Here is a 49,770-nt window from a genome sequence, read left to right as displayed (position 1 = left end):
AATAGTGTTCACCTACTTCGACTAGTCGCTCGTCTGGGATGCCTCGTCCCGCAGTGACATTCTGGAGAAACGGAAGAACATCCTCATCTTTCTCCGGTCCACCGAAGGACATGAGGACGACTGCGTCGAAGGGGGTTAGGTTGATGCTTTCCATGCCTGCATTTTACGTACTGTAGAAAAAGCGTAAGTCCCTCATTCAGGGTGTCTCCAGCTTTGCTGAGTTTGCCGTTTCATTCTTGAAGATACCTGGGAGAATAACTAAATCGGTACCGTATCTAGTACCACTAGGAGGCGGCATGTCAATCACCGCCAGCGAAGCGCGACGAGACTTGTTTGGTCTTATTGAACGAGTGAACCTGGACCACGCCGAGGTTGAAATCATGTCCAAGCGTGGGTCCGCAGTGCTCATGTCGAAAGACGAGTACGATTCCCTCGTTGAAACCAGCCATCTGCTGCGCTCGCCCAAAAACGCGATGCGTCTACTTGCAGCCCTTGAAGCTGCGGGCAATGACCAGACTGCAGAACACGGACTCATCGAACCGTGAGCGACAGGCTTCCGACCTGGACCGCCGGTGGGTAGGAAGACTATGTCTACTGGCAGACCCAGGACCGCAAAACACTCAAATGAATCAACGTGCTGATCGAGGACGTGCTCCGTGACGCTCCTTTTGAAGGCATCGGAAAGCCTGAACCGCTGAAGCACGCATTGGCTGGTGCGTGGTCGCGACGCATCGATGACGTCAACCGACTGGTGTATATCGCTGATGACCGCGCAGTAACGATAATTCAAGCCAAATATCACTACTGACATAGCCTTTTGACGTTCTTGGTCTGTTGATGAGCCCCAATACCCTAAGTAGATTCTTCTCGCCGGTAACCTCGGTTATGTAAAGTGGAGGGTGTTGTACTTTCAGATGATGCGAACCCGCGGCCCCTGTTGGTTCTCTGACGTAACTGAGCAATATAAAGCGGGAAAGCTATGTAAGCGACACCCGTTGCCATTAAATTGCACCCAATAGTGTGGCTAGGGACACCGCTGCAAAAGTTATTTTTTGAACGGGCCCCGCCTTCATAGAACCGATGTAAGCAGTAGGCGTGGTAATCGCGCAACTTCTTTCGGGGCTCGAATGTCTAAGCTTAGGGTGTCTCCGACATAGTTGATGATTGAGCCTGGGGGGCTAAGCAGAAATCGTCATTGATCTTCAGGGTCAATGCCACGAGCAACCTGAGCAGCTGGAAGTAGGAATTCTTGTGCGTACTTATATCTTCGGGGTCGGCATTAGTCCCATGCGCGTACTTATTTCGCAGGTCCGGGCCATCGCTGAACTCGCTCTTGTTCAAGAAATAGTTGAAGTAACTAGCTTCAGGTTTTGTCAACAGCGTTGAACTAAATTCGAGCCACCCCTTTTGCACCAGTAGGAGTGCCGCCGAAGCCTCATCCTCACCATAGTGACCATAGGCTGCGGCTTCGCGGTTGTTGATGTCACTTAGTACTAGAATCTGCACTGGCTGAGCAAATTCCAGCAGATCAGAATCGACGACAACTAAACCCTCGTCGATCAACCAATCGATAGATTCTTTCTGATAAGGGCGGACCGAATCGTAAGAAACTTCGTTCTCTGTTATCAGCTCGACGAAGTTCGGGGCTTTGAGTTCACTGTTTATGTAGGCCATTCCAGACTGATCACTAAAAAGCAGATGCATAGCCCGATCGCAATTATGATTGCTCCCTCGGTGTAGATACTTACGCTCCGTAAGACTTGGGATCGCGGCCCACGGCCGAGGAGCGGAGGTCATTTGTAGAAGTTCAGCATCCAGGACACCTTCATTGCAGTATAAGCTGAACTGTCTTGCAATACTCTCCATCTCTGCGGAAATATGCCTACATCGCTCAAGGAACGAGCTACTAGGGCTGGACGCCGCGAAGTAGAAATTAGCCACGCCGAACTTATCGACCAAATGCTCTCGGAAGAACCATGCCACGGAATCTTCTACTTCGATGCTGTACTGACGTAGGAAATCTGAGTAAAACTGAGTCCCGTTAAGGGTGAGCGCATCAACATAGTTGAACTCGCTCCCTCGGGGGTATGCGTCTTTTCCCGAGATTATCAGTGCGCGGAGCGCTCCCAGCTGACCTTTGAACGATGGCATTGTGAGCAACCCTCGTTCAAGAATGCCCACCACCGAAGCGAAATTTAGAAGTATTCGCTCCGGATCCATGGAAGATAACAGATATTTTTCACTGAGCGATCGGACGTAGCTCACGTTGTTCTCGTCACGCTCAACGCGGTCGATCACTGGCTTTCGTTGTTCCGGATCCAGCCTGAGTCCGTGATACGTATTCGTTGTTGTGGTCCTCTTCTCGGCAAGGAGTTCCTCGATAAGGTCCTTATGACGCTTCCTCGCTTCCAACCGTATTTTCGGAGTTACGCCAAAACTATCGTTGTCGTTGCTCTCCGCAATCGCTTGAACATAATTGATATGCGGAGAATCACTTGCTATGTAAGCGCTCAGAAGCTGCTGCAGGTCCTCTCCGCTCAGGCTTGCGGGAAGATGGCATGAAGGATTTGAATCTTTGACCAGCCTCATGCGGACCAGTAGCTCTCCATTATGGGCGTCTGAGAGCATCACCTCTCGAAGTCTTCGATCATGCCGGTTCACGAATTGACGATCTGAAAGCATGACCTCCAGAGGTAATGCAGCATCCGACAGCACTTTGAACAGCATTTGGCCGCCAACCCTTTTAGCGACTTCATGCCTTTCGAGGAGCAGGACTAGGTCTTTGGCATACTGAAAGTCCAGCTCATTCAAATGCTCTTCAAGATTCGACACTTCAATATTTGAGAAGAAAGAGGCAACCAGTCGTCGCGACTCACGCGCCGACAGCGCTAACTCTGTGCGGTCTTGCGCAGTCAGGAAATTCGGGAAGATGTTGTTCTTTTCAAATTCAAGCGCATTATGGAGTTCGAGAGCATCGTTAAGCGAAAGGAGCTTTCGCTCCGAGGAATAACTCTGGATTAGAGTGACTGCCTCCTCCGCAAGCCACCCATTGGATAAATCCCGTATGCCATAGAACTTTAACCTCACGGGTGAATCCACATCTTCCATCCACTAATTGTACTCAATACGTGAGGAAAAAGTCTTTGTGGAAACTTCATTCCGACTGCGCCAGCAGATGATTGCTGGAAGATTAACATCACGATAAAAGGCAAAAGATAAATGTGGATAAGCAAAAATTCGCGTCTCACGATCGAACGTTTTCGGTCTACACGGCATTCGATCCAACGAGGTACCTACCATGTCCTTAAACACTGAAGCACCCCGTGATAACTGTGGGATGCTTCAGCAAGGAAAGACTGATTTTTCAGTTGCGAACAAGATCAAACAACGCGGTAACATTCTGGCGCAGACGCAGTTGACACAATGAAAACCGTGCCACCTACGGCAGTGAGATAACTAGCGCGCCGTACTCACCACGTCGGCATAGACCGTGCGTCGAGCCACGTCTTTCAACTACCAGGCACGAAAAGCTGTTTGATGATTTCACTGGCCGCCGCTCCAGAGGCCGACGTCATCCCAGCCGTCAAAACACCCCGCAAAGTCGCTAGCGCCCCTTTAAGGCTCTTCTGGTCAGGCTCTTCCTTAATCACTTCTTGCAGAATGACCGATCCTGCATCTCGACCAATTTCCTGGTCATCCGGACCGAAATAATCCGAGGATTCCAGCAGATCCAAGGCACCTTGGACCGCAGCAACCAGCTCGGTGTAGGCGGCAGGAACTTCCTCATGCTGCACTACACGCCCTCCATGGGTGGCAATCGCCACACGTGAGCCGGAAGCAACAATGGCATGATCTCCGTAGATCACTGTGCCCGAGTGCCCTCCTGGAGGGTTACTCTGGGGTGCTGAGGTGCTGAATGTCGCCTTGATATGGCTCATATCGGCTCGTATGCGTCCACCGGCCCGGTTCACTTCCACGTCGGTGATATAAACGCGCTGCACTCCACCGCGCGGATCGGGAATCTCCAACCGGTCACCCTCATAAACCGGCGCATCAACATCAAAGAAGGCTGCCTTGGACTGCACCTGGGCTTCTAGTTCAGTGCGCTCTTCTGTGCCTTGCTCCGACTGATGAATGACCGTCACCATCTCGGTGCCGAAATTATTCCTGACCCAGGCGATGAATCCGTGCCCGCTTCCTGGAAGAGGTCCCATCTCACTCATTGCTTGCGCTATGAAATCCGGTTGATTTCACTTTTGCTCAGCATGACACACTCCGGCGACACTTCGTATAAGGGTTCTGTCCCCGTCACAAGGCCACGCCCCACGATTCACCCGCCTTGTTGTGCTTGGCGCCTGCCCGGCGGTTTCCACCGCTTGCTCAGCTAGTAGCAACGCTTCGCGGGTCATAACATTGGATGATTATCAACCACCGTATAGAAACCCTTCGTCCTGCTCGGACGAGTCACCAATCTAAACATGCGCAATCTGGCCTGGTGCTAGCTGGTCTGGGACGTGAGATGCTGTCCCACCCGCCGAAAAATCGGCCACTCCAAGAACTGCGGCGGAAAAACAAGGACCGAAGACACGTGTCAAAAACATTCGTTTTTGACACACCGAGCAGTGGGTCATGATGAAAATTTCTGACGGTTGAGAATTCAACAGATTTCGACGGTCGTTTCATCACAAAACCCAGTGCCTAAAACTATGCGTCGAAACAGTGACCACTGCACGAGTATTGATACATCTGTACGCAATAGGACACCTCGTCGGATATGCCAAAGCCTCTACTGGCGGCCAAGGCACACAACTCAAGCTCGATGCATTGTCTAAAGCTGGCTGCTATCGAAACTTTACCGACACCGCATCCGGCGCACTCGAGTCCCGTCCCGAGCTTCATAAGCTTCTGGATCAGATCCGCCAGGGTGACACTCTCGTGGTCTGGCGGCTGGACCGTCTCGGATGCTCCACCCGTCATCTGATTTACCACATGGACGCGTCGTAGCAACAAGGGATCGAGTTCAAGTCTCTTCAGGAGAATATCGGCACCAGTTCTTCCGGTGGTCCACTCGTGTTCAACATTTTTGCCTCCCTGGCAGAGTCTGAACGAGACCTCATCCGCGAACGAGCCAATGCCGGTCTGGCAGCGGCCCGTGCCCGTGGCCGTACGGGAGGCCGCCCCTCGTTCTTCTCCCCCGACAAGCTGAACACCGCGAAGAGACTCTACGAGCAGCGTGACATGATGGTCCCGCAAATCGGTGAAGTGCTGGGTGTCAGTCGCAGCACTCTTTATTGAGCACTGAGGCACAATGCTAAGGGGTGAATCTTCTAAATGCATCGGCTAATCCTGGATCGAAACAATCAGGTCCCGATCTCCAAATAGCTGAGAATTTCTCCATGGACATCCTCAATCGTAATCTCCACCCGCAACCGCTCAACGAGCAACTCGGCACCAAGACCAGCCTGAACGTACTCCAAAATCTCCCCTTCGATCTGCTGAACGGTAGCTTCAGTAAGCATGCTGACGGTGCATCGGACAAGCCACTGAACATGAGGTATCTTCGCGTCTGTCGCCTTGACCTCGGTGTAGTTTAGCTGTGCTTTGTGAGAGTAGGAGAACTGCTGTCGAATTCTGCTGATAATCTCGTTCGAAGATATGCGTACAACCTCACCCGTCTCTCGCAAGGGAGCTTCCCATGTTCTCTGCATGGGCCGTAGGTTGGAAATCTTGCTCAGGACGTTGCTCGCTAGGTCAGTGCTATCTGCAGTGTGGTCTTCGCCTCTAAGATGGCTCAGGACAATCGTTGTTTGGTCCTTGAGGCGGCGCCGTTCTTGATGGCACCAGTGGCATTCGAGTTCGTGTAGGTCTGGTGCGTCATCTAATTTGTGGAGTATGTCTTCTATTGTGCGTCCGCATGGAAGGGTTTTCATGACACCGCCTCAATGATTGCCTTGCGAGCCCGGGCGACTCGTCCTCGAATAGTGGATTCTGACGTGTTTGCGATAGTGGCTGCTTGCTCATAGGTCATTCCCTCAAGGCATACCAGAACAAAAGCTTGCCCCAAAGTGGAAGGAAGCTTGGCAACGATACTCCACGCCCTTTCGACCTCACTTCGCTGGACGGCTAGATACTCGGGCGAAAGATGCTCCGGCGCAGGCTGCCCCGAGAACTCTTCGGCATCGACTACCTGAACTCGATTTTGAGAGGATCGAATGCGGTCCAGACAGACGTGTCTAGTCATGCGGAAAAGCCACGTTTTGAAGGCGCCGTTCTGCTGGAGTGTATGCATGCTTTTCCACACTTTGATCCAAACTTCCTGCACAGCGTCGTCAGCGTCCTGCCAATTCTCAAAAAAGGAGCGGCAGTACCTCCTGAGGCTGGGCGTCAGGTCGGAAACAAGCATCCCAAAAGCTTCTGGATCGCCTTCACGGGACCGACCTACGATCGCCAGTTGTTCTAATGCGTCCACACAACCCCCTTTAGTGTGATTCAGGTCACTCCAATTTTGTGTGAGGATATGACTACGGACCTCGTCTGTATGAGTGTAAGCGAAAAAGTTTTCGTCGATATAGGAGCGAAGAACATGGCACAGCCAATGTCGAACGACAAAATCATCAAGCCAACCGGCGAGGAACTGGAACGCCAGGCAAAACGCGAAGCGAACCACGACGCTCAGGAAGAGCGGCTTTCCGGTCCGCTGCACACCGAGCTGGGCAAGACGACCATTGAAGACCGAGTCGTTCAGAAAATCGCCAGCATTGCAGCACGCGAAGTGCCCGGGGTGTACGCAATGGGCAATGCAGCACGGCGAACTTTCAATTCCCTGGCAGAACGAATCCCGGGTGCCTCAGCAAACACCTCCGGTGGTGTGAGCGTGGAAAAGGGAGAGCAGCAGACCGCCATCGATGTCTCCATCGTCGTCTCTTACGGATTCTCTATCGTGGAGGTCTCCGGGGATATCCGCTCGAATATCGTTTCCCAGGTGGAACGCGCCACCGGACTGGAAGTCATTGAAGTTAATGTCGATGTCACCGACGTCCACCTGCCAGAAGATGACGAAGACGACGAGCCGCGAGAAGACCTAAAGTAGGAAGACTAGAAGTAGGTCGCAACACTGCCGATCGGCAACGAAAGGAATACCCATGGATAAGCTCAGGTGGGGACTAGTCGTAGGGCTAGTAGCCGGACTGCTCATAGCGTTCGGCTCATTCACCCAGTTCATAGTCGTAGCATTCTTCGTGCTCATCGGTGGTGTGGTCGGCTGGTTCCTGCAGACCCGCGTCGACTGGGAGCGTGTGTTCATTAGCCGTCGGCGGTGATCAGTATGGCGACAAATAGTGCCACCGTGGGTGTTACTACCGTGAATAACCAGATCTATTCCAAGATCGCGGCAAAAGCGGCCTCTAAGATCCCTGGAGTCGGAGCCAGCTCTGGCGGCCTATTGCAATTGGGCAAACCACGCGATATTACAGGGAAACCTACTGCTACAGCAGAGGTTCTCGGTGGTGCCGTTGCAGTCGAGCTGAAAGTCGGCATTCGATACCCGCTGAGCTTGCAGCAAACCTGCGAGGCCATACGTCAACAAGTGACAGATGAGCTCGTTCATTTCCTTGGCGCTTCATCCGTCCAAGTTGACATCGATGTTGCATGGCTTCATGCAGATTCAACCAATGCTGAGAAGAGGAGGCTGCGATGAGCAGATTTTGGCATGTTCGCAGTGCTCGAACTGCAACCCTGCTCAGTACCTGCCTGTTGTTATTAGGCATCTCAACTACATTCCTGGTGATTTGCCTTATCAGAGTAGCTAGCGGTTCTTGGCCGAGCTGGATAACCGGATTTCTGGATTCTGCTAAGAATATTGTTTGGGAAAATAGCAGTTTGCTGGCCTTAGCTATTGGCGTCGCCGTTATCGGTCTGCTTCTGTTGATTGCTGCTTTGGTTCCGGGAAAGCGAAGGACAGCACTGCTTGAATGGGATTCAGTCCACGAAAACGAGGAGTGGGTTGCGGATAACCGCGGCTTGGCTAATCTGGCGCGTTATGAAGCAGAGCGCACTGATGGGGTGGGCAGCGCCTCGCCCATATTGCGGGGTAAGAAGCTGCATGTCGGCGTTTCCACTCCGGTGCATGAAACCAGAGATATTTCGCAGTCGGTGCAAGCGAACGTCCAGGAAGTCCTATCGGCCATCCCGTTGGCACATTCGATAAGCGTCAGTGTCAAAGCGACTACCCGAGGAGGGCAGTAGATTTGTGGAAACCCAATAGCGTTCGGCAACGAGTCTTTCTGGCGCTCCTTGGATTGCTTCTTATGGCAGGGGGTGCTTGTGTGGCCTGGCTAAGCTGGAATTCAACTCAGAACGGACTTGCCCAGAAACGTCTTATCGATAGCTTTCCTGCACAAATGCCAGAATTGGGCATTTACATAGCCGGCGCATTAGCCCTGATATCGATCATGTTGATCTTTGTGATGGTGTCAGCCCTACCCAGGAAACCGGGTAAACGGACCTTCATCTACCAATCAGATAAAGGCACTGGCATCTCCACCGTAGATTCAGGAACCGTCGCCCTGGCTGCCCGGGAAGCAGCTGAAAGCACACCTGAGGTTGCCCATGCAGATATACGTATCAATGGAACAGTGAAGAGCCCGATTCTTTACGCACGATTCGCTTTGCGCGTGGATGCCCGGCCAATGGATGGCATGGGCCTCGTGAGGGATGTTCTCATTCCTCAGATGGAGCAAGCCCTCGGCGCCCGGTTCGCCAGAAAACACGTGAACATTGATTTCCAGCCTAAGATATCTGGAACATCCGCCAAAACGACCTTGACCTAATAATTTGTACTAGTCAGCTAATCGGCGGAAAGCAGTAGGGGATATGGAGACACCCTCCAGAACAAGGCTCAGGAAATATCGGACAAGTCAAAGAAAGCATTGATGATTCCTTCAGCGACAAGGATCTGGGAGCTGATGGGCCAATATGACATAGCCGGCGGGGTGCCACAGAGATTGTCAAAGATGCCTACAAACAACTTTGGGCTAATGAATCCGAGAACGTCGGTTGCCATGCTCAGCTAGGCCGACAACGCATCCTACCGCTAGTAACTTAGCAGGGTGTCAATGCTTCAGCAGATCTGCAATTCTGCCGTGGTTTGCAAGGACGCGGCATGGCGCGAGACCACCATTTCCGAACAAAACTCACAATGCCTCGCACAGATTTCCTCTCAGTAAGGGAAGAAGAAACTCGCAATCTAAAATTATGAAAGGCCCTTAACGTGAAGAAAATCCTCATGGTCCTGACCAGCGTTTCCGAACTCGGTACAGGAGGAGAACCCACCGGCTACAACGTCGCGGAAGCAGCTCATCCCTGGAAGGTTTTCCGGGACGCGGGACACTTCGTCGACTTCGCCTCTATCAAGGGCGGACAGCCACCACAAGATACGGTCGATACCGATGACCCAATCCAGGTGCAATTCACCCAAGACGAAACCACACGAGCCGGTCTCTATAACACGGCGAGGGTCGAGGTAATTGATCCGGACCAGTACGATGCCATCTATCTCGTCGGCGGCCATGGCACCATGTGGGACTTCCCCAACAACGAAGACTTGCAACAGCTCATCGGGGCCATCTACAACAGTGGAGGCATAGTTGGAGCAGTATGCCACGGTCCGGCAGGATTACTGGATGTAGAACTGCACCACGGAATCAAGTTGCTGAGTGGCAAGGATGTTGCTGCCTTTACCAACGATGAAGAAGTCGCGGTCGGCAAGGACAAGATCATTCCATTCTCATTGGCCGACAAACTCGTTGAGCAGGGGGCCAACCATATCGCCGCCGATGATTTTGAAGAGAATATCCAAGTATCCGAGCGTCTGGTCACCGGTCAGAACCCTGCCTCGGCTGCCGGTGTTGCAAAGGAAATGGAAAAGCTTCTGGCCGCAGTGATTCGTCAAGAAAAGGCCACTGATGAAGCCTCCTCAGACGTTGACTCAGCCCAGGCTGTGGAAGACTAAAAACATCTGTGGGTACCGCTTTTCTACACCTGTGGATATCTCATAAGCGGCTGTATCCGGCCAAAAATTCCTCGTAGGTAGACGGAGACCTACGAGGAATTTTTCGTTTAAGCATTCGTGTCCTCCACCTGGTGGCGGGAGCGTCACAACTTTCCGAGGGTCTGCATCGCAGTGGCAAGCACACTCACTATCCAGCATGGCCGGTTGGCAGATTTGCACTGTCCAGGCTGGCCCGCGCTGTCACCTACGATGCAGGGCGACCTACGCCCGTTGACGATGTGCAGACCGTTTTTATCTGCTCTAGATTCGTTTTGCATCTCGACGACTTCACATACAGCAAGTTCTAGAAATGACAGAGTCTAGGGAGCGTCAGCAAATAATTGCGCAAACCGTCTTCCTACCAGAACTTGGGGATAAGCACTGGCGTATTTTCCTTGTAAGCTTCATAGTCGGAGCGACCTCCCCATTTTGATTCAGCTTTCGCTTCAAGTAGCGGGACTCCACTAATCTTGATGAGCAGCACCGCCACGAATACCGGTGAAATCATCACGACCCACTGCCAGTGCTGCAATGCCGGAGCGGCAACAACAGCCACTCCGATCCAAAGCAGAATCTCTCCGAAATAGTTCGGATGACGGGATTTGGACCACAATCCGGAGGAAATGAATTCCCCTTTATTCTCCGGGTCACGTTTGAAAATTGATTTCTGGTGATCGGCTAGGCTTTCCACACCGAGACCTATCGCCCAGATGACGAACCCTGCCAGTGCGAATCCGTCCAGTTCACTAGCTTGTTCCGAGGTCATGGCAGCCCAAGCAGTAGCAGCAGTGAAAGAGACCCAGAGACCCTGGATGGTCCAGACACTGAAGAACCGGATGAACGACGGTTTGATCTGGTCAAAGCGATCATCTTTGCCGTCCCTATTAACACGGCGGAAGAGGAAGATTCCCAGCCTAAGAGTCCAGGCCAACACCATAAACGCCAGTAATAGTGATCTGGAGTGAACTTCAGGGGCTAAGAGAAGCAAAAGCAATGTGACTGCCGTATAGGTCAGAGTCCCGGTCAGGTCGTAGAATCTCTCTGTTTGTCCTAGGAACGAAGGTATGAAAGCGACCCATTGGACTATGAAGGACGTCAGTACAGCCAGAGCGAAGAGGGGCATCGAACCCCATGTAAGCCCACCATCACTACCGGACAATGCAAGTATCACACCTAGCATAAGCACTACAGGCATGGCGGTCAGCGCCTTGCGTTCCTTGCTCTTCATTATGAGGTTTCCTCCGTTAAATTTCCCTCAGGGACAACCCAGGGATCCTGCCATACTCTTATCCAAGAGTCGCTTCATCATATTGTCTGGGACCGGGCAATACTATTGGACACAGGTTGAGCCAATGCTTTTGATGGAATCGCGGCTTGACGCTTCTCATGGAATCTCTTCGCGGGGCTATCGTCTAGGAGTTTCCTGCCGTTGGCGGAGGATTGCAGAAACAGCTTTCGTCCCCAGAATTGTTCGCGACCTGTTAATTGGCCTGACTGAACAAATCAAGCATTCAGAATGCCAGATGAAAACCGTTCTAATCTCGATTGACTAGTTATTACGTCGAAACGGAAAGCGTGGCCTGGTTTCAAGCCTCACACTAAACAAGCTTGAAACCAAGCTATGCGACCCTCGCCTCGTCCCTGATTATGCTGCCTATCTGAGATGATAGCGCCCAACAATACCTACCTTGAATGACGCCTGACCGAGAAGTAGCCCACAACAGGTTAGTTCTGTCCGTATTTGATATCCACCGTTACCCCTGCCCAGAAGGAAAAGCTATGAGGGAATTTTCGACGCCACCATTGGCCACCTTGCACATGCACAGGAATGCCACCGATCTCTTGATGGAGCGCCTGAAGAATTCGCCCGAGCATATAGCATTCGAAGTTCGATGTGCTGATGGCGCCGTCGCTGCCCCATGGAAGCAAATAACTACTCGAGAACATTTTCTCGAAGTGCAGGCATTGGCCAAGGGGCTCATCGCTAGTGGGCTGCAACCTGGAAACAAGCTAGTGATTATGTCACCTACACGCTACGAATGGGCTCAAATGGATATGGCTGCCTGGTTTGCAGGCGCGGTCGTGGTCCCGATTTATGAAACTTCGTCACTTGATCAGGTCACAGCCATACTTGCCGACTGCTCTCCAAAATTTATAGTTGCTGGAAGCACCGACCAGGCCTCGATTCTCAAGCGCGGACTAACTGGAGCGGGAATAAGCGGGTCGAGAATCTGGACAATGGACACCCGGAATGATCTCGATCTTGAAGATCTTGTTGAAGTAGGGAAATCTATCACCGATCATGCGGTTGAAGAACGACGAGTGATAGCAACATCAGAGACGATAGCGACCATCGTCTACACTTCGGGAACGACGGCAGCACCCAAGGGCGCTTTAATTACGCACGGTAACCTCGTTGGCTTAGTACTCAATGTCGCTGCCGCTTACACTGAGGTGGTCAAGGAGACAGGAAATACGATTATTTTCCTTCCCATGGCTCACGTTCTGGCTCGTGGTCTACAGCTGATCTGTTTGGCTAACGGGATGCGCATCGCGCATCTCTCAGAACCCAAAGAAGTAATACCGTCTTTGGAACTCCTCAAACCCACATTTCTCGTAGTGGTGCCGCGGGTGTTACAGAAGATCCAAGACTCCGCAGCACAGGCCGCTAATCAGAAACGCCTTAATCTTATTTGGAAGTGGGCCAGCGACACGGCAACGCAGTGGGGCGAGATGGCTGAGGGACACGATGCCGGTTCGTCGAAGCAAGCCTCGCCTAGCCTTTGGATGAGACATTTCATTTTTGACCGGATTTTCTACTCGCGTCTCAGAAAAGTAGTCGGCGGCCGTCTTGAGTACCTGCTATCAGGAGCTGCAACCCTAGATAGAGAAGTTTCCCTCTTTTTCAGGGGGATCGGCTTACCAGTAATCGAGGGGTATGGGCTGACTGAAACTACAGCGCCGCTAACGGGAAATATGCCCGGGTCGATCAAGTCGGGAACTGTGGGAGTTCCGATGCCTGGGACCACTGTACGAATATCGAATGAGGGGGAGGTGCTAGCACAAGGAATCGGCGTATTTGCTGGATATACCAATCCCGACGACAACGCCAATGCTTTCACCGATGGGTTCTTTCGCACAGGAGACTTGGGATCGCTTGACGAGCGTGGACGCATCACGCTGAGGGGAAGAATCAAAGACGTCATAGTAACTGCGGGAGGAAAAACAATATCTCCCAGCATATGGGAAGGATATGTCGAAACTGATCCACTAATTGCCCACGCGGTAATGGTCGGGGAAGGTAAGCCGTTCTTGGGATGCCTCGTGCTCATTGACTCGGAAGCAGTTCAACAGTGGGCTTCAATCCAAGGGATTACAGACGCATCTCTCTTTCAGCATCGCACAGAAGGATCAATTGACAGGATTAGAAACCAGCGCCTGTTTCAAGCCATCTCCGGCTCCGTCAGCTCAGCCAATAAACGGGTAGCAAGAAGTGAACAAGTCAAAGAGCTCATTATGCTTTCCACCGATTTAGGGGAAAACAGTGAGCTGCTGACACCGACCTTGAAACTCAAGCGAAGCAAGTTTCTTGAGAGAACAAACAGCTTCGTCAACGAGATCTATGACTCACCTAAGCGCTAGCTATCGGTCATGATATGGGATCTTAACGTTCGGATGGGAGGGCAAAAAACTTTTAAATAATCCAATCCGGAGTATCCCTGGCCCCGAATGCCCTATGACAACCCAAACCAAGAGGTTTGGAAAACCAACTGGCCCAACGGGGGTCGCCAGGTAAGGAGTTCGACATGAAAACCATGCAGCGCAAAACAGTAGGATTGCTCTCGATTGCCGCGGTCGCCGCGTTCGGATTGAGCGCCTGCTCGATGGACAGCGGCAGCGAGTCCACTCCAAGCAGCGAAAGCTCGGCTTCCAGCATGACCGAGAGCAGCCCGAGTGCCTCCGAGGATTCGGGAATGGCCAGTGAATCGGCCATGGACCCGGCCGCCAATCTCGTGGGCCCGGGCTGCGCGGCCTACGCGGAAGCAGTGCCCGAAGGTGACGGTTCTGTTGCTGGCATGGCCAAGGATCCGGTAGCCGTTGCAGCATCCAACAACCCGTTGCTGACCACCCTGACGAAGGCCGTTTCGGGAAAGCTCAATAAGGACGTCGACCTGGTGGACACGCTCAATGGCGATGAGTTCACCGTCTTCGCTCCGGTGGATGATGCCTTCAAGGCCATCCCAGAAAAGGACCTTAACGCTGTCGTATCGGATGCCGACATGCTGACCAAGGTATTGACCTACCATGTGGTCCCCGGCCAGATAACCCCCGATGATCTGAAGGGTGATCTGGAAACCGTTGAAGGCGACAAGGTCAAGGTCAGCGGCAGCGGCGATGACCTGATGGTCAACGATGCCAAGGTCATTTGCGGTGGCGTGCAGACTGCCAACGCCACGGTCTACCTCGTTGATTCGGTGCTGATGCCCCCGGCCAAGAAGTAGCACTACAGCATCAAGCTGAAGAAGCCAGGGAGCGGGCGATGCACTATTTTGGGGAGGCCCGTTCCCTGGTTTTTGTCTACCCAAGATTTGGCCTGCAGCTATTTCCTGAACAAGACCAATGATCCTTAACGGTAGGGGATCCTTGAACTCACGATTCTGAATCGAGCAGTTGAAATTACTGGCGGTTCGACGCAGGATGAAGCTCTCTTGCTTCAAGCGCCACAGGGAGAGGAAGCAGCTATCGAGCAAGCGGCTTCATGGCCGAATTTTCCCCAGTTTATTCGTTTTGGGCGCCCTTCAACTGAGCGACGAAGTCCAAAGGTAGGAAGCCACACAAAGAATATTTTCAGACGATTAACGCCATGTTGATGGCTTCGCCGCTGTGCGAACTACCGCACCAACTTGGCTGCTGAAGATCGTCCATCAGCCTGCCGTGGGACAGATCCGCTTCACTTCATAGCGCCCGATATCTGAACTGGAAATCGCTGTTGAAACCCCAAGCAAGGCATCAATCATTGCAGGGAATAGCGGCACGGCCTGATGAGGTCAAACTCATGATCTAAGCTCTCTGCCAACTAACTGAAGCCCAAAGAGATACGATCCAACTGGTCTATTTCGGGGTGTGACGCATTGTTAGATCCCTGATCATGCCCAACTACCTGTGGTGATCGTGAAAGCCGGCTCACGAGACAGAATGAAGGAAATACGAGAATTGCTGGGAGCCATGTCATGGGCAAGCACAAAGGTAAACTGTTCAACGGCTTCGCCCTGAATGCGCTGACCCAAACTGAACGTGATCAGGTGCTGCAGTATGAGGCCAATGCCTCCACGGACGGGCAAGAGCTTGCTTCTTTGCAACAGACTGCTGCCTACCTCGGTCTCACCGTCTCCGAAGTGAAGCCGCCACCGAGAATTAAGACCTACGTTATGGATGCGATTCGCACCGTTGAACAGGTTCCCGCAAGCGTTGATGAGACTCAATGCGATCATTCCGCAACGGAAGCAAGAGCTCTGCTTTACCCTCATGACGAATTGGCTCGAAGTATGCAGAGCGTTCACAGAAAGCCGCGGAAGTTCTTTGCGCTAGCTGCGGGGACTTCACTTGTTGCTTCTGGTGCTCTCGGTGCGCTGGCGTGGAATCTGAATACTCAGCAGCAGATGGAGATGGTTGTTCAGGCTATGAAGAGCGAGCGGGATACGATGAAGCAGATTTTGAGCGCCCAGGACATGCAGTCTAAATCCCAGACACTAGATAACGGGGCAACAATTAGGCTTTCATACTCCGAAAAGTCTGGTGTCATGGCCGTATCAACCCACGCGCTGCCTGAACTCCCAGAAACGAAAGGCTACGAACTCTGGCTCATCTCCGCTGAGAAAGCAATCCCGGCCGGCATGCTGGATCCTTCCAGCGCCGCAGCAACCGCAATGATTACCGGTTCACTGGAAGGCATCACCCACTTCGGAATCACCGTGGAACCTGCAGCGGGCTCACCCGCTCCGACTACCGAACCAATTCTCTTGCAAAGCCTTTAGAAAAATCGACACACGTGCAGCGCCCATGCCCCAATTTTTTGACATCCAATCCAGGCACCGGGTGACACCGAATAGGAGTTATCCGGTGTTCGAGTAAAGCATTCGAACGCACCGCAACGAAGTGTGGGGTTCAGTGCCATGGAGCAACAACAAATAAAAAGCAAGCGTCATATGTGGCGCTATCCAATAGCTGGCATCTGCTCAGCTATTGTTTTGTTCACTATCGCTCAAGCAGCGTCCACATTCTTCGGGACTGCTTCATCGCCCCTCGTCGCTCTAGGGTCAACAATCATTGATTTCACTCCACCATGGCTCAAAGATCTGGCCATCGGCTTATTCGGCACCAACGACAAGCTTTTTCTATTCATCACCTTATCGATCACCGCCGCCCTCTTAGCGGCCACAGTGGGACTTGCCACGGCACGGAGCCTTGCACTCGGATTGAGCTTGGTAATAGGGCTATCAGTACTATTAGGTGCTTCCGTGCTAAGCCGCTCGGCAACAAACTTCCTCGATCTAATACCGACGATAGTCGGCACCATACTAGGCCTGGGAACACTCACACTTCTTACCGGCATGGCTAGCCGTGCCGTTGTACCAACGATCCATCCCCAGTCCGAAAACACAACATCACGAAGAAAATTTCTCCTCGGATCAGCGGGAAGCGTGGCACTCGGACTACTCGCCGTCGGCGCTACCCAGGCCCTGCGGACCCTTAGAAATACCGCAGAGTCAGCCCGCTCAGCCCTTGGTCTTCCACCGGCGAAAGTGAAAGTACAAGCCCCGCCTCAAGGAGCTGAACTAAACGTCCCTGGCGCCTCTAGATTTGTCACACCGAACCAGGACTTCTATCGAATCGACACGGCCTTGTCTGTGCCGCAAATCGACCCCCAAGACTGGTCATTGAAAATTCACGGAATGGTCGAGAAAGAATTCACACTCACATTCAATGAACTCTTGAACATGGACCTGGTCGAGCACTACCTCACCTTGACCTGCGTTTCCAATCCAGTCGGTGGCGATCTCGTCGGCAACGCCAAGTGGCTTGGTTACCCACTACGAGAACTACTGGCCCAAGCCAAACCCTTACCGGGTGCCGATATGGTTCTTTCTACCTCCTTCGACGGCTTCAGTGCCTCCACGCCGCTGGAAACTCTCACCGATAGCCGTGAAGCTCTGCTGGCCATCGGAATGAACGGCGAACCCCTGCCACTAGAACACGGTTTCCCGGTCCGTATGGTGGTTCCAGGACTCTACGGGTATGTTTCGGCCACCAAATGGGTGGTTGATTTGGAAGTGACAAGGTTCCAAGACAAAGCTGCCTATTGGACAACACGAGGCTGGTCAGAACGAGGACCAATCAAGATGTCATCCCGGATAGATACCCCACGGTCCTTCGCAAAGTTGCCCGCCGGCAAGGTCGTCTTTGGTGGCACCGCATGGGCTCAGACCACGGGAGTTTCCAAAGTGGAGATCCGTATCGATAACGGGCCGTGGCAAGAGGTCGAACTCGCCACCGAGCTCTCCGTAGACACCTGGCGTCAATGGAGATTCGAATGGACAGAGGCAACCGCGGGCAATCACTCCGCTACCGTCCGCATGACCGATGCTCATGGCCAGCTACAGACAGAAGAAACCGCTGCGCCTGTTCCAAACGGTTCCTCCGGCTGGCACCGGCTGCAGTTCAGCGTCGAATAATCGATGCAACTTTCTTGCATTACTCCATGCCATCGCTGAAACCGTTGAGTGATCCATATGCGGATCCAAGTCTCAGTCCGCAAACATGGGTTGAATTTTTCTGATTAGTAGGTTTTTACCGTGACTGAGAATTTCCAGACGTTCGGGCCAGCTCGATTTCCGATGCGGTCGGTGTCGTAGAAAATGAAGCATTGGCTGGCCTTTGACCAAGAGGAGTTCATGGTTAGGCGCTTGGTGTTGCAGGCATCGAAAGTCTTGTAATCGGTGGGATAGAAGTAGGAGTATCCAGCTCGGGCCGGAAGCGCTGCAACGGTGAGTCCTCCGGCAGTGAGCGCGAGAGCCGCGGTCGACACAGCGACATGTGTGAGGGATTTTTTGATCACGACAAGGACCTCCAAAAATTGTACTGTGATGACAAGAGCAGTATGACCATACGCTGGATTAAATCTTCAGTCTTTTGAAGAGTTTGGAAGTAAATTCCGATTGGCTCCCTGGTTGGGGTCAATCCCTTAGGATCTGAGTATTTTCCGCGCTGCCCAAGGTGGAATTAGTTACTGGTGCGTTGCTTGCAGCTCTTTTCACCTTGATCGCCTACCGGGTGCCGAGTTGGCGCTTGGCTCCCGCGAGGCAGGCTGCGAGTGGTACCATATCTAGTACCACTAGGAGGCGGAATGGCAATCACCACCAGCGAAGCGCGACGCGACTTGTTTGGTCTTATCGAACGAGTGAACCTGGACCACACGGAAGTTGAAATCATGTCCAAGCGTGGTTCTGCGGTGCTCATGTCGAAAGACGAGTACGATTCCCTCGTTGAAACGAGCCATCTATTGCGCTCGCCCAAGAATGCGGTGCGTCTACTTTCAGCTTTGGAAGCGGCACGTAACGACCAGGCTGCAGAACACGGGCTCATCGAACCGTGAGTGACAGATTACTGACCTGGACTGCCGGCGGCTGGGAAGACTACGTCTACTGGCAGACCCAGGATCGCAAGACGCTCAAGCGCATCAACCTGCTGATCGAAGACGTGCTCCGTGACGATCCTTTTGAAGGCATTGGAAAACCTGAACCACTGAAGCACGCATTGGCCGGCGCCTGGTCGCGACGCATCGATGACGTCAACCGACTGGTGTATATCGCTGATGATCGCGCAGTGACGATTCTTCAAGCAAAATATCACTATTGACATTGACTTTTGTCGATCTTTGTCAGTTCCCGAACGCTCACTCCTCAAGTGGAAGTTTAGCGCCGATAACCTATCTTATGTAAAGCTGGAGGCGGTTTGCCCCGTCAAGCATGAACAGGCCCTCATCCTGTTCCGAACGTTGGCGGCTAAAGCGCGCCAGGGTATCGCTGATTTTCGGCGGATTTTTAGTCTAACCGTGGAATTCGCTCGCGATCTGGGGGTGGTGTTTCGCACGCGAATACTCTGATCCGAAAAGCTGTGCAAAGATTTACCCAGTTCTCAACTTTAAGCATCCCGAGGGGCACATGAATTTTCACCGCACAACACTGGCCATCAGCGCTGCGCTGGCTCTCCTTGTTGGAGGCCTCACGCCGGCTGCTCAGGCAGCCCCACCGCACAGTTGCTGGTCATGGAACGATGAAGAAGATCACCCGTTCCATATGGAATGCTCGCAGGTTGAATCATTGGCGGATCTGGATGTTCCCACCACGGTGACCGAGCTGAGGATTCTGAACCAGGACGAATCAACCATAGCTGGGCTGGAGCGTCTGAAGGACATGCAACAGCTGACTTCTGTGGAAATCTACGGTGCCACCAACGAGGCGGTTGCGGCTGTGGCTCAGTTGCCCAACCTGAAGAAGCTGTGGGTCACCTTCCTGCCAGCGTCCGGTGTCACTAATGCAACGCGGACTGCTCTGACCAAGATGACAAAGCTAACCAGCCTTACCGTGCAAGACGCGGGCCTCACGGATTACTCCTGGGTGGCAGCTATGCCTCTGCTTGAAGAGTTCAAAGCCAATGAGACGCATTCGCTTTCCAAGGGCTGGGTGGGCAAGACGCTGACCTTCGCACCAATTGTTGGTGTAGATGGCCGAGCCATCGTTCCGCGCCGCCCTTCAGGGGCCGCTGATCCACAGCCCGTTTACACGAAATTTACAGCCACTTCCGTGCTGCCCATGGTGGCCGGCAGTAACGTCATGGTCGCAACCTCCGATGCAACCACGGGTTCCTCACTGAGCTCTTCTGATGTACACGTTGTCTTGGTCACCGACGTATTTGATACCGCAAAGTCAAGCCCGCTGAGAGTCAACTACCGCACAGCACGAAAGGACAATTCTGACTCTCCGTTCGCTATCATCGGTGACGAATTGGAAATACCTTGGGGCTCCTATGCGCAAAAGAACTTCCAGTGGTTCCGCAATGCTGTCGCGGTCCCAGGGGCGACCGGGCGCACCTATAAGCTCACCCCCGCCGATGCCGGGAAGAAGATCACCGCAAAGTACACCAGCGTTGAGAAAACTTCTTGGGACAAGAAGATTGTCTATGTCCCTACTGCGACTCTGTCCGCCGGGTACGACCTACCGATCCCGGCCTCTGAGTCCACTCATCCCGTTGCCAAACTGACCGGCACCGGATTCGTGACGGAGAAACTCAGTATTGCGTTGGATCCCACCGTGTTCCCCCATGCCCAGAAAACGTATCAGTGGTTCAAAGACGACACTATTGCGATCAAGGGCGCGACTGGTCCCACTTTCATCCCAGATGATTCTTTGAACTCGAAGCGGGTGCACGCCGTCGTAACTTTCGTTGGCGCACATGCGGAGCCGGTCGAGCTGATCTCCAAATCCGTAAAGATCGATCATGGCAATCTGAAATCCGGAAAACCGACCATCTCTGGCACCGTTATGGTGGGTTCGAAGCTGACGGCCAAACCTGGAACGGTATCCAAAAAGGATGCAAAACTTACTTACATCTGGCTGCGCGACGGAAAGGAAATTTTCCAGCAAAACCGCAGCACCTATACTCTTGTTCCCGCCGACTGGGGGAAGAAGATCAGCGTAAAAACACAGTTCACCCACCGCTACTACAACACCGTGGTCGCTCAAAGTACAGCGACCAAGACAGTGGCGCCGGGAACGCTAAAGGTGAGCAAGAAATCGACTCTCTCAGGCAAGAAGATTGTGGGGAGGACCGTAAAAGTGTCAGCCGGCACCTACAGCCCTACGGCAGAGAAAGTGACATACCAGTGGCAACGCTCCGGCAAGAACATCAAAGGTGCAATCAAGAGCAGCTACAAAGTCACTAAAGCTGACAAAGGCAAGAAGCTGACGGTCAAGGTGAGCGCAATAAAGAAGGGCTACGCAACGAAGAGCACTGTATTGACTGCCAACTAATACCATTTTGTGTCGAGAAGAACCTGCGGTACAACTATTGCGTAAAGTCAGCTGTCGAGTCGCTTCATCGCTGTTATAGGGATCGTCGAGACCGTGGCCGAGAATCTAAATTGTGTGCATAAGGGGTGTTCTCTGAGTCGATCCCCTATCGCTGTAGTACAGGTCTAGATGCGGCAGCGCAGGCGCATCGCTGGACTGGAGGTCAGGAATTACCTTCGATCCTCTCGGTTAAAGCGGATAATTGACGTTATGTAAAGTTCTGAAGACTTTATTTGCATCCGATGCATGACCATCACTACTCGGCTTACCAAGCTTTGACCGTGTCAGGACGACCGGCGAGAACAAACGGCGGAGCAGTAGACCCGCGGACAATGAAGAATTAGGTCCGTAGGGAGTGAGATATGCCTAGTTTGGAAATTTTCAAGTCAAGTGAGACCACCAGTGCTTAGACGACCATCATCTTCCCTTCTCCCTGCTTAATCGGTTCATTAATCCACGCCGCGTCAGGCAACATCATTTTCTTCGGTAACTGGTTCTTCCCAAACCGTTCAGGATGCTCAGCCCACGCCGCCTCCAACTCAGCTAACCGCTGATCATCCACGTGCCCAGTCATCCCGAAATGCACGTCCGCCGGCGTATGAAACCGCAGCCCGGAATGACGATGCTCAGTGTTGTACGCCTGAACAAACCTGCCCATGAAATCCCCGGGCGCCTTCCAACGAACCAAACCGTTCAGGAAACACCGGCATCTACTTCAACGTCTTGAACCAGACTTCTGAATACGGGTTGTCAGTACTGACTTTCGGACGTGAGTGCGACCGCAAGACATCTAAATCAGAAAGTAGCGACGCGACCGGTTTCGACGTCATCGAGGTGCCACGGTCAGCATGAACCACCAACGGCACCTGATCAGTAGCAAACACGTTTTTCATGAACGCCTGCACCAATAATCCTGACTCCCGGGCATGCACTTCGCACCCAACAATGTAGCGGGAGTAAATATCAATCATCACGTACGCATCAAAATACGCTCCCTTAGAAGGGCCAGCGAGTTTGGTGATGTCCCACGAGAACACCTCACCAGGCTGGTACGCCACCAACTCCGGCACTTTCCGTGCAGGATGTCGTGCCTGACGGCCCCGTTCTAGCACTTGCTTCTCCCGGCGTAGCAACCGATACATCGTTGATACTGAGCACAAATAAGTTCCTTCACCCAGCAGTACCGCAAAGATCTGTTCCGGTGCTTGATCAACGAAACGGTCACTATTCAACGTTTCAAGAACCACTGCTTCTTCAACAGATGTTAGCTTGTTCGGTGGTGCTGGACGTGGCGCATCAACCCGTTTCACTGGGGACAGCCGGGCTGCGCGTTGACGGTGCATCGCGGCCCTACTGACTCCGGCCAGTGCACTGGCTTTCCTGGTGGAGATCCCTGCCTCAACAAGTTGGTCATAGACGTTCTTCAGCAACGCACGAGAGCCTATTCGGAATCCGCGCTCTTCGAGATTTGCTCCAAGAGCGCGTGTGCTTTTCCCATGATGTCTAACGCAGTTTGCGTGTTCGCTAGTTGCGCGTCACGGGCCGCCAACAGTTTTTTTCAGCCGTGCAATTTCAGCTTGTTCTTTACTCAATGTTCCCTTGCCTGTCCGAGTGGACTGCTTGCTCACCCTGACTGTATTTCCTTCGAGGATGCCCGCTTCGCGTAGCTTGCGCCATTCCGCGATTTGTGAGGAGTAGATCCCGTTGGCGCGCAGGTAGCCACCGCCTTCACCATGTTCAATGGCTTGCTCGTACCCGTTGAGGTACGCGAGTTTCTGTGCGGGGTTGATGGTTCGGCGTTTGGGCTGGTCCGGGCGTACAGAAGAGTCCATGGTTCTATTCTCTGGCAGTGAACCCGCAGGGTGGTGGAGGTTGGTGGTGCTCATGGTGTGGAGTGTTTCCTGGTTCTCGCCTTGTCTTCGGGTGAGGGGTGTTGCTATGAAGGGGTGGTCTCACTCAACACTGACAGACAGGGAACGGTTCTGGTGGGAAATAGAGAGGACATACATCAATTCAGCACCTGATGGTTGTTATCCTATGTACCAGGAATCGGTTTCACACAGGATCCCTATTCTCGTTGAAAGTATAAGTTTCAATAATTTCGTATGGTGCTCTGAGGGTGTTATCGCCTGAGCCGCATGGAGGTTAAGGCCTAAAATGACACGCATTGCGAAAGATGCACAGGTATTTAATGGTGCTCAGATATTCACAGATTCGGCTGAACAGGCTATTTCTTACCTCAAAATGCATACCCCGCTGACAGATTGGTCAGTTTCTCGCGTAATCGATGGAGAGCAGGTCCACTTGCACGTGCAACCAGATCAGTTGCTCAAAACCGGTCAACGTGTTGAGTGGAAGGAATCTTTATGCAGTCGAATGGCCAATGGCGCTGCGCATATTGTGAACAATACGCAGCTAGATCCTGACTATTCGTGTATGCGAGTTTCAGTCGAGGTAGGGGCCTATGCCGGGTACACCATCAATGATGACCGGGGTGAGATGTTTGGTGTCCTGTGCGGGGTGCGCACCGATCCGCTCACTGAAGGGGAGGCAATAGATGAAGAACTCGTTGCCCTCATCAGTTCACTTCTATCTGCCCAATTGAAGTTAGCTAGAGTAGCTGATAGAGAGCGAAGAAATAGTGAGCTATCTGATGCCTTGGCGCAAACAGATGCTTTGACTGGTCTGTTGAACCGACGCGGCTGGGACAAGATCACCAGTGATGCGCAAGAACGTCTCGACGCTTTTGGCGATTCCGTCTCGGTTGCTGTGATTGACCTCAATGGGCTTAAGCAGGTCAATGACAGCCAGGGTCATGCAGCTGGGGATCTATTGTTGCAGCGCGCTGGTGAGATCCTGAGAAGTAAAAGCACCGAGTCCTGCCGCGTCGCTCGATATGGGGGTGATGAGTTCATGATTTTGGCCAACGGAGTAGCTCCATCCCAGACAGAAGCTTATTTCTCAGTATTCAGAGAGTCCTTGGAAGAGGCAGGGATTCCTTCAGCCATGGGATTCTATTCAGCACAGCCAGGTACCACCAACATTGATCAGTGTATTGCCGCGGCTGATGCCTTAATGTATCAGCAGAAATACCAGTGTCGCGATCAAGCCAGGAAAAACAGCTAACAGGCTGTCCTCGCAACGGCCTGCAGAGAACTGTATCCATCTAAATGCGCACTTGTCAGGAAGATCTCGGAATCGAAAGCTGTGTTCACCAAGGCACTACCGATTCTTTAGTCGAATGCTACCTGCATTGTGTTTTCCTGCATTTTTTGGGAATGCGCGGGTGTTCCAGCATGTACGATATGCATAGGTTTTGCGCGGGTCGGCTGGGCCAATCTGGGAAGCTTCTTTCAGAGCGTTGCGCCGCCATGAAGACCGTTTCTTCTTAGCGGACCGCGAACGGCCGCATCGCCTGCTGCGTGGTGCGAAACCACCGCGACGCTACGAACACACTGACGCGGGCGCAGCACCCGACGCTGAATTCCCGGCCGGATCGATCCAACTCATCCCAGGTGTCAACATCCATGTGGATGCGGCGGATCACCATGTTGGTGCTGCTGTCCTCATTCCACACCAGAGACGTGAAATCATCAATGGCCGGTGCCGGGTTCACGGTCCCGTCGACCTGTCCGAACAGGTTGCGCATCGTCGTCCCGCTGGCTTCAGAGCCCCGCGAGCGACGGAGCCCGGTTTGCACCCATTTCACCTCGCAGAAGCTGCGGGCATCCTTTAAGAGCATGCGCTGGGCGTGAGCGAGTGTGAAGGGGTCATCCGAGCCCAGATGCAGGAGCAGATCCCCATCATTCCAGCGCTCCTGCAGCCGATCGATGCTGAACTTAGGCAGCGGCTGAATGTCTGCCGCAGAGGAACTAGCCATCTCCACCAGCTTTGGGCCGAAGTCGAAGGTGAAGTTCAAGCGGGCCGACACCGTCCCCAATCCGGGTTCGGTATCCGCCAGGGCCGCCTCGCCCTGGGTCAGCCGGGCCGAGGCTACTGCTGGTCAGCATCGGGGCGTTCTTGCTTCGGTGGGCGCAACTGCCATAGGCCCAGCGCAGTGACGAAGGCCCCGATCACCAGCTGCACGATTGAGCCCGTTATCGAGGTCGATGGGGAGCCGGTAGCGTCGGCCAGCCGCAGTGCCGACAGCACGAGCACGACCAGGCCCGATCCAACGACGAGCAGCCAGGAGAGCCGGTTGTTCCTTGGGGTGACCTTCATGGGCGGAACTCCTTTCAGGTCGGTGAGTATGCGTTCACCCACGAGTCTATGAACTGGCCTGTGCCGATGTCGCGCAGTAGCGGCCGCTGGAAGCACCGCACCCTGCTAGTACACAGGTTCGCGGTGCAGGTTCCGCGGTTAATCTACGCTGGCTGTATGAACTCCAGCCGCAGCCATGATCAGCCCCAGGGCTACCAGCTAGTGCTCTTCCGCGATGACTTGCGCACCGCAGACCATCCGGCGCTGTTGGCGGCCCGCGACGCGGGCCCGGTGGTGGGCCTGTACATCTTGGACGAGGATTCTGCCGGGATCAGGCCGCTGGGCGGTGCGGCGCGCTGGTGGTTGCACCACGCACTGGTGAGCCTGCGCGCCTCGCTCGAGGAACTCGGCATTCCGCTGGTGCTGCGGCGCGGAGCCACGGTGGAGATCCTCCAGGAGGTGGTCGCCGAGGGCGCCGTGGCTACGGTGCACTGGAACCGGCGCTATGGCCAGGCCGAGCGCGCCGTCGACACCGAACTCAAGAGCACCTTGGGCGAAGCCGGGATACCTGCGCACAGCTATGCCGGGACCCTGCTGCACGAACCGTGGGAGCTGCTGACCCAATCAGGCACCGGCTACAAGGTGTTCACCCCGTTCCATAAGGCCTTGTGCGCCGCCGACATCCGCCCACCCCAACCGGCGCCGCAACGGCAGGCCGCGCCGCAGGGAAAGACGCCGCCCGGCGAAGATCTGGAGAGCTGGGACTTGCTGCCCACCTCGCCGGATTGGTCCACCGGCCTGGCCGAAGCATGGACGCCAGGGGAACCGGCGGCCCATGAGCGCCTGGAAACTGTGCTCGACGAGATCGCCCGGGATTACCAGGACCTGCATGATCGCCCGGACCGCGATGGGACCTCCGCGCTGTCTCCGGCGCTGCGTTGGGGGCACCTCAGCGCGCACCAGCTGTGGCACGAGCTCAGTACGTTGGCCCAACGCACCCCGGGGGCCGCCGAGGGTGCGTTGGGATTGCGCCGCCAGGTGGCCTGGCGGGATTTCTGCTGGCACCTCTACTACCATCACCCGGAACTGCCCACCGAGAACCTGCGGGCGGAGTTTGATGATTTTGATTGGGCCTGGCCCGAGGATTCGGCCCGGGCGGCGCACCTGGCCACGGCCTGGCGGCGGGGCCGCACCGGATTCGCGTTGGTGGATGCCGGGATGGCCCAGTTGTGGCAGACCGGCTGGATGCATAATCGCGTGCGCATGGTGACGGCAAGCTTGCTGGTCAAGAATCTGGGGCTGCATTGGAGAGTCGGCGAGCAATGGTTCTGGGACACCTTGGTGGACGCGGACCTGGCGAGCAATACCGCCAACTGGCAGTGGGTGGCCGGCAGCGGCGCCGACGCCGCGCCCTATTTCAGGGTGTTCAATCCAGAACTGCAAGCCAAGAAATTCGACCCCTCGGGCAGCTATGTGACCCGCTACGCTCCGTTGGCCGTTGAACCGCTGGTGGATCTGAAGGAATCACGGCAGGCGGCGCTCGATGCCTACCAGCACATGAAATCTGTTCAAGACCAGTAATTCGGGGGCGAGCGCCCGGGGCCGGGAGTGCCTCGCACGGCGGCTGCGCTGCGCAGGACGGGGCGCGGTCGCCAGTTTTCTGCACAAGACTTTTCTGCACAAGACAACGGTGGACAGCTCCCGCCGCTTAATGGCTGGGAGCTGTCCACGCGATGGTGCCGGGGAAGCGCAATGCTGGCTACTGCACGCCGGCGGTTGCCAAGGCTGGCCGCGATGGCAGCTGGTATCTATTGCTGGCGGCGCCGGAACTGTGCATGGCGGGACAGGAAGGAATCACGTGGGCCACGGCGGTGTGCTGCCAGAATTTCACGCGGAATTCGGCAATGGTCGCCGATGCGACCCGGTCGAAGAACGCGCCGATGGTGGTGGAGTCGGCGGAAGGTGCAACAACACGCAGCGCCGATTGCGGGGTGGTGATGTGCAGCATGCGCAGTTCTTCGCTGCGCGGGTCGAGCATGGCGACCAGCGCCGCCCGGCCGTGGACGGAGACCATCGCCATCACGTCATGCAGTGGTTCGTTGGGACGGGTCATCACGATGGGCATGCCCGGGGCCCAGCCAAAAGAAGCTAGGTGGGACTTGCCCTCACGGGTGGCGAGAAAATCGGCGACCCTGACAGCGGTCTGGGTTCTGGCAATACGACCTGGCATTGTAGATACTTCCCTTTCTTGCATTCCTCAGTGAATATGGTGCTGCGCGGGGTGCGGTTTCGACGGGCCGGAGCCTCGTCGATCACCCTGTGTGCGTGCAGAGCCGAACGCTCCGCACTGGCCCTGGCGGGCCTAGGCCATGCTCAAATCCGCGGATTTTCCTCCTGTCTCCGGCCGCCAGCCTTGGGTGGGGTTCAGGGTCGGGGTGGCGAAGGGGTCATCCAGCCAATCTGTGGAGGCATCGGCCTTGTCCAGGTCTTCGGGTTGTGTCAGGAGATTTTCCCGGCCGGCCACCGCGAACTGCAGGTTCCGCACCTCGAACTGGATGCCCAGCAGCCGCTCCATCTGCGGCAACAAGGTGTCATTGACGTACTGCATGAGCTCGGTGACATCTTCTTCGCCCGTCGCGGTGCAGGCTAAATTGACAATCAGCTTGTCAGGTGTGCCCTGGATGGTGCAGATCGCCGAATGCACCGTGCTTCTGCTTCTGCACTCCTGGGTGCCGAAGGATGCGATGTTCTGCATCCTTGTGATCCATGCTTCGTGGCCCGTAGTACTCGTATCTGCGGGAACTGCTAAATGCTCTTTCATCCTGCGCTCCGGCACTCTTCGCTGTTTCGTAGTAGAATATATGTAGACTGTCTAACTATTAGGCAGACTACATTATTTTTTTCAGGAGACGCAAGCTGGAATTTCACAAGAATCAGTGGAAGGCCGGCAAGACTCTTGGGTATTGTGCTCGTATCCGAGGAAGGGAGTTCTCATGAGTCGCTATGAGGCCAGTGGATATTGGTATGGTGAGGGCCAATCGGCTCCGGAAGCCGTTGACCTGTTGAACCTCATGCGCCGCTACCGTGACGCAGAGCGGAAAATGCGTGCCCAGACTCGCGGATCCATGGGCATGAATGAGACCGACATGACCGCCCTGCGCTTCCTCTTGAGGGAGCACCGCAAGGGCGAGGTGCCTCGCCAGCGCGATTTCGCCGAGGAGCTGGGCATCTCCAATGCCTCGGTATCAGCGCTGATTGATCGGCTCTGCCGCGATGGATACGCCGAACGGATCATGCATCCGGCCGACCGCAGATCGGTGGGCATTGTTCCGACCCGGTACAGCGACACCGAGGTGCGTGAGACCCTGCAGCAGATGCATGAGCGGATGATGTCCGCCGTCGATGGGCTCAGCGCAGATGAGCGGAGGGCCGCAGCGAAGTTCCTGCATGCCCTCATTGCCAGTGTGGAATGGAATGAGCATGACCTCGGCCAGTCGGCGCAACGCGATCATGAGCTGCGCGATGTCCCAGGGAGCAAGCTGGCGTCCTCATGACCTGCCCGCTGGAACCCCGCGCCACCTGAGCGCGACGGGCAAGGCAGCGAGTTGCTGGAAAAAACCTCAAGGCAGATGCCGCAGTGCCGCTGCGCGCGTAGGTTGAAGCCAAACGGAAACAGGTGACCTCACACAAGTTAGGGTGATTTGAATGCCGCGCAGGCGCATCGATGTCAGTGTCAGCCACGACGAGTTCGAAGATCTCAATAACGCGCTCGAAGACCACCGTGATGGTTTCACGGATCTGGCGAAGGAAGCAGCCAATGGCTTTGGCCTGGAACCCGAGTACTGGTCGGGCCGGGCCAGCGAGGTGCAGAACCTGCTCGAAAAGGTCCAGGAGCATAGCCGCGAAGAAGCCGACACCGCCGGCGAGTCGGCGCAGTCCGCGGAGCCCTCGCAGGGGCTGGAACGCGGTGGGCAACCGGATCCGCGCGACTAGCCATTGCTCGCCTCCGGATGGTGCGCGCCGCTGCTGAACGTTGCCCTGCGGACCTGCTGCGATGCCACTCGGGAACATGGCAGTGGATGGCGCCGACGATGCGTTGGCGCCATCCACTACCATGGCTCTTGGTGGGCCGTCCGCTAGGCCCGCTTGCGGGTCAGTAGCCCCCAGAGGACCAGGACCACGAGCGAACCGCCGATGGCCAGCAGCCAGGTCGAGAGCGACCAGAACTGGTTGATTCCCACATCGAAGACCGCGGAGCCGATCCAGCCGCCCACCAGGGCGCCGACGATGCCCAGCAGCAGCGTGGCAAGCCATCCGCCTCCCTGCTCTCCCGGTTTGATGGCCTTGGCGATAGCCCCGGCGATCAGTCCCAAAACGATCCATCCGATAATGCCCATGGTTTCCCCTTTGCTCGGTTTCATGGTGCCTCGGTAACGGGTACCGGCACCGTCTTCCAAATCAGAAAGGTACTAGATGCGCCCAGGCCGTCGCCGGAAAACTGGGTGCCTCCTGGGAGCCTGGTCGTGGCGATGGCCGGAAAATAGCCCTGCCACTTAGCACAGCCCGGGCCGGGCGTGCAACGGGCCCCGGCGGGAACCGCGCTCTGCGGCGTGCCGGGCTAGGCCGTGCGAAACCCCAGGCCCTTCTGCTCCAAGGCGGAGCCCAGGATCCTGATCGCCTTGGGGCCGACGCAGTGAATGGCGAGCAGCTCCTTTTCGGTGCACCGGCAAATCTTTTCCAAGCTGTCCAGTCCGGCGAGCTGCAATTCCCGCGGGGCGGTTTTCCCCAGCTCATGGGGGAGGTCTCCGACGGGACGCACATCCGGTGTGGCCATGGTGTCTCCTAGGGTAGCGAAGAATCCGGGTCTGGCCACAGGATACCGAAGCTGAACCGGCTAGGCCAGAGGCACCTGCCGATCAGCTCGCCGGCAGCGAAGGCGTCGCGGCCAGTTCTGGCCCGGCGGCCGGAGCCTGCAGCGCCGTGGACACGGCGCGCGCGGCGTCGAGTCCGCTTTCGATGGCCCCGTCGATGAACCCGCCCCAGCCATTGGCGAAGTCCGAACCTGCCAGGTGAAGCAGGCCCTCCGGGCGCTGCAACTCGGCCAGCGACTCGGTCAGGTAGCCCGTGTAGTGCATGGGCCAGGTGGACTGCGATTACGGGTCGTCCACCCAGTTGTACCCGGCGGCCTCCAGTACCTCCAATCCGGGAACCAAGCGATCCAGGTAGCGTTGGGCGGCGGCGAGATCCTCGACATCCACCGCGGCCGCATCGGGGCCGAAGCACACCAGGGTTGTGGTGTCTTCCTCGATGTATTCGACCTGGACGAAGTTCAGCGGGGCATCTTCCGGGCCCAGGGCGACAAATCGCTGTTGCCGCCCCTTGACCTTGATCCACAGCTTGGCTCCGCGGCCAGCCTGTCCGCGCTCGGCCGCCTAGCGCTTGATCGGGGAGAGCGCCGGTAACCACGCTGATTTCCTCGGCCAGGCGCCGGGTGCCTCCTTCGATCTTGTAGCTGGCGCAGGCCTCGAACATGGTCTACCAGGATCCGCTGGCGACGACGCACCAGCGAAGCGCCTGGCTGTAGGCGGCGCGGTCCATTCAGCCGTTGAAATACAGCGCCCAGAAGGAACGCAGCAGCTGGCGCTGGTGCTCGGGAAGATCCAGCCGGTCGATGGCCTCGGAGGCCGTAAGGCCGTCGATCCGTGCCACCTCCTTGCTGGACAGCGGGGACCAGGGCAGCGGGAAGTGGTCGGTGATTCGCTGCATCATCGATGTGGAGATCGATGATGCAGCGCCCGTGCGTTTGGAGTACTAACCAGCTAGCGAAGTTCGGATTCCGTCGATGGCTGCAATTCAAGGTGAACCAACGCGCCGTTGTCATTGGATAATTTCATCGTGGCGCCCAAGGCCTGCGCCTGACCGCTAGCGATGGTCAATCCCAGTCCGATCCCACCACCCTTGGACACAAAACGTTCCGGACCATTGTCCAAGACACCGCGCGGGAATCCCGGGCCCCGATCATGGATGCTGATGCTCCGGCCCCGAGTGCTGATCGTGATCGGCCCTTCACCGTGGGCCCACGCATTGCTGATCAGATTCTCTAGGATGCGCTCTAACCTTCGCGGTTCAACAAGCACTTCGCTACCTTCGGCGTTCAAGTGAAGTTGTAGTTCGGCGCACTGTTCCGGGCGTCGTCCACGGATATGCCCAATGATCTCGGCAACACAAGGATCCAACTGCACGGTGGCCAAATCGGCCGACTCGATGCGCGACTCCAACCGGGAGACTTCCAACAGATCTTCGACGAGGTTCCGCAACTTGGCCACCCGATCCTGGACTAATTGGGTGGGGCGGGAGTCGGGAAGCAAACTTGCCGCCGTCACTAAACCGGTCAATGGGGTGCGTAGCTCATGGGCTAGATCTGCAGAGAATCGTTGCTCGGCAGCGATTTTGGCATTGAGTTCACGGGCCATCGCGTCAACGGCCCCGGCGAACTGATCGACTTCATCCCGCCCTCCGAAGGGCTTACCAATCGAGTCTTCCACCAGCACCCGGCGCTCGCCGGAAGCGATGGCCCGGGCCGCGTGGGATCCCTTGGTCAGTCGCTTGACCAGTCGTGAAACAATCACAATGCCAATGGATGACACCAAAACAAGGGTGGTGATCCCGGCCCACAACAGGGCAGTGTCAACACTTTGGCGCATCTGCTGGCTACTGGCCCAGGACACCGAGAGCGACAAGACCGCCGGCTGGGTTCCCAAACTGACCGGGGCCGCCGCATAAATAACTTCCTGCCCATCAAGGAGGGCGCGATAGGTAATGTACTGGCCCGCCTTGGCAGCGTCCCGCGCCTCATCGGGTAACTGCGGATCATTGACCTTGGCACCAAGGATGCTAATTCCAGTCTCATCCAGAATCCGCACCGCTTGCTGCAGCGAAGTGGTGGCTTCCTCACGCAGTCGCTGTTCCTCGCTGAGATTGATCATTTGGCGGACCAACATGGCCGAAACCAGCAGGGTCAGCAGCACCGAAAGAATGGTCATCCCGGTGATTTTCCAGCGCAGGCTCATCTGAGATCATCCTGCAGCCGGTAACCGAATCCGCGCACGGTTTCGATCCGACCGGCACCGATTTTTCTGCGCAATCGTTGTACGTGGACGTCGATGACGCGGTGATCAGCTTCCCAGGTGTATCCCCAGACCTCGGCCAGGATGTCGCTGCGCGACACCACCGCACCGGGGGTTTCACTGAGCATCAACAAGATTTTCATCTCGGTCGGGGTAAGGTGAACTTCCTGCCCATCGAGCAGCACCACTAACCGGTACGGGTCGATATTCAGACGTTGCGTTTTTGATGCGGGACTTGCTGGGACTGGGCTGGTGGCGGCCGGCCGGTCCGCGCGCCGCAAGACCGCACGCAACCGGGCATCAAGGACCTGCAAGTCGAAGGGCTTGGCCAGATAGTCGTCGGCACCGGCATCTAAACCGGTGACCATATCCAGGCCTTCACCGCGTGCCGAGAGCATGATTACCGGAACGGTGCTGAAGCTACGCAATTCTCGGCAGACCTGGGTACCGTTCATGGTCGGCAACATGACATCGAGCAGAACCACATCGACCGAGTCATCTTGTTCCAGCTGGCGGAAGAGTTCGAGTCCTTCCAGGCCGTCTTCGGCGCCGAGAACCTGGTAGCCCAACCGTTCAAGCCCGATGGCGGTAGCTTCGAAAATGACCGCATCATCCTCGATCATCAAAATCCGAATACCGGTGGGCCTCATGGGGTGACCTCCTGATTTTCGGTGGGCTCTACCGAACTTTCGAAGGAATCGGCCTGCATAAACTGTCCATCTTGATAGCGGAACATTCGCACGGACCATCCCGAGGGACAGCACATGGGGTCATCCGGTTGGTAGACAGCTTCTTGGGCCACCAGGCTACCTTCCTTGCCAGCACTCAAATACACGTTGCTTCCACCCACCGCCAACGCGATCGATGGTTTTCCTTGATCGTCTCGGATGGCAAAGGACGCAAAACTGTAGGCATCGCCGGCGGTGCTCACGGAATAGTTTTGGAACTTCTCGCCGGCAATCTCAAAGCTGGGCAGGGCAAGTAGGCACTTATCGCAATCGGTCAGGTATTCGCGAATATCTGCCTCGGAGTTCTGCTCGGTGGCGACAAGACTGAGGTCAGTCTTCAGTAGCACCGATCGAACCTCGGAGGGCGCAAACGGTTCTTCCCAATCTTTCATGTCACCGTCAGATGGGCTACTCGCCGTGGTTAACGGCATCGAGGAAGCTGTGGGCGATTCGACCCTTAAGGCATCGGTAGTGCTGCAGGCGCTCGTTACCAGAATCAGCAACAGAACGTAGAGCATTGAGATAGCCCGCCGTACACCCACAAAGATCCCTTCCCATTTCTTGCTTTCCGACGCACCCCACGGTGCAACACTGCCAATTATGCCCGGGATCGTCGGCGAAATGCGCGAAACTGCCGGAACTGAATCCGTCGATTGTGTAACAAAATTGATGCATGGGCGATAGCTGGCAGAGAGCTGTTCGTCGTGGCGAATGGGAAGTATTAATTATGTGATTCAGCCAGTGACCCTTTCCGCAGCCCCGCCGCACTCAGCGGACGACAAAACTCAACCAACCAGCCGCAATCTTGGCCTTGACGGCCTGCGAGGCATCGCCGTGCTGGCTGTCATGACGTATCACTTCTGGCCGAGTTTCTTACCAGGCGGGTTCCTGGGAGTAGATCTGTTTTTCACCCTCAGTGGTTTCTTGATCACAGGTGGTTTGCTCAAGTCCATGACAGGCAGGCGATTCCCGGACCTGCGCGGTTTCTGGTTACGCCGGGCTCGACGCTTAGTTCCGGCCATGCTTCTGGTACTCGTCATCTGTACCGCGTTGGCCTTGCTGGCCGTAGGGCAACTTCCGGCAGGCCTTCGTTGGCAATGGGCCGGCGCGCTGACCTACACCAGCAACTGGATGCAGATTGCCCACGGTAACAGCTATTTTTCCTCCGTGGAACCACTCTATTTCCAACATTTTTGGTCCTTGGCGGTCGAGGAACAGTTTTATGTGTTGTGGCCGTTGGTGTTGGTCCTCTTAGCCGGAGTCTTGCGCAAGAGGGGCGCACTGATGTGCGGAATCCTTGTGGTGGCGGCTGCCTCGGCGGCGAGTATGGCTTGGGGATTTGATGCTTCGGCAGACTCTAGTGTCTTGTACTTCGGGACGTGGACTCACGGTTTTGGACTGCTTCTGGGCTCGGCCGGCGCGGTGGCGTGTGCGGGAGGACAGGTATCTCGCCGCGGTAGATCACAGCGGGCCCGTATGCTGATTCAATGCTCGCAGATCCTGATCATCTGTTGCCTGTTGCTGGCCTTCTTCGTGCTTCCCGATACCTCAGCTGCCACCTACCAAGGGGGAATGGCACTGTTCTGCGTAGCAGCTACGGTATTGATGATGACCCTGAGAAATTCTGGAACTTGGGGATACATCTTACTCAGCCATAATTACCTGCGGTGGTTAGGTCAGCGCAGCTATGGGTTATATCTTTGGCATTGGCCACTACTGGTCTTGGCTCAGACGATCTTTCCACCCCAAGCGCAGACTGCAGCGGTCTTGTGTGTCATCCCGTTGATTTTTCTGGCGGCCCAACTGTCATGGCGGGTTATTGAACAGCCCATCTTGCAGTATGGTTTCATACTCACCCTGAGCGGGTGGGCCAAGAACATTGCCGGCAGAACCCTGCAGGTATGGAATGGTGCCACGAGAAGCTTTGGCGCGGTGGCCACGCTCTTAGCCCTGGTGCTCGTACCGTTGTGCGCGGCCTCCGTGCTAATGGCTTCGCCTGCTCAGAGCCAGTTGGAGCAGCAACTGACCCTGGCTCAGATTGCCTTGGACGAAGAAGCGAAAGCTCCGGCGGCTGAAGAACAGCAACCGCAGGCAACAGATGATTCGCGGCAGGAAAACTCGACACAGAAGCTGTCGAAAAACGAAACTGCGCGAAAAAAATTTACCGGTCTAGACGTGACAGCATTGGGTGATTCGGTCATGCTTGCTTCATCGCCACAGATGCTCAAAAAGCTGCCAGGTATTTCGATTCATGCCTCGGTCGGGGCGCAGATTTGGGATGCTCCGGCACGGTTACGTGAGCTGAAAAGCGCGGGTGAACTGCGCAAGGTGGTAGTGGTGGGTCTAGGTACCAATGGCGATGTATCAGCTGGAACACTAGAGCAGATCCGGTCGGTGATCGGAGCCAAGCGTGAGCTGTTGCTGATTACCGCCTCGGCACCACGGCAGTGGATCGGTCATGTTAATGACAGCTTGCGCGCTACGGCCGAGTCAGATTCCAAGACCCATATTGTTGATTGGGCGCGGACCGCACCCACCGTTGATGACATGGCCCGCGACGATATTCATCCCGGGCCACATGGTGGCGCAGCCTACGGACAACTGCTGGCGGATGCCGTGCAGAAGCTCTAACGGAGGGTGATGAAGCGACCGAAGGCTCCCAAACTCGGAATTTTTATACCTATATAAAGGAGAAGGTCGGGTACCGCCCAAAGGCGGTACCCGACCTTTAATATGCGTCGCTAATATTTGTCGCTAAAACCTATCGCTCATCATTAGCTGGCCACGGTGGCCAAGCTCAGACCGCGCAGGCGCTCCATCTGTGGATCGTATAGTGGATCATTCACCACGGTGGCGGCGATTGGCTTGCCGAAGTACTCGATCTCTACCGAGTCGCCCGTTTCTACAGAAATTGGCAGCCAAGCGTAGGCTATTGGCTTGCGCACGGTGTAGCCGTAGGCGGCGCTGGTGACGTAGCCGGAAACCTTACCGTTCACATATACCGGTTCCTTGCCCATGACTACCGACGTGCCACCATCAACGGTCAGGCAGCGCAGGCGCTTGGTGGCCGCGGCGGCGCGCTCGGCCAGGGCCGACTTGCCGACGAAGTCCACTGTCTTGGCGGCCTTGACCGCGAAGCCCAGCCCGGCCTGTTCCGGTTCGTGCTCGCTGGTCATGTCGGTGCCGAAGGAGCGGAAGCCCTTCTCCAAGCGCATGGAGTTGAAGGCCTCGCGGCCGCCGGCAATGATGCCCTGCTCCTGGCCGGCCTCGAAGAGCACGTCCCAGAGCTTGGCGCTGACATCCGCCGAGGCGTACAGCTCCCAGCCGAACTCGCCCACGTAGGACAGGCGCATCGCGGTGACCGGAATGCCGCCGATGGTGATCTGCTTGGTCCGGAAGTACTTCAGCCCGTCGTTGCTCATGTCATCATTAGATACCTTGGCCATGACCTCGGGAGCCAGTGGACCCCAGAGGCCGATGCAGGAGGTGCCGGCGGTGATATCGCGGATAGCAGCCCACTTGCCTGGGTTGGCGGCGTTGAACTTCTTGGCCTCGCGGTTCAGGTAGGTAACATCCACGTTGGAGTTGATACCGGCCTGGTACACCTCGTCGGAGATGCGAGCCACGGTGATATCACTGGTGATACCGCCTGCTTCGTTCAGCAGCAGGGTGTAGCTGACCATGCCCGGTGCACGCAGCATATTGGCAGTGGTCAACCCCTGCAGTAGCTCTCCGGCGCCCGGGCCGGTGACCTCAACACGCTTCAGTGGAGTCATGTCGAACATGGCCACCGCGGTACGAGTCTTCCAGGCTTCCACCGAGGCGATCGGGGAGTGGAACTTGTTGGACCAGCTATCACGTTCTGGGGCAGCCCATTCGGCAGGCAGTTCATCAAGGAGCGCGGCGTTGGCCTCGTACCAGTGTGGACGCTCCCAGCCGGTGCCCTCGAGGAAGAAGGCGCCGAGCTGCTGCTGGCGGGAGTAGAACGGGGAGGTGCGCACGGCGCGAGGCTTGGTGCGTGGTTCCAGTGGGTGGCGGACGTCGTAGATTTCCACGAAGTTCTGCTGCGAGGTTTCGCTGACGTACTCCTTGGTGGTCTGTACGTCTTCGAAACGGTTCAGATCGCAGTCGCTCAGATCCGTCTTGGAGGTGCCGGTGAGGATCAGTTCGGCCACGGCCTTGGCGATGCCCGGTGCGTGGGTGACCCACACGGCCTCGGCGGCGTAGAAGCCGTCAACTTCCTTGGACTGACCGACCAGCGAGCCGCCGTCCGGGGTGAAGGAGAAGATGCCGTTAAAGCCGCGCTGGATTTGGGTGTTGCGCAGATCTGGAAGCAGTTCCTGGGTGGCTTCCCATTCGGCGACGAAGTCCTCGGGGGTGAATTCCAGCGAGGACGGCATGCGCTCGTGGGTGATCTCTTCGGGGCGGTAGGTCTGCAGGGTATCCAGGTCCACCGGCATGGGGCGGTGCGCGTAGGAGCCGATGCCGATGCGGTCTCCCCATTCGCGGTAGTACAGGTCGCGGTCCTGGTAGCGCAGGATTGGGCGGCTGGCGCCGTTAGGCAGTTCGTTGATTCCGGCCAATGAAGGGGCCGGGGTGGTCCAGACGAACTGGTGACCCAGTGGCAGCAGTGGGATGGAGGTGCCGACCATTGCCCCAATCTTTGGACCCCAGAAGCCGGCGCAGGAGACCACGATGTCGGCCTCGAAGCGCTCTTCCCCGCAGATCACTGCGGTGACCTTGCCGCCGGACTGTTCGATGTCAGTGACGATGGTGCGGTCGCGGAATTCTACGCCTGCAGCTTTGGCGCGTTCCATGACTAGTTGGGTGCCCTTGGCGGCGAGCGCTAGGCCATCGCCTGGGGTGTATAGGCCGCCGAGGACCTTGCCTTCGGCGAGCATCGGGAACTTCTTCAGGCACTCGGCCGCGTCGATGACTTCGGCTTCAACCCCGTAGGAGCGGTTCCAGCCGGCGCGGCGGTGTAGGTCGGCCAGGCGGTCCTCGGTGGTGGCGATTTCTAGGCCGCCCACTGGTAGGAAGGAGCTGGTGCCGTCCGGGCCGATCAGGCTGGAGAGCTTCTTGATGGTGTACTGCGCGAACTGAGTCATCGACTTGGATGAGTTGGAGGAGTACACCAGACCCGGAGCGTGGGAAGTAGAGCCGCCGGGAATATTTAGTGGTCCCTGCTCGATGACCAGGGTATTGGTGTGGCCCAGCAGGGCCAGCTCGTCGGCTAGGTTGGCGCCGACGATGCCGGCGCCGATGATGATGACCCGAGGGGAAGCGGGGGACATGGTGACTCCTTATATACGGGGAACTACGTTTGGGTGGCTGGGTGGGAGCGGTGGCTAGGCGTCGATGACCAGATCGGAGGTGGCGGTGGAGCAGCAGGGCAAGAATTTGCCGGCGGTGATTTCGCGGGCGCGGATCCCACCTTGGTGATTCATGCTGACCTCACCGGAAAGTTTGACGACCTTGCACGAGCCGCACATTCCTTCTTGGCAGTTGGCTCCGATGCGCACCCCAGCGTTTTGGGCCACGCCCAAGATCTTCTGATCCGGGTTGATCATCACGTTCACCCCGGTGCGCATAAAGCTCATGGTTAGTGTGCCTTCGCCGACGGTTTTGAAGCTGGAGGTATCGGGCGGGAGTTGCTCATCGATCGGTTCTGCCGGTGGTACCGGTGCGTCGGCAGGCACTGCGATCAGTTCCTGGCCGGTCGCTTCGATGGTTCCGGTTTGATCGTATTCCGGCTCGTACATGCCCAATTCTGGTGGCTGGCTCTCGTAGAACTCTTCCACGGATTCGGCCACTTCCTCCGCGATGGATTCGGCGAGGACAATTTCCTTCTGGTATTCCAGCAGGGTTTTGCGGTCCCCGGAGAAGAACTCCATAAACACCGAGGTGTCATCCACGCCGACCTGACGCAAAAATTCGGCGGCCGAATTCAGGTAGCCTTCCGGGCCACAGGCAAAAACCTTGCGTCCGTTGGCATCAGGGGCGACGTCGTCGATCATCTTCGCGGAGAGGCGGCCCGCGTAGCCCTTCCAGCTCTTGGGCTTATCGCGATCTCCCAGCGAGTAGTAGACCTTGATGCGGGTATCGACCTTGGAGATATATTCCAGCTCCTGCCAGAAGGCGAAGTCTCCGGGTACGGTGCCGTGGCAGAGTACGATCACATCGGCCTGACCGGGCAGGGTGTGAATGGTGCGCATCATGGACATGATCGGGGTGATACCGGCGCCAGCGGCCAAGAACAGGTAGCGGGCTCGGCGATCCGAGTCCCCGAGGTGGAAGGCACCGACCGGGCCGAGCATATCTAACACCATGCCTGGGCGCAGGTTTTCGTGCGCCCAGTTGGAGACCAATCCCTTAGGGTCACGCTTGATGCTGATATTAAAGGTCCACGGTACGGTCGGGGCTGAGGAGATGGAGTAGCTGCGGTCTACCGTCTCTTCATCTTCGCCGTAGACCGGGAAGGCGATGTTCAGGTACTGTCCGGCGCGGAAGGCCAATGGTGCACCATCGAGTCGGCGGAAGACAAAGGTCATCAGCCCGCCGGCTTCCTCGATGTTTTGCACACATTCGGCCAAGAACTCCTGCGGGTGCCATGGACCTAGGGCCTTGGCAGCGCTGGTTGCCTGATCTTGGGTGGAGAGCACGCGGTTCCACGGCATTTCCAGTCCGCGAATGCGCTGCGCGGTGGACGTCGGCGCAGACGTCGCGGCGGTTCGTGCAACGGTAGTGTCACCGCTCATGCCAGGTGCTCCAGTACGCGCTGGGTGTACCAGTTGATGAAGGCCTCAACCTGGTATTCGCTCTTCATGTAGGGGCCCTGCTGGTAGGCAGGGCTGCCGGCGCCCTGTTGGCAAAGCTCCACAAAGGCCTTGTCCTGGATGTTGGTCTGCTTCCAGGTGTGGGTGAGCTTCTCCAGGTCGTAGTCCACGCCTTCTACCGCGTCGTCGGCCACCAACCAGGTGGTGCGAACCAGGGTCTGGTGTTCGTTGATGGGGTAAGCGCCGAAGGTGATCACGTGATCGGACTGGAAGTGGAACCACGAGTTGGGCTGTAGGTGCATGGAGCAGCGGCCCAGGCGGAAGTCACGCAGATCGCCGAGCAGTTTCTTGGACAGGCGGCGGCCGTCGGGGGAGAAGGACTCGCCTTCGCCGTCCAGGGATTCACGGGAGATGCGGATGCCGGCGATGCGGGTATCCAGTTCCTCGATGACTTCAAAGGGTAGACCGTAGCGGGCGCAGCGTTCTTCCAATGCAGCCTTGGCTGCCGTGTTGCGCTCCCAGACCTCTTCAAGATGTGGTGGAACCAGTTCATCGGTCAGGCCCCAGGTGGGGAAGAGGGAGCAGGCTAGTTCTGGGTGACCGTCGCAGTGGTAGCACTCGCGGTTGTTTTCCATCACCAGCTTCCAGTTGCCTTCTTCGATGATGTCCTGCTGGTAGGCGACCTTGGTGCGTGCTAGATCATGTGGGGCGATGTAGGGTCCGAAGATCGCGGAGACTTCGTCAAAGTCGGTCGGTGGTTCTTCGGCGATGGAGACGAAGATCAGTCCGCCAACAACGCGGCCGTGCGCACGCTTGAGGGCAAAGCAGCTCTTGTCGAAGTCGATCTCGCCCGGTGAGGAAGCGTGGATCAGGTTGCCTTCGGAGTCGTAGGTCCAGGAGTGGTAGCCGCAGACCACGTTGCCGGTGCTGCCGGAGGCTGCGGTCAGTACGCGGGCTCCGCGGTGGCGGCAGACGTTGTGCAGGACGTTGACCCCGCCGTCGTCGGTGCGCAGTACGATCAGCGAGTGTGGCCCGTAGTCCAAGGTGACGTAGTCCCCGGGCTCGGGAACTTCGGCGATGCTGGCCGCGAAGAGCCAGTGGGTGCCAAAGATGGCTTCCATCTCGACCTTGAAGATTGCTGGGTCGGTGTAGAAAGGTGCTTCGAGCGAAAAACCCTTACGTCGCTGAGCAAAGAGTTCGGTAATCTCAGCGAGCTGACTTTCATCAAGTGTTGATGCGAGCTTGCCGCGCGAGGTGCGCGTGGTACTTACCGAAGCGGTCATCTTTTACTCCTAGAGGCACAGCGCTCTTCGCGCTCTTGAGGATGTGGTGTAGCGGAAGATGAACCTCGATGTGATCCACCGCATGAATCGAGATTAGGAAGAATTAGCGTCCATGAAAAGCGCAAGATTTCGAATGTAATCATGCAGAATATATGCATGATTGATCCACGCATCTCGACCCTCCGCGTCTTCTCTTCCACCGAGAATGTGGCAAAAACCGCTGAATTGACCGGTTATTCACCCTCGGCGGTCTCTGCGCAGCTACGCGAACTGCAGCGCACTTTGGGTATTGACCTGCTGGTTAAGGAAGGGCGCGGGGTCCGGTTGACTGCCACCGGTAGGCATTTCGTTGCGGGTCTGGATGCCATTGTGACGCAGTGGGAGATGCTCATGGCCTCTTCGCGCACTGCCTCGGGGCAGTTGCAGGCAAGCTTTGGTCTGGGCGGCTTCTCCACTGCGGCCGCTGAATTGCTGGCCCCGCTGGCCGCCAGGCTGCGCACCACGCGCCCAGAGATGGAGGTGCGACTGGTGGAAGCTCAGCCGCAGCGCTGTTTGGATCTCTTACTTTCCGAGCGCATCGACCTGGCGGTGATTGTGGCCAGTCAGTCGCAGACCGGAACTTTGGTGCAGGCAAGATTTGAGCAGACGGTATTGCTTGACGATCCGCTAGATGTGGTGCTGCCCGCCAATCACCGGCTAGCAGGCAGCAAGTCAGTGTCCCTGGAGCAATTGGCCGATGATCCGTGGATCACCGAAGCCGAACACTCGGTGTACCGGGCGCTGTTTGTCGCCGCCTTTACCTCGCTGGGTGTCACCCCGCATATCGCCCACGAAGCGGTGGAGTGGGAAACCATGATCGCGTTCATTGGGGCCGGGTTGGGCGTGGGGTTGTTGCCGCGACTGGCCACCTTGGGCAGCGTGGACAACGTGGTGCGCCGCCGCGTTTCCGGGGTGGCTAAACCCTCGCGTCGCATCGTTGCCGTGGTACGTAAGGGCTCGATGGGTTCGCCGATGATTGAAGAATCTTTGAAAATTTTGCAGCAGACGGCCAAGGGAATTATTTCCCAGCGCTCCGCCGAAGAACTAGAGTAGGCGCGCTTCCTGCCTCGATTCTTACTTCACCCAGCCTATTGACATGGGTCACACTCATGGGGAGACTTTCCTACATCCGATTAGTATCCAACTGATATTTCATGTGAAAGGTCTGGCATGGGAAACTTAGCAGTCAGCTACGCAGGAGCGGGCAAAGTCGAACTGATCGACACCCCGTACCCGGAATTTGAACTCAAAGACGGCCCCGGTGTGCACCCGGATAACATCGGCCGCAAGGTCCATCACGGCGTCATCCTCAAGACCATCGCCACCAACATTTGTGGCTCTGACCAGCACATGGTCCGTGGCCGCACCACCGCGCCCGAAGGTTTGGTTCTGGGCCACGAGATCACCGGCGAGGTCGTGGAAGTGGGTCGCGACGTTGAATTCCTCAAGGTCGGCGACATCGTTTCGGTCCCCTTCAACATCTCCTGCGGCCGCTGTCGAAACTGCAAGGTCGGACAGACCGGCATCTGCCTGAACGTGAACCCCGACCGCCCGGGTTCCGCCTACGGCTACGTCGACATGGGCGGCTGGGTCGGCGGCCAGGCCGAGTACGTGCTGGTTCCCTACGCAGACTGGAATGCACTGAAGTTCCCAGACCGCGACCAGGCACTGGAAAAGATCTTGGATTTGACCATGCTCTCGGACATCTTCCCGACTGGTTTCCACGGCGCTATCGGCGCCGGGGTGACCGTGGGATCCACCGTGTATGTGGCAGGCGCAGGTCCGGTCGGTCTGGCCGCAGCCACCTCGGCTCAGCTACTGGGCGCAGCCACCGTTATTGTGGGCGATTTGAACGCCGACCGCTTGGCTCAGGCACGTAGCTTCGGTTGTGAAACCGTGGACGTTTCCAAGGGCGACCCGGGAGAGCAGATTGCTCAGATTCTGGGCACCCCAGAGGTTGACTGCGGCATCGACGCGGTAGGCTTCGAAGCCCGCGGACACGGCCATGATGCCGGCAAGGAACAACCCGCCACGGTGCTGAACTCGCTGATGGAAATCACCCGCGCCGGCGGTAGCTTGGGCATTCCCGGCCTGTACGTCACCGGGGACCCAGGAGCTACCGATGAGGCGGCCAAGGTCGGCTCGCTGTCCATGCGCTTTGGTCTTGGTTTTGCCAAGTCCCACACCTTCGTCACCGGCCAGTGCCCAGTGATGAAGTACCACCGCGGACTGATGCAGGCGATCCTCACCGACAAGGTTTCGATTGCCAAGAACGTGAACGCCACCGCCATTGCCCTGAAGGATGCACCGCAGGGATACGCCGCCTTTGATGAAGGGGCAGCCAAGAAGTTCGTGCTTGATCCACACGGAATGATCGGCGCCTAAGCGTCCCCAAGATCTGCAGCAGGTGCGGGATTCAGGCAGTGCAGCTTGGATCCCGCACAACCTGCGGCAAGCCCGCCATCGGAGCCGGTTGCCTGCCACACTAAGCCCGGGAGAAGGCCGAATTATGGCCCTCCCGACTACCTAATCACGTAGCAAACCGTGATTTGGCCACCGGCCAACCGCCAAGGACCACACCCAGTAGGCGGGGCGCTAATTCACTCTCAAAGGACATGCCATGAAGAGCACTGAGCAACCTGAGATAGACCTCGTCAGTGAGTTGCATTCAGCACGAAAACGTAAGCCACGCAGATATCTTTCCAGCGGTACTGACTACTGGGTGTTTGGTATCGCAGGAATCCTGACCCTGGCGTTCATCGCCTGGGGATTCATCTCTCCCGAAGGTCTGGGCGACACCGCGTCCAAGGCCCTGGACTGGGTAATCACCAACACTGGTTGGATCTTTGTCATTGCAGCCACGGTCTTCACCATCTTCGTTTTGGTGGTGGCAGCCAGGAACTTCGGACGCATCCCACTGGGCAAAGACGGCGAAAAGCCACAGTTCAGCACAGTCTCCTGGATCTCCATGATGTTCGCCACCGGCATGGGCATCGGTCTGGTGTTCTACGGGGTGGGCGAACCGTTGTACTTCTACATGGTTCCACCGCCCGAAACCGTCGGCGGTCAAACCTCGGCCGCGGTGGGAACCGCCATGGGCACCACACTGTTCCACTGGACCCTGTTCCCTTGGGCCATGTACGCCATCGTTGGTTTGGGAATGGCCTACGGTAGCTTCCGACTAGGCCGACCACAGCTGTTCTCTTCGATGTTCACCTCGATCTTTGGCGAGCGCTCCGTGCACGGTTGGGGCGGAAAGACCATCAACATCCTGGCCATCTTGGCCACCCTCTTTGGCTCGGCCTGTTCACTGGGCTTGGGTGCACTGCAGATCGGTGGCGGTATTCAGTCTGCTGGCATCATGAACTCGGTAGGCTCTGGCGTTCTGGTGTTGATCATCGCGATTCTTACCGCGATGTTTGTTGCCTCGGCGGTATCGGGCATTGAACGCGGCATTCAGTGGCTGTCGAACATCAACATGGTGTTGGCCGTGGCACTGGCCCTGGTGGTCTTCATCGGTGGACCAACCCTGTTTATCCTCAACGTCATCCCGAATGCTGTGGGATCGTTTATCGCAGACCTGCCACAGATGGCTTCACGCACCGCAGCTTCTGGCGACGGGGATATGGCCAGCTGGCTGTCGTCGTGGACGATCTTCTACTGGGCATGGTGGATTTCTTGGAGCCCATTCGTGGGGCTGTTCATTGCACGAATTTCCCGCGGCCGCACCATCCGCCAGTTTGTGACCGGCGTATTACTAGTTCCATCGTCGGTAACGCTGATTTGGTTCGCGATCTTCGGCGGTGGCGCCATTGGTATCCAAGAGCGCGCCGAACGTGGTGGCGATATGGGGGCAGCACTGACCAGGATGGTCGATGGCGCACCAGATATCGACTTCGACTCGATCCTCTTCACACTGCTAGGCAGCCTGAATCTGCCAGGCTGGATTGCCACCGGACTGATGGTGCTCACCGTCATCCTGATCGCGATCTTCTTTGTCACCGGCGCTGACTCGGCTTCGATTGTTATGGGTGCACTCTCAGAACGAGGTGCTGAGGAACCGACCAAGAAGTCAGTGATCTTCTGGGGCACTGCGGTGGGTGCGGTGGCTGCGGTGATGTTGCTAGCTGGGGGTGATCACCCGGCTGAAGCGCTCAACGGGCTGAAGAACATCACGATTGTCTCGGCCCTGCCATTTGTTCTGGTAATGCTGCTGCTCTGCGTGGCGTTATGGAAGGACCTGAGTCATGACCCACTGGTCCTTCGTGAAAAGGTCGCCCAAGAGGTTCTCGAACAGGCGGTTGATGAAGGAATTGACCGCCATGCCGGCGAGCACTTCAGCCTGATGACCTCGGAGCAACCGATCGTACAGGTGGCTGGAACTACCGGAGCTGGTTCAGCCCCGGTGATCCTGCCGGCTACCGACACGGCAACTGACCAGGATCCGGACCTGGATACAGATCTAGAGCCGGAAGGCGCCAAGTAAGAGAAACTCGCAACAGCGCCCCTTGGATTCAGGCCCAGCCTTGAACTAAGGGGCGCTTCGCAGTGCCTGCTCAAAGTGGGTGACGTGTGCGGTGACCAGTTCTGCAGCCAGGTCCGCATCGCCATCCAGGATGGCACGCAAGAGGGCCGAATGCTCTTTCAAATGCTCTGCAATAGGTGGCATCTGGTCAATGACCAAGCACCAGATGCGGGTCACCAGATTATCCAGGCGCACCAGGGTTTCTTCCAGGTGCTTGTTGCTGGCTGCCTTGTAGATGAGTCGGTGAATCTGCACATCCAACAGCAACAGGGACCGCTGATCCAGTGACGGATCCAATCCGTCAATGCGCTCAAGATAATCGGTGAGTTGTGCGCGGATCTCAGGATCCTTGTTGGCCGCCGCGTTGCGTGCTGCCAATGGTTCAAGGGCCTGGCGCATCTCTGAAATGTAGTTCAGCTCGTGGAAGTCCACCGAGGTGGCAAAGGTTCCACGGCGCGGGTAAGAAACCACCAAGTGGTCGATTTCCAAGCGCTTGAGCGCTTCACGCATCGGGGTGCGTCCTACCCCTAGTTCTTCGGCCAACTGCGGTTCATGAATCGGATGGGACGGGGCGATTTCTAAGAGCATCAGGCGGTCGCGCAGGGCCGCATAGGCGCGATCTGCCATCGAACCTTGTTCTGTGATGGTGCTGGTGAAATCGGTGGCCATCAAAAATTCGCTTTCTTCACTGGGCGGAAACGCACTTGCCAATACACACAGAGTATCGCCTGTGGAGCTCGCAGACGTTTTTTGCCCCGCGCCGACAGCCGCAGAGGTGTGAACAAAGAAGTTAAAAATCGGTTGAGAAATGTTGTTGACGCTGTGCTGGCGCGCACATAGTATTGTGATCAGCTATTGATATATCAGTCTTATGGTCAGCATTTCAGACACTCTCAAAAGTCAGGAATCGACGGGGACCGTCAACGAACTCTGACCACGAAATCTCCCCACCTTTTGATCTCACAATCACCACGAGCCATGGCGAAGCTAGCGCTGACTCGGCGAATGCAAGGAGCGGCACGATGACCGAACCGAACAACAAATACGTCTTGACCTACACCTGTGCTGAGCGCGCGGGTATCGTCCATGCGGTCACCGGCCTACTACTTGATCACCACGGCGATATTCGTGAACTCAAGCAGCATGATGATCTGCGCTCACGCACTTACTTCCTGCGCATCGAATTTGAGGTGGCCGACGGCGAAAACAGCGAAGCTGCTATCGAGGACCTGCGTTCGAACCTGAAGAACCTGGCTGAAGAGCACGACGCCACGTGGGGCTTGCGCCCAGCGGGTCAGAAGAAGCGCGTATTGATTATGGTGTCCAAGTTTGGTCATTGCCTGCACGACCTACTCTTCCGCTCCCGCATGGGTGAGCTGCCGGTAGAAATCGCGGCCGTAGTTTCCAACCACCCAGATCACCGCCAGCAGGTGGAGTGGAACGGCATTCCGTTCTTCCATGTACCAGTAACCCCGGCCACCAAGCCTGAAGCTGAGGACAAGCTGATGGAATTGGTGGATCGCTTCGACGTGGACCTGGTAGTGCTGGCCCGCTACATGCAGATCCTCTCCGACGATCTCACTCGCAAGCTCAGCGGACGAGCCATCAACATCCACCACTCGTTCTTGCCATCCTTCAAAGGTGCCAAGCCTTACCATCAGGCTTTCGAACGTGGCGTCAAGACCGTGGGTGCCACCGCGCACTACGTCAACAGCGAGTTGGATGAGGGGCCAATCATCACCCAGCGTGTACAGGAAGTTGACCACAGCTTCGAGCCAGAACACCTGGTCGCTGCCGGTCGCGACACCGAGTGCAAGGCGCTATCCGACGCAGTGCGTTGGCACTGTGAAGATCGCGTTTTCATGGACGGTTCGCGCACGGTCGTGCTGCGCTAATAGAACTGAATTCCGGAAAAGCCAGTTGCAATACTTGGGTATTGTTGCTGGCTTTTGCGTTTCTTGTTGCGCACTCTGTGACGAGCTTCGGAAAGAACCTTCGAGGGCGGGCAACGCAGCAGACTCCACCCGTGGTTTGAGCACAGAGTGCCAATATCGTCCTTACTTACGAGGCGTCCAGGATTCGTAGCCACTTAGGCTTGGTATCGGATCAACCGATTCCGTTACTGACCGTCTGAAGGAACTCCATGCGCGACTTCTCGTCTTCTGACCTCTCCCGCAACATTGCTAGGTTCTCTGCGAGCACCGCATTCTTGGCATTGAGTGTTGGGCTGGCTGGTTGTGGTGCGGTTCAGTCCTACGACAATGCAACGTCCGATGCTTGGGCAGTTACGTATGAGGTCAGTGTTGACGGTGGATCGGATGACAAACTCAGCGACGTGACCTATCTGGAAGCTGCAAACCGTGGTGAGGATTCGACGGAGGTTACTGACGATTCAATCTCAGCAACCGTTGAATCCAAGAGTTCAAAGGGGAGCGTTTGGTCCGTCGAAAGTATGGTCACCGCGCAAAAGGACGCCGGCGTAGCGGCGACCCCTGCAAAGGATGGGATCGCAACCTGCAAGATTCTTCTTGATGGCGTCAAAGAAATCGCCAGTGAAACCGGTGCGCCAGGGGAGCAGGTGGACTGCAAAGTAAACAGGCTCATCCCAATTGGAGGTGTAGGAGTTGGGGTCTGAAGCCGCCGGTCTCGAGCAGGCTTCGGGCGATGTAGTTGGTCAGATTGCGGAACCCGAGTGCGGAGCCGCGCAGGTGTTCGAGCCGTCCATTGAGTGCCTCGGTCGGCCAGTTACTGGTGCCGGGTCGTTCGAAGTAGGCGAGCACATCGGCGGCTCGCTTCTTCAGGGTCCGGCCCAGGGTGGTGAGCTCGGTGAGCCCCTTGGGTACGCCGGCGCTCAGGTCGGTGATCAGCTTCTCCATGAGCTCGCGGCCACGTTGCCGGTCCTCGTGGCGATAGGCGGCGATCATCCGCTGGTAGACACCCCAGGTCGCCTCGACCTCGACGTGAGCGTCATCAACGAACAGCGCGCGTAGCCTGTCGCTCTGATTGTCGGTGAGCAGGTCCGCAGCGGTGTGCAGCGTGCGCCGCGACTTGTAGAGCGGATCGTCCCTGAACCCACGTGCCCGTGAATCGCGAGTTGGACCCGGCGCCGGCACCTGTCGAGGGCGTCACCGGCCAGGCGCACGACGTGGAAGGGATCCATCACCGTGACCGCGTCCGGGATCTCCTCCGCAGCGGCGGTCTTGAACCCGGTGAAGCCGTCCATCGCGACCACCTCGACCGCGTCACGGAAGGCGTCGTCGCGGTCGGTGAGCCAGGTCTTGAACGCCGCCTTCGACCGGCCCTCGACCATGTCCAGCAGCCTTGCTGGGCCGGCGCCATCCCGGGCCGGGGTGAGGTCGATGATCACGGTGACGTACTTGTCGCCACGCCTGGTGTGGCCCCAGACGTGCTCATCGACGCCAATCACCTTCCCGCCCTCGAACCGCGTCGGGTCGTTGATCGGCAGCCTCTTGCCTTCGGCTAGGACCGCGTTGTTGGCGGTGTCCCACGCGACCCCGAGTCCCTCGGCGACACGGGCGACGGTGAGGTGTGCGACCACGATCCCTTCCAGCGCCCACCGCAGCCCGGTGCGCGAGAGCTTCGCGCGTGGCTCCGCTGCGGCGCTGGTGTCTTGGCGCCACACGTGTCCGCAGTCTGCACAGCGGTAGCGGCGCACTACAACTTCCAGCACGGTCGGTCGCCAGCCCAGCGGCTCGTGGGCCAACCGCCGGATCACGGTGTCACGAGCAGCGCCTTCGCTGCCGCACCGTCGGCACCACTGATCTGGTTCCACCACGCGGCACGCGAGGACCGCACGATCCGGTTCAAGTCGTTGTCCGGTCACGCTCAGACCGAGGCGGTCGAGTCGAGCGAAGGCGGTTAGGTCAGGGCGGCCGAAGCCGGCCGGCGGGGTAG

Annotated in this window: 49 protein-coding genes and 4 pseudogenes; 29 read left to right on the top strand and 24 right to left on the bottom strand. The window is 56.7% G+C overall.

Features of this window, described 5'->3' with window-relative positions; genetic code table 11:
- A partial coding sequence (locus FJV47_RS11840; RefSeq protein WP_200832009.1) for a ferrochelatase occupies positions 1-154 on the bottom strand: 154 nt, incomplete at its 3' end.
- A gap of 142 nt (positions 155-296) precedes the next feature.
- On the opposite strand from FJV47_RS11840, the gene FJV47_RS11835 reads away from it, so the two are divergent.
- Together FJV47_RS11835 and FJV47_RS11830 are read left to right on the top strand one after the other, a co-directional pair.
- Positions 297-545, top strand: coding sequence for a type II toxin-antitoxin system Phd/YefM family antitoxin (locus FJV47_RS11835; RefSeq protein WP_159613268.1), 249 nt, complete (start codon positions 297-299; stop codon positions 543-545).
- A pseudogene (locus FJV47_RS11830) lies at positions 542-808 on the top strand (Txe/YoeB family addiction module toxin). The gene FJV47_RS11835 and the pseudogene FJV47_RS11830 overlap by 4 nt, the downstream one beginning before the upstream one ends.
- A gap of 329 nt (positions 809-1,137) precedes the next feature.
- Here the strand turns inward: FJV47_RS11830 and FJV47_RS11825 are convergent.
- Positions 1,138-3,108, bottom strand: a complete 1,971-nt coding sequence (locus FJV47_RS11825) for a hypothetical protein (RefSeq protein ID WP_200832008.1) — start codon at positions 3,106-3,108, stop codon at positions 1,138-1,140.
- A 401-nt stretch (positions 3,109-3,509) separates the two neighbouring features.
- A complete protein-coding gene (locus FJV47_RS11820) occupies positions 3,510-4,223 on the bottom strand; it encodes a hypothetical protein (protein ID WP_159613266.1) in 714 nt (237 codons plus the stop codon).
- Positions 4,224-4,719: 496 nt separating this feature from the next.
- On the opposite strand from FJV47_RS11820, the pseudogene FJV47_RS16600 reads away from it, so the two are divergent.
- Both FJV47_RS16600 and FJV47_RS16595 read left to right on the top strand, forming a co-directional pair.
- Positions 4,720-5,154: pseudogene (locus FJV47_RS16600) on the top strand (recombinase family protein); the annotation flags it as partial.
- Positions 5,140-5,295 (top strand): helix-turn-helix domain-containing protein, encoded by a 156-nt coding sequence (locus tag FJV47_RS16595; protein WP_255475114.1) that lies wholly within the window; start codon positions 5,140-5,142, stop codon positions 5,293-5,295. The pseudogene FJV47_RS16600 and the gene FJV47_RS16595, both read left to right, overlap by 15 nt.
- A gap of 65 nt (positions 5,296-5,360) precedes the next feature.
- Here FJV47_RS16595 and FJV47_RS11810 read toward each other — a convergent pair whose 3' ends face one another.
- Positions 5,361-5,708 carry a hypothetical protein gene (locus tag FJV47_RS11810; protein WP_159613264.1) on the bottom strand — a complete coding sequence of 116 codons (348 nt, stop codon included), beginning with the start codon at positions 5,706-5,708 and terminating at the stop codon, positions 5,361-5,363.
- 218 nt (positions 5,709-5,926) lie between these two features.
- Positions 5,927-6,403, bottom strand: a complete 477-nt coding sequence (locus FJV47_RS11805) for an RNA polymerase sigma factor (protein ID WP_235026441.1) — start codon at positions 6,401-6,403, stop codon at positions 5,927-5,929.
- Positions 6,404-6,583: 180 nt separating this feature from the next.
- Between FJV47_RS11805 and FJV47_RS11800 the strand changes: the two genes are divergently transcribed.
- The 6 genes from FJV47_RS11800 to FJV47_RS11775 all read left to right on the top strand — a co-directional run bounded on the left by FJV47_RS11800 (position 6,584) and on the right by FJV47_RS11775 (position 10,009).
- The gene (locus FJV47_RS11800; RefSeq protein WP_235026440.1) at positions 6,584-7,090 is read left to right on the top strand and encodes an Asp23/Gls24 family envelope stress response protein; all 507 of its coding nucleotides are present in this window, start codon (positions 6,584-6,586) and stop codon (positions 7,088-7,090) included.
- 52 nt (positions 7,091-7,142) lie between these two features.
- Positions 7,143-7,319 carry a DUF2273 domain-containing protein gene (locus FJV47_RS11795; protein ID WP_159613260.1) on the top strand — a complete coding sequence of 59 codons (177 nt, stop codon included), beginning with the start codon at positions 7,143-7,145 and terminating at the stop codon, positions 7,317-7,319.
- A gap of 5 nt (positions 7,320-7,324) precedes the next feature.
- Positions 7,325-7,696: an Asp23/Gls24 family envelope stress response protein gene (locus FJV47_RS11790; protein WP_159613258.1), complete on the top strand. Its 372-nt coding sequence runs from the start codon at positions 7,325-7,327 to the stop codon at positions 7,694-7,696.
- Positions 7,693-8,244: a DUF6286 domain-containing protein gene (locus FJV47_RS11785; RefSeq protein ID WP_159613257.1), complete on the top strand. Its 552-nt coding sequence runs from the start codon at positions 7,693-7,695 to the stop codon at positions 8,242-8,244. The genes FJV47_RS11790 and FJV47_RS11785 overlap by 4 nt, the downstream gene beginning before the upstream one ends.
- Before the next feature lie 2 nt (positions 8,245-8,246).
- Complete coding sequence (locus FJV47_RS11780) at positions 8,247-8,828, top strand: hypothetical protein (RefSeq protein WP_159613255.1); 582 nt, start codon at positions 8,247-8,249, stop codon at positions 8,826-8,828.
- Positions 8,829-9,268: 440 nt separating this feature from the next.
- Positions 9,269-10,009, top strand: coding sequence for a type 1 glutamine amidotransferase domain-containing protein (locus FJV47_RS11775; RefSeq protein ID WP_159613253.1), 741 nt, complete (start codon positions 9,269-9,271; stop codon positions 10,007-10,009).
- Between the two features lie 397 nt (positions 10,010-10,406).
- Here the strand turns inward: FJV47_RS11775 and FJV47_RS11770 are convergent, their stop codons facing one another.
- Complete coding sequence (locus FJV47_RS11770; RefSeq protein ID WP_159613251.1) at positions 10,407-11,276, bottom strand: DUF1295 domain-containing protein; 870 nt, start codon at positions 11,274-11,276, stop codon at positions 10,407-10,409.
- A 551-nt stretch (positions 11,277-11,827) separates the two neighbouring features.
- Here FJV47_RS11770 and FJV47_RS11765 point away from each other — a divergent pair.
- The 4 genes from FJV47_RS11765 to FJV47_RS11750 all read left to right on the top strand — a co-directional run bounded on the left by FJV47_RS11765 (position 11,828) and on the right by FJV47_RS11750 (position 17,781).
- Complete coding sequence (locus FJV47_RS11765) at positions 11,828-13,690, top strand: long-chain fatty acid--CoA ligase (protein ID WP_159613249.1); 1,863 nt, start codon at positions 11,828-11,830, stop codon at positions 13,688-13,690.
- A 164-nt stretch (positions 13,691-13,854) separates the two neighbouring features.
- Positions 13,855-14,550 carry a fasciclin domain-containing protein gene (locus FJV47_RS11760; protein ID WP_159613247.1) on the top strand — a complete coding sequence of 232 codons (696 nt, stop codon included), beginning with the start codon at positions 13,855-13,857 and terminating at the stop codon, positions 14,548-14,550.
- Between the two features lie 729 nt (positions 14,551-15,279).
- On the top strand, positions 15,280-16,083 hold the full coding sequence (locus FJV47_RS11755) for an anti-sigma factor domain-containing protein (RefSeq protein ID WP_159613245.1): 804 nt from the start codon (positions 15,280-15,282) through the stop codon (positions 16,081-16,083).
- Between the two features lie 171 nt (positions 16,084-16,254).
- Entirely contained in the window at positions 16,255-17,781 is a 1,527-nt protein-coding gene (locus tag FJV47_RS11750; RefSeq protein ID WP_235026439.1) for a molybdopterin-dependent oxidoreductase, read from the top strand.
- A 104-nt stretch (positions 17,782-17,885) separates the two neighbouring features.
- Here FJV47_RS11750 and FJV47_RS11745 read toward each other — a convergent pair whose 3' ends face one another.
- The gene (locus FJV47_RS11745; protein WP_159613241.1) at positions 17,886-18,164 is read right to left on the bottom strand and encodes a hypothetical protein; all 279 of its coding nucleotides are present in this window, start codon (positions 18,162-18,164) and stop codon (positions 17,886-17,888) included.
- 288 nt (positions 18,165-18,452) lie between these two features.
- Here FJV47_RS11745 and FJV47_RS11740 point away from each other — a divergent pair, with 288 nt between their 5' ends.
- The 3 genes from FJV47_RS11740 to FJV47_RS11730 all read left to right on the top strand — a co-directional run bounded on the left by FJV47_RS11740 (position 18,453) and on the right by FJV47_RS11730 (position 21,138).
- Positions 18,453-18,701: a type II toxin-antitoxin system Phd/YefM family antitoxin gene (locus tag FJV47_RS11740; RefSeq protein ID WP_159613239.1), complete on the top strand. Its 249-nt coding sequence runs from the start codon at positions 18,453-18,455 to the stop codon at positions 18,699-18,701.
- Positions 18,698-18,964, top strand: a complete 267-nt coding sequence (locus FJV47_RS11735; protein WP_159613237.1) for a Txe/YoeB family addiction module toxin — start codon at positions 18,698-18,700, stop codon at positions 18,962-18,964. Before FJV47_RS11740 ends, FJV47_RS11735 begins: the two co-directional genes overlap by 4 nt.
- 305 nt (positions 18,965-19,269) lie before the next feature.
- A complete protein-coding gene (locus FJV47_RS11730; protein ID WP_159613235.1) occupies positions 19,270-21,138 on the top strand; it encodes a hypothetical protein in 1,869 nt (622 codons plus the stop codon).
- Between the two features lie 445 nt (positions 21,139-21,583).
- On the opposite strand, the pseudogene FJV47_RS11725 reads toward FJV47_RS11730, so the two are convergent.
- Positions 21,584-23,063 (bottom strand): annotated as a pseudogene (locus FJV47_RS11725) (IS3 family transposase).
- Between the two features lie 271 nt (positions 23,064-23,334).
- On the opposite strand from FJV47_RS11725, the gene FJV47_RS11720 reads away from it, so the two are divergent.
- Positions 23,335-24,303: a GGDEF domain-containing protein gene (locus FJV47_RS11720; protein WP_159613233.1), complete on the top strand. Its 969-nt coding sequence runs from the start codon at positions 23,335-23,337 to the stop codon at positions 24,301-24,303.
- Between the two features lie 262 nt (positions 24,304-24,565).
- Here the strand turns inward: FJV47_RS11720 and FJV47_RS11715 are convergent, their stop codons facing one another.
- Both FJV47_RS11715 and FJV47_RS11710 read right to left on the bottom strand, forming a co-directional pair.
- Positions 24,566-25,159 carry a Dyp-type peroxidase domain-containing protein gene (locus tag FJV47_RS11715; protein ID WP_159613276.1) on the bottom strand — a complete coding sequence of 198 codons (594 nt, stop codon included), beginning with the start codon at positions 25,157-25,159 and terminating at the stop codon, positions 24,566-24,568.
- 11 nt (positions 25,160-25,170) lie between these two features.
- Positions 25,171-25,398: a hypothetical protein gene (locus tag FJV47_RS11710; protein WP_159613231.1), complete on the bottom strand. Its 228-nt coding sequence runs from the start codon at positions 25,396-25,398 to the stop codon at positions 25,171-25,173.
- Positions 25,399-25,554: 156 nt separating this feature from the next.
- Between FJV47_RS11710 and FJV47_RS11705 the strand changes: the two genes are divergently transcribed.
- The gene (locus tag FJV47_RS11705) at positions 25,555-26,958 is read left to right on the top strand and encodes a deoxyribodipyrimidine photo-lyase (protein WP_159613229.1); all 1,404 of its coding nucleotides are present in this window, start codon (positions 25,555-25,557) and stop codon (positions 26,956-26,958) included.
- Positions 26,959-27,136: 178 nt separating this feature from the next.
- Here FJV47_RS11705 and FJV47_RS11700 read toward each other — a convergent pair whose 3' ends face one another.
- Both FJV47_RS11700 and FJV47_RS11695 read right to left on the bottom strand, forming a co-directional pair.
- Entirely contained in the window at positions 27,137-27,631 is a 495-nt protein-coding gene (locus FJV47_RS11700) for a hypothetical protein (protein WP_235026438.1), read from the bottom strand.
- Between the two features lie 108 nt (positions 27,632-27,739).
- The gene (locus tag FJV47_RS11695; RefSeq protein WP_159613227.1) at positions 27,740-28,132 is read right to left on the bottom strand and encodes a hypothetical protein; all 393 of its coding nucleotides are present in this window, start codon (positions 28,130-28,132) and stop codon (positions 27,740-27,742) included.
- Between the two features lie 238 nt (positions 28,133-28,370).
- Between FJV47_RS11695 and FJV47_RS11690 the strand changes: the two genes are divergently transcribed.
- Positions 28,371-28,931: a MarR family winged helix-turn-helix transcriptional regulator gene (locus tag FJV47_RS11690; RefSeq protein WP_159613225.1), complete on the top strand. Its 561-nt coding sequence runs from the start codon at positions 28,371-28,373 to the stop codon at positions 28,929-28,931.
- 151 nt (positions 28,932-29,082) lie between these two features.
- Positions 29,083-29,370: a hypothetical protein gene (locus FJV47_RS11685; RefSeq protein ID WP_159613223.1), complete on the top strand. Its 288-nt coding sequence runs from the start codon at positions 29,083-29,085 to the stop codon at positions 29,368-29,370.
- Between the two features lie 143 nt (positions 29,371-29,513).
- Here FJV47_RS11685 and FJV47_RS11680 read toward each other — a convergent pair whose 3' ends face one another.
- The 3 genes from FJV47_RS11680 to FJV47_RS11670 form a co-directional block, all read right to left on the bottom strand.
- Positions 29,514-29,774 carry a GlsB/YeaQ/YmgE family stress response membrane protein gene (locus FJV47_RS11680; RefSeq protein ID WP_159613272.1) on the bottom strand — a complete coding sequence of 87 codons (261 nt, stop codon included), beginning with the start codon at positions 29,772-29,774 and terminating at the stop codon, positions 29,514-29,516.
- Positions 29,775-29,995: 221 nt separating this feature from the next.
- On the bottom strand, positions 29,996-30,211 hold the full coding sequence (locus FJV47_RS11675) for a hypothetical protein (RefSeq protein WP_159613221.1): 216 nt from the start codon (positions 30,209-30,211) through the stop codon (positions 29,996-29,998).
- 82 nt (positions 30,212-30,293) lie between these two features.
- Positions 30,294-30,512: an FAD-dependent oxidoreductase gene (locus tag FJV47_RS11670; RefSeq protein WP_159613219.1), complete on the bottom strand. Its 219-nt coding sequence runs from the start codon at positions 30,510-30,512 to the stop codon at positions 30,294-30,296.
- Positions 30,513-30,605: 93 nt separating this feature from the next.
- Here FJV47_RS11670 and FJV47_RS11665 point away from each other — a divergent pair, with 93 nt between their 5' ends.
- Positions 30,606-30,839, top strand: a complete 234-nt coding sequence (locus FJV47_RS11665; protein WP_159613217.1) for a hypothetical protein — start codon at positions 30,606-30,608, stop codon at positions 30,837-30,839.
- A 136-nt stretch (positions 30,840-30,975) separates the two neighbouring features.
- On the opposite strand, the gene FJV47_RS11660 is transcribed toward FJV47_RS11665, so the two are convergent.
- Genes FJV47_RS11660 through FJV47_RS11645 form a run of 4 tightly spaced genes read right to left on the bottom strand, consistent with a single transcriptional unit; the run spans position 30,976 to position 33,624 of the window.
- Complete coding sequence (locus tag FJV47_RS11660; protein ID WP_159613215.1) at positions 30,976-31,146, bottom strand: hypothetical protein; 171 nt, start codon at positions 31,144-31,146, stop codon at positions 30,976-30,978.
- A gap of 50 nt (positions 31,147-31,196) precedes the next feature.
- A complete protein-coding gene (locus FJV47_RS11655) occupies positions 31,197-32,447 on the bottom strand; it encodes an ATP-binding protein (protein WP_159613213.1) in 1,251 nt (416 codons plus the stop codon).
- Entirely contained in the window at positions 32,444-33,154 is a 711-nt protein-coding gene (locus FJV47_RS11650; protein ID WP_159613211.1) for a response regulator transcription factor, read from the bottom strand. Before FJV47_RS11650 ends, FJV47_RS11655 begins: the two co-directional genes overlap by 4 nt.
- Positions 33,151-33,624: a hypothetical protein gene (locus FJV47_RS11645; RefSeq protein WP_159613209.1), complete on the bottom strand. Its 474-nt coding sequence runs from the start codon at positions 33,622-33,624 to the stop codon at positions 33,151-33,153. The genes FJV47_RS11650 and FJV47_RS11645 overlap by 4 nt, the downstream gene beginning before the upstream one ends.
- Between FJV47_RS11645 and FJV47_RS16715 the strand changes: the two genes are divergently transcribed.
- Positions 33,623-33,745, top strand: a complete 123-nt coding sequence (locus tag FJV47_RS16715; protein WP_255475113.1) for a hypothetical protein — start codon at positions 33,623-33,625, stop codon at positions 33,743-33,745. The two genes, FJV47_RS11645 and FJV47_RS16715, sit on opposite strands and share 2 nt — an antisense overlap.
- 216 nt (positions 33,746-33,961) lie before the next feature.
- Positions 33,962-35,863 carry an acyltransferase family protein gene (locus FJV47_RS11640; protein WP_159613207.1) on the top strand — a complete coding sequence of 634 codons (1,902 nt, stop codon included), beginning with the start codon at positions 33,962-33,964 and terminating at the stop codon, positions 35,861-35,863.
- Positions 35,864-36,006: 143 nt separating this feature from the next.
- Here FJV47_RS11640 and FJV47_RS11635 read toward each other — a convergent pair whose 3' ends face one another.
- Genes FJV47_RS11635 through FJV47_RS11625 form a run of 3 tightly spaced genes read right to left on the bottom strand, consistent with a single transcriptional unit; the run spans position 36,007 to position 41,291 of the window.
- Complete coding sequence (locus tag FJV47_RS11635) at positions 36,007-38,526, bottom strand: FAD-dependent oxidoreductase (RefSeq protein ID WP_159613205.1); 2,520 nt, start codon at positions 38,524-38,526, stop codon at positions 36,007-36,009.
- Positions 38,527-38,580: 54 nt separating this feature from the next.
- Complete coding sequence (locus FJV47_RS11630) at positions 38,581-39,990, bottom strand: flavin reductase family protein (protein WP_159613203.1); 1,410 nt, start codon at positions 39,988-39,990, stop codon at positions 38,581-38,583.
- Positions 39,987-41,291 carry an SRPBCC family protein gene (locus tag FJV47_RS11625; protein WP_159613201.1) on the bottom strand — a complete coding sequence of 435 codons (1,305 nt, stop codon included), beginning with the start codon at positions 41,289-41,291 and terminating at the stop codon, positions 39,987-39,989. The genes FJV47_RS11630 and FJV47_RS11625 overlap by 4 nt, the downstream gene beginning before the upstream one ends.
- Before the next feature lie 156 nt (positions 41,292-41,447).
- On the opposite strand from FJV47_RS11625, the gene FJV47_RS11620 reads away from it, so the two are divergent.
- The 3 genes from FJV47_RS11620 (at position 41,448) to FJV47_RS11610 (ending at position 45,816) form a co-directional block, all read left to right on the top strand.
- Positions 41,448-42,383: a LysR family transcriptional regulator gene (locus FJV47_RS11620; protein ID WP_159613199.1), complete on the top strand. Its 936-nt coding sequence runs from the start codon at positions 41,448-41,450 to the stop codon at positions 42,381-42,383.
- Positions 42,384-42,500: 117 nt separating this feature from the next.
- Positions 42,501-43,715, top strand: a complete 1,215-nt coding sequence (fdhA, locus tag FJV47_RS11615) for a formaldehyde dehydrogenase, glutathione-independent (protein WP_159613197.1) — start codon at positions 42,501-42,503, stop codon at positions 43,713-43,715.
- Between the two features lie 235 nt (positions 43,716-43,950).
- Positions 43,951-45,816, top strand: a complete 1,866-nt coding sequence (locus FJV47_RS11610; RefSeq protein ID WP_159613195.1) for a BCCT family transporter — start codon at positions 43,951-43,953, stop codon at positions 45,814-45,816.
- Positions 45,817-45,861: 45 nt separating this feature from the next.
- Here FJV47_RS11610 and FJV47_RS11605 read toward each other — a convergent pair whose 3' ends face one another.
- Complete coding sequence (locus FJV47_RS11605; RefSeq protein WP_159613270.1) at positions 45,862-46,524, bottom strand: GntR family transcriptional regulator; 663 nt, start codon at positions 46,522-46,524, stop codon at positions 45,862-45,864.
- A gap of 353 nt (positions 46,525-46,877) precedes the next feature.
- Between FJV47_RS11605 and purU the strand changes: the two genes are divergently transcribed.
- Together purU and FJV47_RS11595 are read left to right on the top strand one after the other, a co-directional pair.
- Entirely contained in the window at positions 46,878-47,750 is an 873-nt protein-coding gene (gene purU, locus FJV47_RS11600) for a formyltetrahydrofolate deformylase (RefSeq protein WP_159613193.1), read from the top strand.
- A 248-nt stretch (positions 47,751-47,998) separates the two neighbouring features.
- Positions 47,999-48,490 carry a hypothetical protein gene (locus FJV47_RS11595; protein WP_159613191.1) on the top strand — a complete coding sequence of 164 codons (492 nt, stop codon included), beginning with the start codon at positions 47,999-48,001 and terminating at the stop codon, positions 48,488-48,490.
- Here the strand turns inward: FJV47_RS11595 and FJV47_RS11590 are convergent.
- Positions 48,456-49,770, bottom strand: a pseudogene (locus FJV47_RS11590) (ISL3 family transposase); the annotation flags it as partial. The gene FJV47_RS11595 and the pseudogene FJV47_RS11590 sit on opposite strands and share 35 nt — an antisense overlap.

Source organism: Glutamicibacter sp. JC586, assembly GCF_009805585.1.
Lineage (GTDB): Bacteria > Actinomycetota > Actinomycetes > Actinomycetales > Micrococcaceae > Glutamicibacter.
Note: the sequence above shows the minus strand (reverse complement) of the source record. Positions and strands in the feature narration are given on the sequence as shown.

Coding starts and splice junctions, on each gene's coding strand:
- FJV47_RS11635 (WP_159613205.1), bottom strand. CDS start 38,526: ATGTCCCCCGCTTCCCCTCGGGTCATCATCATCGGCGCCGGCATCGTC.
- FJV47_RS11820 (WP_159613266.1), bottom strand. CDS start 4,223: ATGAGTGAGATGGGACCTCTTCCAGGAAGCGGGCACGGATTCATCGCC.
- FJV47_RS11630 (WP_159613203.1), bottom strand. CDS start 39,990: ATGAGCGGTGACACTACCGTTGCACGAACCGCCGCGACGTCTGCGCCG.
- FJV47_RS11755 (WP_159613245.1), top strand. CDS start 15,280: ATGGGCAAGCACAAAGGTAAACTGTTCAACGGCTTCGCCCTGAATGCG.
- FJV47_RS11805 (WP_235026441.1), bottom strand. CDS start 6,403: ATGCTTGTTTCCGACCTGACGCCCAGCCTCAGGAGGTACTGCCGCTCC.
- FJV47_RS11645 (WP_159613209.1), bottom strand. CDS start 33,624: ATGAAAGATTGGGAAGAACCGTTTGCGCCCTCCGAGGTTCGATCGGTG.
- FJV47_RS11730 (WP_159613235.1), top strand. CDS start 19,270: ATGAATTTTCACCGCACAACACTGGCCATCAGCGCTGCGCTGGCTCTC.
- FJV47_RS16715 (WP_255475113.1), top strand. CDS start 33,623: ATGTCACCGTCAGATGGGCTACTCGCCGTGGTTAACGGCATCGAGGAA.
- FJV47_RS11765 (WP_159613249.1), top strand. CDS start 11,828: ATGAGGGAATTTTCGACGCCACCATTGGCCACCTTGCACATGCACAGG.
- FJV47_RS11675 (WP_159613221.1), bottom strand. CDS start 30,211: ATGGCCACACCGGATGTGCGTCCCGTCGGAGACCTCCCCCATGAGCTG.
- FJV47_RS11620 (WP_159613199.1), top strand. CDS start 41,448: ATGATTGATCCACGCATCTCGACCCTCCGCGTCTTCTCTTCCACCGAG.
- FJV47_RS11700 (WP_235026438.1), bottom strand. CDS start 27,631: ATGCAAGAAAGGGAAGTATCTACAATGCCAGGTCGTATTGCCAGAACC.
- purU (WP_159613193.1), top strand. CDS start 46,878: ATGACCGAACCGAACAACAAATACGTCTTGACCTACACCTGTGCTGAG.
- FJV47_RS11670 (WP_159613219.1), bottom strand. CDS start 30,512: ATGCACTACACGGGCTACCTGACCGAGTCGCTGGCCGAGTTGCAGCGC.
- fdhA (WP_159613197.1), top strand. CDS start 42,501: ATGGGAAACTTAGCAGTCAGCTACGCAGGAGCGGGCAAAGTCGAACTG.
- FJV47_RS11800 (WP_235026440.1), top strand. CDS start 6,584: ATGGCACAGCCAATGTCGAACGACAAAATCATCAAGCCAACCGGCGAG.
- FJV47_RS11835 (WP_159613268.1), top strand. CDS start 297: ATGTCAATCACCGCCAGCGAAGCGCGACGAGACTTGTTTGGTCTTATT.
- FJV47_RS11785 (WP_159613257.1), top strand. CDS start 7,693: ATGAGCAGATTTTGGCATGTTCGCAGTGCTCGAACTGCAACCCTGCTC.
- FJV47_RS11825 (WP_200832008.1), bottom strand. CDS start 3,108: ATGGAAGATGTGGATTCACCCGTGAGGTTAAAGTTCTATGGCATACGG.
- FJV47_RS11760 (WP_159613247.1), top strand. CDS start 13,855: ATGAAAACCATGCAGCGCAAAACAGTAGGATTGCTCTCGATTGCCGCG.
- FJV47_RS11655 (WP_159613213.1), bottom strand. CDS start 32,447: ATGAGCCTGCGCTGGAAAATCACCGGGATGACCATTCTTTCGGTGCTG.
- FJV47_RS11610 (WP_159613195.1), top strand. CDS start 43,951: ATGAAGAGCACTGAGCAACCTGAGATAGACCTCGTCAGTGAGTTGCAT.
- FJV47_RS11595 (WP_159613191.1), top strand. CDS start 47,999: ATGCGCGACTTCTCGTCTTCTGACCTCTCCCGCAACATTGCTAGGTTC.
- FJV47_RS11660 (WP_159613215.1), bottom strand. CDS start 31,146: ATGATGCAGCGAATCACCGACCACTTCCCGCTGCCCTGGTCCCCGCTG.
- FJV47_RS11740 (WP_159613239.1), top strand. CDS start 18,453: ATGGCAATCACCACCAGCGAAGCGCGACGCGACTTGTTTGGTCTTATC.
- FJV47_RS11720 (WP_159613233.1), top strand. CDS start 23,335: ATGACACGCATTGCGAAAGATGCACAGGTATTTAATGGTGCTCAGATA.
- FJV47_RS11770 (WP_159613251.1), bottom strand. CDS start 11,276: ATGAAGAGCAAGGAACGCAAGGCGCTGACCGCCATGCCTGTAGTGCTT.
- FJV47_RS11710 (WP_159613231.1), bottom strand. CDS start 25,398: ATGAAGGTCACCCCAAGGAACAACCGGCTCTCCTGGCTGCTCGTCGTT.
- FJV47_RS11690 (WP_159613225.1), top strand. CDS start 28,371: ATGAGTCGCTATGAGGCCAGTGGATATTGGTATGGTGAGGGCCAATCG.
- FJV47_RS11750 (WP_235026439.1), top strand. CDS start 16,255: ATGTGGCGCTATCCAATAGCTGGCATCTGCTCAGCTATTGTTTTGTTC.
- FJV47_RS11605 (WP_159613270.1), bottom strand. CDS start 46,524: ATGGCCACCGATTTCACCAGCACCATCACAGAACAAGGTTCGATGGCA.
- FJV47_RS11680 (WP_159613272.1), bottom strand. CDS start 29,774: ATGGGCATTATCGGATGGATCGTTTTGGGACTGATCGCCGGGGCTATC.
- FJV47_RS11705 (WP_159613229.1), top strand. CDS start 25,555: ATGAACTCCAGCCGCAGCCATGATCAGCCCCAGGGCTACCAGCTAGTG.
- FJV47_RS11625 (WP_159613201.1), bottom strand. CDS start 41,291: ATGACCGCTTCGGTAAGTACCACGCGCACCTCGCGCGGCAAGCTCGCA.
- FJV47_RS11685 (WP_159613223.1), top strand. CDS start 29,083: ATGCCGCGCAGGCGCATCGATGTCAGTGTCAGCCACGACGAGTTCGAA.
- FJV47_RS11790 (WP_159613258.1), top strand. CDS start 7,325: ATGGCGACAAATAGTGCCACCGTGGGTGTTACTACCGTGAATAACCAG.
- FJV47_RS11795 (WP_159613260.1), top strand. CDS start 7,143: ATGGATAAGCTCAGGTGGGGACTAGTCGTAGGGCTAGTAGCCGGACTG.
- FJV47_RS11695 (WP_159613227.1), bottom strand. CDS start 28,132: ATGCAGAACATCGCATCCTTCGGCACCCAGGAGTGCAGAAGCAGAAGC.
- FJV47_RS11650 (WP_159613211.1), bottom strand. CDS start 33,154: ATGAGGCCCACCGGTATTCGGATTTTGATGATCGAGGATGATGCGGTC.
- FJV47_RS11810 (WP_159613264.1), bottom strand. CDS start 5,708: ATGCAGAGAACATGGGAAGCTCCCTTGCGAGAGACGGGTGAGGTTGTA.